Genomic DNA, 55,228 nt, shown 5'->3' with positions numbered 1-55,228 from the left:
GCCCCATCAGCCCGTCACGTTCCGCAACCCCTGCCCCGCGCGGGCCATACATGCCCACGGCGTGGACCTCGTCGATATAGGTCAACGCACCGAATTCATCAGCTGCATCACAAATAGCCTCGATCGGGCCAAAATCACCATCCATCGAATAGATCGACTCAAAGGCGATCAGCTTTGGTGCTGCCGGATCATCGGCAGCCATCAATTCACGCAGATGCGCCACATCGTTGTGACGGAAAATCCGCTTGGCCCCGCCATTGCGGCGCACCCCCTCGATCATCGAGGCATGGTTCAACGCATCCGAATAGATGATCAGCCCCGGAAACAGCTTGGGCAGGGTCGAAAGCGTCGCATCATTGGCATTGTAAGCCGAGGTAAACACCAAGGCGGCTTCCTTACCATGCAGATCAGCCAGCTCGGCCTCAAGCCGGTTGTGGTACACGGTCGTACCCGAAATATTGCGCGTCCCGCCAGAGCCTGCACCCGTGGCATCCAGCGCCTCTTTCATCGCCTCCAGCACAACCGGATTTTGTCCCATGCCAAGATAGTCATTGCCGCACCAAACCGTAATTTGACGCTGCTCACCATCCGGCTTGCGCCAGATCGCTGCAGGATAAGATCCTTTGTGGCGCTCGATATCGATGAAAGTCCGATAGCGCCCCTCTTCGTGCAAACGGTTGAGGGCATTGTCGAGGGCGGCATCATAGTTCATCTTAATCTCCAGCTTTCCCGCTCGAATCAGAGCAATTGCAGCGGGTTTGCGCCAATCTATGCAAGAATTGGCATCGGCGCTTTGATACTTATCAAGTCTTATAAACGAAAGAGGGCAATTTGACGCCCCCTTTTGCCAAATTCCCTGTCACTTAGGGTCTGCGACAATGATCTCACAATCGGGCGCGCCCTTATCGGCACAGGCTCTAAGCGCCAACGCCTGCGCTTGCACCCCCTTGGCCAGCGCGAAAAAGCCGGTAGAGGCAGAGGCGGCCATCGCCCGTTCGCCGCGTTTTCCGTAGTCAGATTTCAGCGCAACCGTACCCTCGACCGACAATTGCAAGGCACGCGCCTCCCAACCTTTAGGCTGCACAATGGCTGCAATCACACATTCATCTGCCGTTTTGCGCAACGCATTGCACCCCGCCAATGCCGCCGCCGAGGCCGCCTCGGCGCTGTGGTGATTGGCAACAAGCGTCGTCGCCTCGGACTTCAAAAGATCCTCTTGCGGCGCGATGGCAGCGGCGGCGTAATAGGCATAGCCCTTGACCACCTCCCCCAACAGCGCGGAATGTTCCGCCGAAAGCCCGTTGACGTTCAACAGCTGTACCTCTGATTTTTTAGCCGAAAAAAGCTGTTTTGTGGCCTGCTTGCCCGTCATCGGTTCAGCCAGCGCCGCCCCTGCACAAATCGCAAGCCCCAAGCCCGCACAGATCAACACCTTACCCGATTGCAACATCACCACACACTCCGTCTTTGCGATTCAAAGTCAATTCTGCGCAGGCTGTAGCCGATCTTACCCCCTCTGGACAGGGGCCGCGTTGCTGTTACCTTGCGCGTAATATCAAAAACCGGAGAGCGCCATGACCATCGAAGCCGTCCTAGCCCGCATTGACCAAGCCCTGCCCGAAGCCACCGACCGCTTGCTGGACCTGCTGCGCATCCCGTCGATTTCCACCGATCCCGCCTATCAGGCCGATTGCGACCGCGCCGCCGATTGGCTGGTGTCCGATTTGCAAGGCTTGGGGTTTGATGCCTCCAAACGGCCCACCCCCGGCCACCCTATGGTCGTCGCCCATTATGACGGACCCGAAGTTGCAGACACACCGCATCTGCTGTTTTACGGCCATTATGATGTTCAACCTGTTGATCCGCTTTCCCTGTGGGACCGCGACCCCTTTGATCCGCAAATTGAGGATACGCCATCGGGCAAGGTGATCCGCGGGCGCGGTGCCTCTGATGACAAAGGCCAGTTGATGACATTCCTCGAGGCGTGCCGCGCATGGCGCGCTGAGCATGGCCGCCTGCCCTGCCGCCTGACGATTTTCCTTGAGGGCGAAGAAGAATCCGGTTCACCCTCACTGATCCCCTTCATGCAAGAAAACGCCCAAGAGCTGCGCGCCGATGTCGCCCTGATTTGCGATACGGGGCTTTTCCAATCCAGAACCCCGTCAATCGTGACCATGCTGCGCGGATTGGTTGGGGAAGAAATCACCATCAAAGCCGCCAGCAAAGACTTGCATTCCGGCATGTACGGCGGGCTGGCGATGAACCCGATCCGCCTGCTATCGCAAATCATCGCGGGGCTGCATGACGATACGGGCCGCATCACCGTTCCGGGTTTTTATGACGGTGTGCCAGAGCTGTCGGATGAGATGCGCGCCCAATGGCAAGGCCTCGCCTTTGATCACGCGCGCTTTCTGGGCGATGTCGGCCTGTCGGTCCCTGCGGGGGAATCAGATCGCACACCGCTGGAAATGCTCTGGTCACGCCCGACCTGTGAGGTGAACGGCATCTGGGGCGGCTATACCGGCGACGGTTTCAAAACCGTGCTGCCCGCCGAGGCCAACGCCAAGATCAGCTTCCGCCTTGTCGGGCAACAAGACCCGCTGGCCATCCGCGAGGCCTTCCGCGCCTATGTCACGGCCCAACTTCCCGCCGATTGCACCGCAGAGTTTTCCGAACATGGCGATAGCCCCGCAGGCCAGATGAGCGTGGAAAACCCCGCGTTTGAACCCGCCCGCGCCGCCCTGACCGAGGAATGGGGCACAGCCGCCGCCTATGTCGGCTGCGGTGGCTCCATCCCGATTGCAGGCTACTTCAAGACTTATCTCGATATGGATGCGATGCTGATCGGCTTTGCCAAGGACGATGACCAGATCCATTCCCCGAATGAGAAATATGACCTGCAAAGCTTCCACAAGGGCATCCGGTCATGGGCGCGCGTGCTGGACCGGCTGACCACGGAAAAAGGATAAACCGATGACCCTATTTATACGCGACATTGCGCCAGAGGATGAAACCCTCTGGCGCAAGCTTTGGGCAGAATATCTGGCGTTTTATGCCGTGACCCTTGCCCCCGAGGTAACTGACCAAACATGGGCGCGGCTTGTTGACCCGCAGGCGGTTTTGCGGGGGCGCGTGGCGGTTCTGGACGGCGCGGTGATGGGCTTTGCCCTGCACCACCACCACATGTCCACTTGGGCCGCAGCCCCCGATTGCTATCTGGAGGATCTGTTCCTGACAGATGCCGCCCGTGGCCACGGAATCGGGCGTGCCTTAATGGATGATCTTATCAAGATTTGCCATGAGAACGGCTATTCCCGGCTTTACTGGCACACCGATGAGGGCAATGCCCGCGCACGCAAGCTTTATGACAGCTACACCGCCTATGACGGGCATGTGCGCTACCGTATTAAGCTGTAAGCGGTTGCGAATCGAGAAATGGCATATCAGCCCCCACAAGTTCGGGGCTGTTTGTCGATATGCTTGAAAATGATAGTGTATTAATGGCGCGGTTGACGGGACTCGAACCCGCGACCCCCGGCGTGACAGGCCGGTACTCTAACCAACTGAGCTACAACCGCGCTTTTAATACACGTTCGGGCGGGCGGATGGCGCGGTTGACGGGACTCGAACCCGCGACCCCCGGCGTGACAGGCCGGTACTCTAACCAACTGAGCTACAACCGCAGCACCGTCCAGATCCGCCCGAACGTGATGGGGTATTACGGAAGCACGCTGGCGGCGTCAAGCGGCCAATGTGGTTTTTCATCGCTTTAATCGAGGATTATTTTTGCGGGGCTGTCCGGGGCTATTGGAAACAGCAATCTGGCCCTCAACCAGCGTCTGAGGCGACAGCCCGCGCAAGCCGCGTCAGCTTGGCCCGCTTGAGTAAGGGCCGCAGCGCCTTCTCTTCGCCCGACAGACGCGAGGCAGTGGCGCGCACGGATTCCAGTGCAGTTTCGACAGCTTGCGGGTGATGGGACCACAGCTCCCACAGCAGGCCGTCGGGGTCGCGGCGTTCAAGCCCTTCGACGGCCAAAGTACCACGCGGGAAATCCTTGGCGTTCAGGGTGACAACTGCATCGGCATTGCCCGCAATCGCCACCGCCAGCACATGAAGGTCATTATCATCAGGCAGGTAAAGCCGCGCCTCCAGCCCCGGCTGGGCGGGAATGCGCGCCTTTGGAAACAGATCGCCAGCGCGGGCGATGGCGGCCAACGCCTCCCCTTCTGCCTGCGCGCCGTAACGGGCGGCGGCACGTTGCCACTCGCCCAAGATCCGGTCGGACCAGATCGGCATGAACAGCCCCTGCCCCGCCACTGCCAGCAGCACCTCCCGCATCACTGTCGGGAATAAGACGCACGCATCAAGGCAAAGCTTCACCCGTCAAGCCGGTAGAACAACGCCTTAAGGTATCCGCTTTCTGCCAGTTGTGGCAGCATCGGGTGGTCTGGTCCCGCGTGGCCTGTGTGGATCAATTGCCCACGCCGCCCCGCACGCCCGATGCCGCGCCCGCAAGCATTGCGAAACGCCGACAAATCGGCCGCATGCGAACAAGAGCAAAGCCCGAGATAGCCCCCCGGTGCCAGCAAAGGTGCCGCAAGCCGCGCAACACGCTCATAGGCGCGAAGGCCTGCGACCAGTGCCGGTTTGGCAGGCGCAAAGGCGGGCGGGTCACAGATGATCACGTCAAACTGCGCGCCCTCTTCGGCCAAGGCCTCTAGCACCGCGAACGCATCGCCTTGGCGGGTGGTGAAACGATCGGCAAAACCCGAAGCCTCAGCCCCTTGTGCGGCCAGTTTCAGCGCAGGCGCAGATCCGTCAACCGCCAGAACCGAGGATGCCCCCCCCGCCAAAGCCGCCAGACCAAAGCCGCCAACATGCGAAAACATGTCCAAAACCCGCGCGCCTTTTGACAGCCGGGCCGCAAAGGCGTGATTGGGGCGTTGGTCAAAGAAGAGACCGGTTTTCTGCCCGCCGATCAGATCCGCCATATAGGTGGCACCGTTCATCGGCACGGGGATTGGCCCGTCGACAACACCGTGCAAAACTGTGGTCTCCTCGGTCAGCCCCTCAAGGCTGCGGGCGCGGCCTGTGCCGTTTTTCAGGATGTTTTTCACACCCGTCACTGCGATCAACGCAGCAACCAGCGCATCGATATGCGCCTCGGCCCAAGCGGCATTGGGCTGGATAACGGCGGTATCACCGAAACGGTCGATCACCACGCCCGGCAACCCGTCTGCCTCGGCATGGACCAAACGATAGAAGGGCGCATCATAAAGACGCTCACGCATCGCATGGGCACGGGCAAGGCGCGCCTCTAGCCAGGCTTGGTCGATCACCGCATCGGGATTTTGATCAAGCATCCGGCAGATGATCTTGGAATTGGGGTTGACCGTGACAAGCCCCATGGCCCGACGGTCGCCATCTTCCAGCACCGCCAAGGTACCGGGGCTAAGTTTTTGCGTGCGCCGGTCTGTCACCAGCTCATCGGCGTAAACCCATGGGAAGCCATGGCGGATCGCCCGCGCCTCGGCTTTTGGTTTCAGGCGGACGACCGGCTGGGTGGCGGCATCGGTGCTTGCGGGGTCGCTGTCTTGCGAGGATGGGGTGTTGTTCATATTCTACCCTTTATCCTGTTCCGCAACGCTGGGAAAGCCCGTCTGTTTGTCTTGCCCCTTTTCAAACATGCGGTTTTTGGCCTAGCCTTGCCGCAACCCTGTTAAACTGCTTTCTTTTTGATCAAGTTAGCGCTAACATGCCCGCAATCACAGCCAATGAGGCCAGCCATGACATTGAACAGCACCATTGATCGGGTCACCGACCGTATTCGTGAAAGATCCGCAGGCTTGCGCGGGGATTATCTGACGCGCATGGCGGCGGCGGTGGCAAAGGGGCCTGCACGGGCGCATCTGTCTTGTGGCAATCAGGCCCATGCCTATGCCGCGATGACCGGCGACAAAGACGCATTGGTCGCCGAACGCGCGCCAAATCTGGGCATCGTGACGGCCTATAATGACATGCTCTCGGCGCATCAGCCCTATGAGCATTACCCAGACCTGATCCGCGCTGCCGCCCGGCGCGCAGGTGCCACGGCGCAGGTCGCAGGCGGCGTGCCCGCGATGTGTGACGGCGTGACCCAAGGCCAAGCCGGTATGGAGCTTTCGCTGTTCTCGCGCGATGTAATCGCCTTGGCGGCGGGTGTGGCCTTGTCGCATAACGTGTTTGATGCAGCGCTTTATCTAGGGGTTTGTGACAAGATCGTACCGGGGTTGATAATTGCTGCGGCAACCTTCGGCCATATCCCGGCGGTCTTTGTGCCTGCGGGGCCAATGCCATCGGGCATCCCGAACGATGAAAAATCCGCTGTGCGCAATGCTTTTGCCCAAGGTAAAGTCACCCGCACCGAACTGATGGCCGCCGAGATGGCCAGCTATCATGGTCCCGGCACCTGTACCTTTTACGGCACGGCCAATACCAACCAGATGTTGATGGAATTTATGGGCCTCCACCTTCCCGGCGCGTCTTTTGTCAACCCCGGCAACGGGTTGCGTGATGCCCTGACAGGGGCCGCAGTCGAACGCGCGGCGGCAATCACGGCACTTGGCAATACCTTCACCCCGGCGGGCGAAGTTCTGGGTGTGCGCAGTTTTGTGAACGGGATTGTCGGGTTGATGGCGACCGGCGGCTCCACCAACCTTGTGCTGCATTTGCCTGCGATGGCCCGGGCCGCAGGGATTGTGCTGGACCTTGAGGATTTCGCGGATATCTCCGAGGCGGTGCCCTTGATGGCCAAGGTTTACCCCAACGGGCTGGCCGATGTGAACCATTTCCACGCGGCGGGCGGGCTTGGCTTTATGATCGGGGAATTGCTGGATGCGGGGCTTTTGCACCCCGACACCAAGACGATTCTTGGCAAAGGCCTTGAGGCTTACCGCGGCGAGCCAAAGCTGCAAGGCGATGCGCTGGTTTGGGAAGAGGGCGCGCGCAACTCGTTGAATGAGAAAATCTTGCGCCCTGTGTCCGCGCCTTTTGCGGCTGTCGGCGGGCTGAAACAGCTTTCAGGCAATCTTGGGCGCGGGGTTATCAAAGTTTCGGCCGTGGCCCCCGAACGTCATGTGATCGAGGCCCCTGCCCGTATTTTCCACACCCAAGAGGCGGTGAAAGCCGCCTTTCGTGCCGGTGAGTTTACCTCTGACAGCGTGATCGTGGTGCGGTTCCAAGGCCCCCGCGCCAATGGCATGCCAGAGCTGCACTCCCTCACGCCGGTGCTATCGGTGTTGCAGGATCGCGGCCTCAAGGTGGCGCTGGTCACTGATGGGCGCATGTCGGGTGCAAGCGGCAAAGTGCCTGCGGCCATCCATATCTCGCCCGAGGCGGCCTGTGGTGGCCCGCTGGCCAAACTACAAGACGGCGACATCATCCGGCTGGACGCCACGACCGGCGTGCTAGAGGTGCGCGGCGTTGATCTTGGCAGCCGCAGCGATGCCGTCGCAGATCTGTCGGAAAATGCGCATGGTATCGGGCGCGAGCTGTTCGAAGTGTTTCGCCAAACTGTTGGCCCCGCAACTGAAGGTGCACGGGTGGTCTGACGCCCCCGCTGCCAATCACTCATAGATAAGGACACCGCCATGACCCCCGCTGAACAATCGCTCCGCTCTGCTGAAATTTGCCAGTTGGCCCCTGTGGTGCCGGTTCTGGTTGTGGAGGACGTAAGCCGCGCCGAAGCGCTTGCCCGTGCGTTGGTGGCAGGCGGCCTGCCCGCGCTGGAGGTAACTTTGCGCACCGCTTGCGCGCTGGATGCGATCCGCGCCATGTCGCAGGTGGAGGGCGGCGTCGTTGGCGCCGGCACGTTGCTGACCCCTGCCGATGTGAAAGCGGCCAAGGAAGCTGGTGCGAAATTCGGCGTCTCTCCCGGGGCGACGCCGCGATTGCTGGACGCTTGCGCCGAATATGATCTGCCCTTGCTGCCCGGTGCGGCCACCGCGACCGAAGTGATGATGCTGTTGGAGCTGGGTTATACCGTGCAGAAGTTTTTTCCAGCAGAGGCATCGGGGGGCGCGCCTGCGCTGAAATCCATCGGTGCGCCGATCCCGCAGGTGCGGTTTTGCCCAACCGGCGGCATCGGGTTAAAGAACGCCCATGATTATCTGGGCCTGCCGAATGTGATGTGCGTTGGCGGCTCTTGGGTGGCCCCTGCCGCACTGGTCGCGGCTGAGGATTGGGCAGGCATCACCAAGCTGGCCAAAGAAGCGGCCGCTTTGCGCTAACCCCTATCGCGCGTATAGCCTAGCCGCGCGCCGCGCCCGCCCTTGCGTGTTGCAGGCGGCGGAGTTTCCAATGCGGCCTGCAAGACCCCTGTCATCGGATGGTCGGGCCGCCCGTAATGGGCCAGCAGCAACCGCAAAGCGGCAGGCGTATCCGCATCCACAACCAAACTGAGTGCCCAATCCATAAAGATGGATTTACACTCATCAAGGGTGATCCCCTCAATCCGGTAGCTTTCGCGGATCAACCCCTTGGGGTCGGCTATCGTCAAATCCATCAGTTTTGCACAGCTCATCACCCTACCCATTTCGTTCACCGGCACCAAGCACGCGGTTTATGACCGCAGCCGATTCCGGCAGCACCTCCTCCAAACGCCTGGATAGTGCCGCCTCGTCTTGCTGGTCCGTCTCACGCAGCAAAAATGCCCGCGCGCCGATGCCCAGCCGGTCCATATCCAGCGCTTTATCCGTTAGCAAACGCGAAGCCGCCTGCAACCGCCAACACAGCCTGTAGGCACTTAGCACGGCCTGCTCTTCTGTTTGCGACAGGAATTGGCCTTTCACGCCTGCGCGCAGCTGCGCCTCTACCCGCCGTGCGGGATCGCCGGCACGAAGCGCGCCGGTTTGTGCCAAAAGCTCTATATCCATCAGGCGGCCGGGGCCGTTCTTGGCGTCCCAATCATTTGCCGCAGGCTTGGCCGAGGCCAAACGCGCGCGCATATCGGCCACATCCTTAAACACGGTCTCGCCCGCGCCTTTGGTTGTCAGGACCTCCCGGCGCAAGACCTCAAATTCGGCGCGCAGACCGGCATCACCGGCAAGGGGACGCGCGCGGGTCAGGGCAAGATGTTCCCATGTCCATGCCTCTGACATCTGGTAGTTGCGGAACGAGTGAACCGAAGTCGCGACCGGCCCTTGCCGCCCCGAGGGACGCAGGCGCATATCCACCTCATAGAGCCGCCCTTCGGGCAGTTGTGCCGTTACAGCCGTGATCATCGCCTGCGTCAGACGCGCGAAATAGGGCCGTATGCCAAGCGGCTTCGGCCCCTCGCTGGCATCGGCATCACCTGCATCATAGATCACGATCAGATCAAGATCAGAGCCCGCATTCAACCGGCCCGCGCCAAGGCTGCCCATCCCCAAAAGGATCGCGCCCCGTCCCGGCGGTGCGCCGTGCTTTTGCGCAAATTCTGCCTCCACCACCGGCCAAAGCGCTGCCAGACAGGCCTCTGCCAGATCGGCATACTGCTTGCCCGCTTCAAAGGCGTCGATCAACCCGCGCAGATGATGGACCCCGATGCGGAAGTGCCACTCCTTCATCCAGCGCCGCGTGGCATCAAGCTTGCGCTCATAATCTGGGGTATCTGTTAGCACCGCAGAAAGCCCCCCCGTCAATTCCGTCATGCTGGGCCATGCGGCAAAGAAACTGCCGCCAAGCACCGCATCAAAGACCGAGGCATTGCGCGACAGATAGCGCGCAAGTGCGGGCGACGTGGCAGCGATATCAACGATCAGGTCAATCAACTGCGGGTTCGCCTCAAACAACGAAAAGATCTGCACCCCCGCAGGCAGGCCCGCCAGAAAGCCGTCAAAGGCAATCAGCGCCTCATCAGGATTGGCCGCACGTTGCAGACGCGTCAACAACCCCGGCTTGACCCGCCGGAAAATCGTGCCAGCGCGTTCCGTGCGCAAGGCCGGGTAGCTGTCCCAGCCGCGCACAATCTCATCCGCGCTTTCGGAAAGTTCTGGCCCCTCCTCCACCTCGGAGGGAGCAAAGAACCCTTCGGTCAGATAATCTGTGCGTTCCAAGCGATCAATCAGGGCGCTGCGGAAATCGGCATCCTCTTGGCCACAAAAAGCGGCGATGCGGGCCACGCCCTCAGCCGTATTGGGCATGTCGTGGGTTTGGGCGTCACTCACCATTTGCAAGCGATGCTCCACCTCGCGGTGTGCGCGGTAAAGGGTGATAAGCTCTTGTGCGACCTCTGGGGGTATCCAGCCTTTTTCGGCCAGCGCGGTCAGGCCTGGCACGGTTTCGCGGCCCCGCAGATCAGGGTCGCGTCCGCCGGCAATAAGCTGACGGGTCTGGGTGAAAAATTCGATCTCACGGATGCCGCCGACACCCAGCTTCATATTGTGCCCCTCAACCACGATCGGGCCGTGCAGGCGACGGTGGTCGCGGATGCGCAGGCGCATGTCATGGGCATCCTGAATGGCCGCAAAATCCAGATGCTTGCGCCAGACAAAGGGTGTCAGGGTTTTCAAGAAACGTTCGCCCGCCGCCAGATCGCCGGCACAGGGCCGCGCCTTGATCCATGCGGCACGCTCCCACGTGCGGCCAACACTTTCATAATAGCTTTCGGCGGCTGCAAAGGACAGGCACACCGGTGTGACAGCCGCATCGGGGCGCAAGCGCAGGTCGGTGCGAAAGACATAGCCCTCGGCGGTGCGGTCGCCCACAAGAGCCGCCATCTTGCGGGTGACACGGATAAAGGCCGCCCGCGCCTCGGCAGCATCCTCGGGGTAAAGGGATTCGTCAAACAGGCAAATCAGATCGATATCGGAGGAGTAATTCAGCTCTCCGGCGCCCATCTTTCCCATGGCAAAGACCACCATGCCCGCAGCCGTGGCGGCATCCTCTGGCGTGGCACCTGGGATTTTGCCACGGCGAATTTCCTCGGCCACAAGGCGTTGCAAGGAAAGATCTACGGCGCGGTCGGCCAATTGCGTCAACGCGCCCGTCACCGCCTCCAGCGGCCAGACACCGCCCAGATCGGCAAGCCCCGCCAGCAAGGCTATACGGCGTTTGGCGCGACGCAATCCGGGGCCAAGCTCTGCTAGAGCCAACGCCTCCAGCGCGGCCAGTTCACTGGCCAATGCGGCTTCGGGGGGCTGGATAAGGGCTTCACACAGCCAATCTCCTTCGCGCTGCATCAGATCCCAAAGATAGGGGCTACAGCCGGCGGCACCGGTCAGAAGCGGCGCCAAATCAGGGCCGAGAGCTTGAAACCGGGATGCTGCCTCGGCCCCTGCGGCGGGATCGAAGGGCAAAGGATGGCGGGTGATGCGGGGGGCAAAAGCATTTTCCATATCCGCAGAATGACGGGGCTTTGCGGCGCGGTCAACGGGCGAAACGCAGCTGAGACTGCGCAGTGCGACCGATATTCAAACACGGCGAAAAATATATTTTTGTTTAAAATTAGTTACTTAAATCAAAGAACAACCCCGATATTTCTAATATATGTAAATCATATTAACATACCCTCTTGAAACAGCGCCGCCGAATGGCAATCTTGATAATGTAAATCGAATAAACATCAAGCAATGGAGAGTGCAACATGTACGACACGACCAACCAAAGCCCCCCCACCGGCTTGCTATACTGGCCTCGCCGTGTCGAAAGCTGGCTGGATGCGCGCGGTAAAGGCGCATGGATTGCCGCCATGGTGCTGGGCTTTATCTTTGTCTGGCCCTTGGGCCTTGCCATTCTTGGCTATATGATATGGAGCAAACGTATGACCAAACGCTCAATGTGTTGTCACCGCCCTAAAGGGCAGGGCTACTGGGCCTCTAACAGCAGTGGCAACAGCGCCTTTGATGCCTACCGCGACGAAACCATCCGTCGCCTGAAAGAGGAACGCGGCGCGTTTGAGGCCTTTCTCAAACGGTTGCGAGATGCCAAAGACAAGCAGGAATTCGATGCGTTTATGGAGGATCGCGCCAAAGCGAATGCCGACCAGACCAACGACAAAGACATTGCGGCCTATTGATTGATTGCCCCCAGCCCCCCATTTTGGGGGCTGGCCCTTGAAAGGACAGAGATGATGTATGCAAACGCGCTTCCCGACCCGGAATATCAAGCCGAGTTTTATGAGGGGGTCGCCCTGAAGCGCGGCTTGGCGTGGGTGGTTGATACCATTTTAACCGCAATTATCACGGCGTTGATCGTGCCCTTCACGGCCTTCACCGCGCTCTTCTTTTTGCCGCTTTTGTATTTAACCGTAAATTTCGCCTATCGCTGGATGACCCTTTCGGGAAAGTCCGCCACATTTGGCATGCGCCTTGCCGCGATTGAATTTCGCCGCGCCGACGGTCAGCCTTTTGACAGCGGCACGGCTGCATTACACACCCTTGGCTATGCCATCAGCATGGCATTCGTCTTGCCACAGGTCTTGTCGATCTTCATGATGATTTTCGGACCACGCGGTCAGGGGCTTACAGACACAGTGCTGGGCACGGTCGCCGTCAACCGGGTAGCGCGGTTTTAAGCGCGTCGAATTAACCAAAACAACGGCCTCGCCCCACATAAATCAGCGTTAAGAGGCCCCTTAATCAGCGGTTAACTAAAATTCTATCCTTGGCGGCACGGTTTTGCCTTGCTAGTCTACGCCTTACATTCATGATTTTGCCGGATTACTATGCGCCACACCCTTCCCCTTGCGCCACAGTTCTACGTGACTGCGCCCCAGCCTTGCCCCTATCTTGAGGGAAGGATGGAACGTAAGCTTTTTACGGCGCTGCAGGGTGAACATGCGCAAAAGTTGAACGATTCCCTGTCCAAACAAGGGTTTCGCCGGTCGCAGAACGTGCTTTATCGCCCCTCGTGTGCGGAATGTTCGGCCTGTATGTCGGCGCGTATCCGCGTGGCAGACTTCGTGCCAACGCGCACCCAGCGCAAAGTCTTGCGCCGCAATGCCCCCCTTCAACGCAAAGCCACAAGCCCTTGGGCCACCGAAGAGCAATTCGCCCTTTTCCGCCGTTATCTCGAATTTCGCCATGCCACGGGCGGGATGGCGGATATGGATATCTATGAATTTGCCGCGATGATTGAAGAAACGCCGATCCGCAGCCGTGTCATCGAATATTCCCAAGCCGATGGCACTGGCCCGTCAGAGCTTTCGGCCGTCTGCCTGACCGACGTCTTTGATGACGGGTTAAGCATGGTCTACTCCTTTTACGAGCCGGATCTGATCAGCCGGTCGCTTGGCACCTTCCTGATCCTTGATCACATCGAGATCGCCCGTGAGGCAGGTCTGCCCTTTGTTTATCTTGGCTATTGGGTGCCGGGCAGCAAGAAAATGGGCTATAAGGCCGGCTTTTCCGGGCTGGAAATTTACAAGGCCGGCGATTGGCAACCCATTGGCAACCCCGAAGATCACAACGCCGAGCTTAACCCGCTTTCGGTGGACCCGATCGCCGAGCAGGTCGCCCGTATCAACCTGCCCGACGGCCGCGCCACGCGTGAGGCACCGCCATCGTTTTCCTCCGACCGCCGCACAGCCTCGGACGATCTTTAAGCCTGATTTCAGCCATCCACCGGATATGAAAAAGCGCGACCGAAGCCGCGCTTTTCCGAATATCGATGTCGCCAAACTTAACGCTTGGAGAACTGGAAGCTCTTACGGGCTTTGGCTTTGCCGTATTTCTTACGTTCCACAACACGGCTGTCGCGGGTCAAGAAGCCTGCGGCTTTCAATGCTGCGCGCAAAGTCGGGTCAAAAAGCTGCAATGCTTTGGAAACGCCGTGCTTTACCGCACCAGCTTGGCCCGAAAGACCACCACCGGCAACAGTTGCCATGACGTCAAACTGGCCTTCAACACCAGCAACCGAAAACGGCTGAGCGAGGATCATCTGCAAAACCGGACGGGCAAAATATTCTGCCATTGGTTTGCCGTTGACCACAACTTTGCCGGTACCGGGCTTGATCCAGACGCGAGCAACCGCATCTTTACGCTTGCCGGTTGCATAGGCACGGCCAAACTTGTCACGGACAGGCTCACGAACAATAGCGGTAGGGGCTACTGCTGCGGGTGTGTCAGCAACGGCGGATTTCAGATCGTCGAGGGATTTGATATCAGACATGATCAAGCGCTCCGCGTGTTCTTGGGGTTCATCGACGCAAGGTCAAGAACGGTGGGCTGCTGGGCTTCATGCGGATGCTCGGTCCCTGCATAAACGCGCAGGTTGGTCATCTGCTGCGCACCAAGGGAGTTACGCGTGATCATACGCTCAACCGCTTTGGTCACAACGCGCTCTGGGTGCGCACCATCGAGGATCTGTGCCGCAGTGCGGAACTTGATGCCGCCCGGGTGGCCAGTGTGCCAGTAGTAACGCTTGTCTGCGCGCTTGTTACCAGTCATCTGGATTTTGTCAGCATTGATCACGATGACATTGTCACCCATGTCCATATGCGGTGTGAAAGTCGGCTTGTTTTTGCCGCGCAGGATATTCGCCACGATAGTAGCAAGACGGCCCAGAACGATACCTTCGGCATCGATCAGGATCCATTTCTTTTGAATATCCGCTGGCTTTGCGGAGAAAGTTTTCATCGTACACCCTTTAAAGTGTTGCGGGGCAAACGCCCCTGTATGTCTTCGATTGCGCCTGTATCCTTTATGCGACGCATACAGTCAAGGCATCTGAACCGCAAATTATAGTTCTAAAACAACGCACTACAAAATAGGTACCATAGTACCCCATTCAATCAGCGCAGTTTAGGCGGCTTGGTCGGGTCCATCCCCGGTGCTGCGGGTTTCGGCGGCTCTGTCACAACCGGTTCAGGCAAATCAAAACGGTGGGCCACGCGGGCCATACGCTCTGCCGCAGCCCTGCCCGCATCATGGCCGATATCGAGGAAGGTGACATCCATTTCGCCGGCCTCTACGCCCGAAAACGTCAACGCCTCACTGGCAGCACGGGTCAGTGCCGTTTGCGCCCCCGGCGCCGCCCCGACAAAGGCCAGCATATGCCCCTGACGGCCATCATCATAGCGCACGGCCGCCAAAAGCGCCGCCTGCGCAAGGCCGCCCGCCCGTGCCAGCTTACCTTCGATCGCCAGCATCAGCCCCGCAGGCAAACCGCGCGGCGCCTCAAAGGACACAGGGCGCGCGCTGACATCAACGGGGGTATGTTCCAGCGTTTGCGACAGCCACGAAAGCGCCTCGGGGGCGACCAGAAATTCGGCCTCACCCAGCCCCAGATTGATGCCAAGCGCCACATTCTGCCCTGCAAGCTGTGCGGCAATCACGCGCCCCGGCAATTCGGCATAGGGCACAGGCGCATCGGTCGCCTCCCCCATCCGCTCCTCACTGTCATAGGCAAGCACGACAGAGCCCTCTTCCAGTTCCAGCACCACAGGGCGGATGTTGCTGCCCACGGCTTCTTCCTCCAGCACCAGATAAAGCATGTCATCAGCAAACCGCGCGTAATAGCGCAGGCGTGCAGCCTCATCCTCGGGGTGGGCGGTCATTGCGGCATGGGCCGCATCCAAGCTTTGCGCGTCAGTCATAGCCACTCCCTTTGCGTCATCAACTGCCCGAATAATCCCAAGCCCCGCAAGGAACAAGGTGCAAGCGCGGCACACCCGCTGCATTTTATCGCACTACGATTGCAGCTTGAGGGTTGGGGACCTATGAATGGGCAGACTGTTACCCAATCACAAGGCTGCCGCCCCCGTGACCCCTGCATCCCCCCACCTTACCCGCTACGCCACCGCCCTCTTGCTTGGGGCCGCAACGGCGACCCTTTCTGTCAACATGGCCCCCGGCCCCTATTACGACATCATCCAATGGCTGCCGTTTGACAGTGACCCGTTGCACCGTTTGCGACTGTTCTATCCGGGCTTTACTTTTGCAACTTTTGTGTCCTGCCTGCTGATGCCCATCTTCATCCTGCTGATCAGCAAAGAGCTGTGGGAGGCGCTGGTTCAGGAGAACGGTCCCCTTAGCGGCCCGCGCGCGGTGGCACCGATGGCAATGGTCGCAGGCGGCATGCTGGTGTCGGCCGTGCTCTGGCAGGTCTTGACCGCGGAATGGGAAACCGCCGAGGAGGCCACAAGCGCAAGCGGCTGGGTCATGCCCTTTGGCAGCGACATGGTTCTGGCCTTTGTATTCGGCCGGATGATCTTTGGCCGGGGGCACCCTGCGCTTCAGCTTTTGCTGTTCCTGTGCATATTGGACGGCTTGGCGGGGATGGTTATCGGCGGTTTCGCAGCACCTATTGAGGGCAAGCTGCGCATTTTATGGCTTATCGTGCCACTTGCTGCCGCCAGTTTCGGTTATTTCCGCCTGACACGCCCCTTACACAACACCAATATGTCCGAGCGTGAGCGCCAGCGCAAATCGCGCCTATGGCCGTGGTTGGTCTTGGGGCTGCTTAGCTGGATCGGTGTCTCTGCCGCCGGTCTGCCGCCCGCGCTGGGGCTTTTGCCGCTGTTACCCGCGATCGCGCATGGTACCCGCAGCTTTGGCCTTTTTGCCGAGGCAGAGGGCTATTTGACCGACCCGCTTAACCGCTTGTCCAACGCCCTGATGGGGCCTGCGACGCTGATCCTGTTCCTTTTCGGCCTGACGGCAGGCGCGCTGGATTTTGCGGCCTTGGGCGCGACAAGTTTTGTGACCCTCGGGGCCTTCTGGCTGGGCAAACCAGCAGGAATTCTGGCCGTCGCCTTGGGGCTGCGGATCATCGGGCGGCCGCTTCCCAACCACTTGAATATGCGCGATATCGCGTTTGTCGCGGGACTTATGGGCATCGGCTTTACCCTGCCACTGATACAGCTGCAAACCGCCCTGCCCGGCGGTGCCATGCAAGAGGCCGGGCGCCTTGGCCTTGGCATGACAATCCTTGCTGGCCCCGCATTGGTTTTGCTGGCCCGCACACTGCCAAAACCCGGCAAGCCGGCCCGCCCTCACCTGCGCCATTAACCTTGATGCGGCAATCTGAAATCGCCATAATGTTCCGATAATAACGGATAAGGCCAATCAGTAAGGTTCACACCAACGCTGGTTATCAATCCTTAACCAAATCAGCATATTCCGGATTGAACCGGAACAGAGGCGAATACTGAAAGCAGGTCAATGATCGCGTTCGAAAATGTGAGCAAGTCCTTTTGGACCGGCAAAACCCGCAAGGTCATCCTTGACAGGGCCTCGTTCAAGGTGGATCTGGGCAATTCACTTGGCATTCTTGCACCGAACGGGACGGGCAAGACCACGCTCATCAACATGATGGCCGGGCTGGAAAAGCCGGATGAAGGTTCGATTATCCGCACCTCACGCATCTCCTTTCCGCTGGGATTCATGGGCGGGGTGATGAACAAACATACCGGCACCGAAAACGCCCGCTATATCGCGCGGCTATACGGGCTGGACCCTGACTATATGGAAAGCTTCTGTCGCTGGATGGCAGGAATTGATGAGTATTTCGATATGCCCGTGGGCACCTATTCCTCTGGTATGCGGTCGCGGTTTTCCTTTGCGTTGATGCTGGCGCTGGAATTCGACTTTTACCTGATCGACGAAGGCATGCCCTCTACGGGGGATGTCGAATTCAACAGGAAGGCCGGTGCAATTTTGCGGCAACGCCTTGAGAATGCGACGGTTATTGTGGTGTCACATCAGGCTGCGACGCTGGAAAAATTCTGTCGCTCTGCGGCGGTGCTGCGCAACGGGCAGCTCTATATGTTTGAAACCCTTGAAGAAGCGAAACGTCTTTATGACTACGAAGCTCACAGCTAAGCGGTTCCGCATCCGCCGCCCGGAATTCCCACCAGTTCCTGTTGAAGGGGATAAGGGCATTTTCGATACTGCCGATGACGGCTTTGGCGACGGTAAATTCCCGACCGCTACCCCTGCGACAGCGCCGACGTCTGCCCCGAACGCGACAACCGACAGCGCGCTGGAAGAGATCAAGCGCGAAGGGCTGACCAGCCGACAACTACGCATGGCCCGCAAACTCGCGCGCAAGCATGATATGCCCGCGACAAGCGACTATGATGCCGTACGCCTACTGCGCGCGGCGAATATCGACCCGTTCAAACGCACAAGCATGCTTGACCTTGTGACCTCTGACGGACAGCCGGTAAAATCGGACCCATCCCGCGCCTTGGCCAACGTCCCGAAGGATGACGGATCAAAGCTGCCACAGACAATCAAACCCGTTCAGGTTCCGTCGACCGCCGCGCGGGCAGAGACAAGCCATGTAGCCGAGATCATGAATATCCAGCGCGATCTATCGCGGCGCAGACGGCGCAAATCAATGCTGATGATCGCGCGACTGGTGTTCTTTGTGCTGCTGCCGACGCTTGTGACCGGCTGGTATTATTACATGGTCGCAACCCCGCTTTACGCCACCAAAACCGAATTTGTGATCCAGCAGTCGCAAAACCCATCTGCCGGCGGGGCCGGTGGATTGGGCGGGTTGCTGCAAGGCTCCCCCATGGCGACATCGCAGGACAGCATCGCGGTACAAGGTTATTTGCAATCACGCGAGGCGATGCTCCGGCTGGATGAGGAACATGATTTCCGCGCCCATTACAGCGCCGAGGGGATTGACCCGATCCAGCGGCTTGCCCCCGATTCCACACTGGAAGCGGCCTACAAGCTCTATCAGCGCAATTTCCAGATTTCCTATGATCCGACCGAGGGTCTGATCAAGATGGAGGTGATCGCAACCACACCGGAGAAATCCGTCGATTTTGCGCAGGCCCTCATCGAATATGCCGAAGGCCAGGTTGACCATCTGACCCAACGCCTGCGCGAAGACCAGATGCGCGGTGCCCGTGAAGGGTTTGAGGAAGCTCAGGCCAAAATGATGGAAAGCCAGCGGGCCGTAGTAGACCTGCAGGAAAAATACAAGGTTCTCTCTTCTGAAGTGGAGGTCACTTTGATCACCACCCAGATCGGACAGTTGGAAACACTTCTTAGCCAGGACAGGCTGTCGCTGCAGCAGATGATGTCTAACAGCAATCCGAATGCTGCACGGATGGAGCCATTGGAACGTCGGATTGCGGCGCTAGAGGCCGAAATCGCACTTCTACGCGGCAAGTTGACAGAAAGCATGGATGGCGAGGAATCCTTGCCCGAGGTGCAAAGCGCCTTGCTGATGGCGCAAGCAGATGTGCAGACCCGCCAATTGATGCTGGCACAGGCCATCCAGTCCATGGAAACCGCACGGTCAGAGGCAAACCGGCAAACCCGCTATCTGTCGCTTTCGGTAAAGCCGATCCTTCCTGATGAAGCAAGCTACCCTCGCGCCTTTGAAAGTACTTTGGTTGCCATGCTGATTTTTGCGGGCATCTATCTTATGATCTCCATGACAGCCGCCATCCTGCGAGAGCAAATGTCAGCATAAAAGAACTAAGGGCAGGCATGCTGCTGTGCAGCAGTCTGCTTTTCCTTAATAGCCATGCACTTACTGCAACGCGGCATTGTGGCATTGGCTGTTTATATTTTAGCTGCGGTGCAGCATATTCCTTTCAAGGACATAAAATATCCAACCTTGAAGGAGTCAATCATGGCTTATATCTCCACCGCAAAACCAGCCGGTTCCCTTTTGAACATGGCAGCTCGCCCGTTTCAGGCTGTTTGGAACTTGTTAGTTCTTTTGGCAGAAGCAAACCCTCGCATGAAGCAAGTTGACAAGCTGAGCCAAGAAACAGATGAACAACTGGCAGCACGCGGTACAACCCGCACCAAAGAACTCCAGCGTCTTTTCGGTGTGCACTTCCACATGTAATCGCGGGGGCGACGCATCTACTTTCCTCATCACGAAATAGCGTCCAACCCCTAAGACAAAGACATACCTGCTTCGTTCCCTCATGGTGCAACACGCATCTGGGGACGGTAGGTGGTAAGCGACATGACGGCCATGTGTTTGCACAAGCAACAGCGGATTAGCCTCCGTGCCGTGGCTAATTTTTTCGAAAACGCCACCGGCATATGCTCTCCTGAGATAAACAGAGCTGCCATCTGAATCGACGACAGGCGACATCACCTTTTTCAGCATACATTCTTGATAAGCAGGGTTTGATCCTGTTTCCGCTTCGCCCGTGTAATCGTAGAGGGTAAGCGAGCGCGCAGCTCCGAGGTATTAGCTCAAAAATTAGCAGACCAACTTGCTGAAACAGAGCCCGACACTATTGCCAGCCCGGCCCTTCCGGCAAGATCCATGCCCTCCCAAAAACCACCGTACGTGGCAACGGCGCGCGGCGATGGCCCCAACGGGGCTTGAGCCGCGCGCCCGCCTCGCTTCAAATCACGCCAGCCTCAGAAAATAGCGCCTTCAAGTCCGTCTCGGGCCGCGCGCCGATGTGACTGATCACCTCGGAGGCCGCGATATTTCCCATACGTGCGGCTGTTTGCAGATCATGCCCGTTGGTCATCCCCCACAAAAACGCACCCGCAAACAGATCCCCAGCACCGGTTGCATCAACAATTTGCGTCGGAACCGCAGGCACATGCCAATGTTCGCCACCCGACAGGATATGCGCGCCGTTCTCGCTATCTGTGCAGGCCACGATCGCCACATCCTTTGACGCGGCTTTTAGCGCAGCATCGAAATCTTCGGTCTGATACATTGACAAAATCTCTGCCCGGTTGGCGAACAGAAAATTAACATCCTCGACGATCATCCGGCGAAAGGCATCACGGTGGCGTTCCACACAAAACGCATCCGACAGAGTAATCGAGACACGCCCCCCCGCCCCTTTGCAGGCCGCAATCGCCTTGGCAAAGGCCTGATGGCTTTCCGGCCCGTCAAAGCGGTAGCCCTCTAGGTAAATCCATTCGGCATTCGCCATCTGGGCTTCATCAATATCGGCGGGTGTCAAAAATTCCGTCACCCCAAGATAGGTGTTCATCGAACGTTCACCATCCGGCGTCACCAGAACGATGCAACGCCCCGTCTCTTGCGCTTCATCTTTGGGGGCCAGTGCAGTTTCATAAACCGCACCTTGCGCGCGCATGTCATGCACAAAGATCGCACCCAGCTGGTCATCCTTAACCTTGCCGACGTAGGCCGTCCGTCCGCCCAGATGTGCCACGCCCGCAATCGTATTGGCCGCCGATCCGCCCGAAATTTCCTTGGCGGGCCCGATGCGGCCGTAAAGGTCCACCGCACGCTCCATGTCGATAAGCTGCATGATGCCCTTGCCGATACCGTTGTCGGTCAAGAAACCCTCATCGGTATGGGCCAGAACATCCACCATCGCGTTGCCGATACCGACCACTTGAAACATCTTCATATTGTCTTATCCTCATAGGGGCAAAGGTCGCGGATAACGCAGTTTCCGCATTTGGGTTTGCGCGCGATACAGATATAGCGCCCATGCAAAATCAGCCAGTGATGCGCATGCTGTTGAAACTCTGCAGGAATATGGTCTTCGATCGCGCGCTCTACGATGTCGACATTCTTGCCGGGGCAAATGCCGGTACGGTTGCCAATGCGAAAGATGTGCGTATCAACGGCCTGCGCGGGCATGTGAAACCACATATTCAGCACCACATTCGCCGTCTTGCGCCCGACCCCCGGCAGCGATTGCAGCGCCGCGCGGCTGGACGGCACCTCGCCACCATAGTCGGCCACCAAGATCTCGGCCATTTTCATCACATTCTTGGCCTTGTTGCGAAAAAGGCCGATGGTCTTAATCGCCTCGGTCAGCGCCTCCAGCCCCAGATCGAGCATCTTTTGCGGGGTGTCGACCTTGGCAAACAGGGGCCGCGTGGCCTTGTTCACACCCGCATCCGTCGCCTGCGCCGAAAGCGCCACGGCAACCAGCAAGGTATAGGCGTTGGTGTGAAAAAGCTCGCCCTGCGGTTCCGGCTCTGACGCCTGAAACCGGGTGAAAATCTCTTTGATCGTTTGATAATCAAGCTGTTTTACCATGCCGAACCCTATGCCCAAAATAACGCGCCCCCGCAAGGCTTGGGCCGGTTTTGTGCAGGAAACGGGTCGTGAAACCGCCCCACGAAGGTTAAGCTGGGGCAAAGGGAGCGGCATCATGTCAAACGATCAAGGCAACAGCTATCATTTTAACGTCATGCGCCGCGCGATTGCGGCGATTGATGCCCATGGCGCCCCCCTTCAGCTTGACGCGCTTGCCGCTGAAATGGGGATGAGTGCGGCACATTTCCAAAGGTTGTTCTCGCAATGGGTCGGCGTTTCGCCCAAGCGGTATCAGCAATATCTGACGCTGGATCACGCCCGCCGCCTGTTGGCGGATCGCTTCACAGTTCTGGAAACCAGCATGGCCACCAATCTGTCCGGCACCAGCCGCCTGCACGATCTTTTCCTGCGGTGGGAGGCGATGACCCCCGGCGAATATGCCAGTGGCGGCGCGGGGCTGATAATCCGCTGGGGTTGGTTTGACAGCCCCTTTGGCCCCGCATTGGTTATGGGCACCGAAAAGGGCATATGCGGCATCGGGTTCTCCGCCGAAACCACAGAGGCCGCGACGATGCAGGATCTGACCTCTCGCTGGCCCAAGGCCGCGTTCCGGCAAGATGACGCGATGCTGCGCCCTTGGGTGCAGACCGCCTTCGGGGCCACCCCAAGCGCGGACAAAGCCCCGATCTACATGATCGGCGCGCCGTTCCAGATCAAAGTATGGGAGGCCTTGATGCGCATTCCTTCGGGCCATGTCACCAGTTATTCCGAGATTGCCGCCGCAATCGGCCACCCCAAGGCCGTTCGCGCAGTTGGCACAGCCGTGGGGCGCAACCCGGTTAGCTGGCTGATCCCCTGCCACCGCGCCCTGCGAAAATCCGGTGCTTTGGGGGGCTATCACTGGGGCCTGCCGGTCAAACGCGCATTGCTGGCGTGGGAGGGCGCGCGGGCCGATCACGAAACTACGGCAATAGACGGCTAACTGGCCAGTTTCCGCCTAAAGCCGCGTGGAACCAGATGCAGCATGCCACGTTCGAGTGTATAAAGGTCCATGCTCCCTTTTACGGGGCCAATAAGATGAGGCATGAAATGACGATCAGAACACCAATTATCCTGTTGACCCTGTCGGCAATGACACTTGCTGCCTGCGTTGCCCCCACCCCCACCACCGAGGAAAACCGCCGCTCCCGTACGGGTGCCACAGCCGGTGCGCTGATCGGCGGCGCGCTTGGCGCCTCCAGCAATGGTGACAACAAGCTGGCCAAAGCCGCCCTTGGGGCTGGCGTCGGCGCTTTGCTTGGCGGGGCGATCGGGTCGCAACTGGATGCGCAAGCCGCAGATCTGCGCAACACCATCGGCAACGACCGCGTGTCCGTAACCAACACCGGCAATGAGCTGGTGGTGAACCTGCCGCAAGACATCCTCTTTGCTACCGATAGTGCCACATTGCGCAGCGACCTGACCCGCGACTTGCAAGCCGTGGCGCGCAGCCTGCTCAGCTACCCAAACACCACCGTGCAGGTGATCGGCCATACCGATAACACCGGTGCTGCTGCCTATAACCAGCAGCTGTCGCAGCGCCGCGCCGCTGCCGTTTCCTCGATCTTGCAGGTCAATGGTGTGCCCGGCGCGCGCATCGTAGCCTTTGGTCGTGGCGAGGATCAGCCGATTGCTTCCAACCTCTCCGATGCGGGTCGCGCGCAAAACCGCCGCGTGGAAATCATCATCCGCCCGAACTGATCTTTTGGGAATGGATGCAGAAAGGGCGGGTTCATCCCCGCCCTTTTTTAGTGTTGAGGATCCGTCGCTGCGGTCATAGAATCTAACCAATTCATGCCGGAGGCGTCTATGCCCTTTCAACCAGTCCACGCCGAAAAGCTCTCTGCCGCCGTTATCCGCCAGATTGAGCAGCTAATCTTACGCGGCATTCTGCGGCCGGGCGACCGCCTCCCCCCCGAAAGGGACCTCTCGGAACGGCTGAATGTATCCCGTCCCAGCCTGCGTGATGCGATTGCCGATCTTCAGGCCCGCGGGCTTTTGACCAGCCGCCCCGGATCAGGGATCTTCGTGGCCGAGGTTCTGGGCTCTGCGTTTTCCGATGCGCTGATAAAGCTCTTTGCCCGCCATGAGGAATCGGTTTTCGATTACCTTGCCTTTCGCCGTGATATGGAGGGGCTGGCCGCCGAACGCGCCGCAAAGCTGGCGTCTGATACAGACTTGCAGGTGATCGGCACGATTTTTGCCCGGATGGAGGCTGCCCATACCAAACGCGCCTCTGCGGAGGAGGCGGAGCTGGATGCGGGGTTTCATATGGCGATCATCGAGGCCAGCCATAACGTCATCATGCTGCATATGATGCGGTCGATGTATGATCTTTTGAAACAAGGCGTGTTCTACAATCGGCAAATGATGTTCCGCAACCGGACGACCCGCAGCATGCTGCTTGACCAACATCGCGCGATCAATGCGGCGCTACAATCGCGTGACCCTGCCGCCGCTCGCGCAGCGATAGATACACATCTCGACTTTGTGGAAACGGCGCTGACCGAACAGCTAAAGGCTGAACGCCATGAAGCAATTGCACAGCAACGGCTGGGTCATGAGCTTACACGCGGCCCTTGAAACTGAAAAGCCCGGCACTCATGCCGGGCTTTCTAGAATTTGATCCGATAGAAACCGGTTAGTGCATTTTTGCGCCAACCTGTTTGATCGCATCATCCACCGAGGCAGATACAGTTTCCGGTGTCGCTTGCTTGGCCAGCACATCGCTTGCCGCTGCAATTGCAACCGTAACCGCATGCTCGCGCACGGCCCGAATAGCACCGGCTTCAGCCGAGGCAATCCGGTCCTCTGCACCGGCAAGACGCCGGGCAATGGAATTCGCAAGGTCAACCTTGGCTTGTTCCGCCGCAGCAACCGCTTCTTCCTTGGCAGAGGCAACGATACGATCGGACTGCTCCTGCACTTCTTTCTTCTTGCGCTCATAGCTTGCCAGAATGGCTTTGGCCTCTTCGCGCAACGCGCGGGCCTCATCCAGATCGGCTTTGATCTGCTCTGCACGCTTGTCCAGAAGTCCGGTCACCATGCCCGGTACGCCGAATTTCAGCAGCACACCGATGAACAAGATAAAGGCAACCGTCACGATAAAGTCGGTATTGCCAAGCGAGAAGAACGGGCCAGAGGCCGCAAGGGCCGGTGTGGCGGTGGCGCTTGCCAAAAGGATCAGCTTTTTCATGGCATTATCCTTTCAAACGCGCGGACACAGCCGCATTGATTGCCCGAGCATCCGCCTTACCACCCAGAACTGCAACCAGCTCTTTGGCGGTATCTTTGGCCACTTCGGTCACGCTTTCCATAGCCCCTTCACGAATCTCCGCGATCCGCTTTTCAGAGACAGCGGTCTTCGCTTCAATATCGGCGTCGGCTTTGGCGGTGGCTTTCGCCAGATCCGCTTCTATGTCCATACGGGCAGCGGCAACAATCTTTGAAGCCTCTTCCCGTGCGGCGGCAAGCGCCTTGTTATAAGCAGTTTCTGCCTCATTCGCTTTCAGCTTCAGCTCTTCCGCGGCGGCCAGATCATTGGTGATCGTACCACGGCGTTCAGCCAAAACCGCCCCGATGCGTGGCACAGCCACACGGGTCACGATCAGGTAGATTGCAACCAAGGACACCAAGAGCCAGAAGATCTGGTTGTCCCAAGTCGTAATATCAAGCTGCGGCATGCCGGAGGAGGTTTCGGCCGTGTGGCCCGCCTCGTGGGCTGCTGCTGCAGCGTCAAGCACTTCAGTCGCCATGTCGTTTCTCCAGCATCCTCAAGACTTGGCCGGGCGGGGAAATCCCGTCCGGCCGAAAGGTCACGAAAGCGTGGATCAGACCGCAAACATCAGCAGCAGGGCGATCAGGAACGAGAAGATGCCCAGTGCTTCGGCGAATGCGATGCCGACGAACAGTGTTGCAGTCTGACCGGCAGCAGCCGAAGGGTTACGCAGAGCGCCTGCAAGGAAGTTCCCTGCAATGTTGCCCACGCCGATACCAGCGCCGCCAAGCCCGAAAGCTGCAAGGCCTGCTCCGATGTACTTACCCATTTGTGCGAGTTCGCCTTCCATAGCATTTGCTCCTTATGGAATAGTAGTTTGGTTTGATTGAGACCTTAGTGGTGCACGTCGCCAACGGCGTCGCGCAGATATACGCAGGTCAGGATGGTAAAGACGTAAGCCTGCACGCAGGCCACCAACAGCTCCAGCCCGTAAAGCGCTGTTACTGCACCGATTACGACCGGAGAGGCCACAACCAGCGTTGCAAAGCCGGCGATCACTTTGACCACGGCATGGCCCGCCATAAGGTTGCCCGCCAAACGAATGGAGTGGGAAACCGGACGGACGAAATAGGAAATAACCTCGATCACAGCCAGGACTGGACGGATCGCCAAGGGCGCCGAAGACACCCAGAACATGCCCAAGAACCCGATACCGTGCTTGACGAAACCAAGGACGGTCACCCCAAGGAACACCAACATCGCAAGGACGATCGTCACGGCGATATGGCTGGTCGTGGTGAAGGCTGTCGGCAAGAGGCCGAGCAGGTTGGAGAACAGGATAAACAGGAACAACGTCAACACGTAGGGGAAGTATTTAACCCCCTCGCGGCCCGTCACCTCTTCGACCATGTTGTACACGAAACCGTAGATCATCTCGGCAACCGACTGGCTGCGCGATGGCACGATAGCGCGGCGACGGGTGCCAAGCATCAGCATCGCGGCAATGGCCACAACAGCAATTGCCATCCACAGGGTTACGTTGGTGATCGTATACCAAGCGATATGATCGCCGCCAAACAGCGGTTTCACGATGAACTGATCCATCGGGTGAATCTGGAAACCGCTTGCGCCTTCCTCAGCCATTGTCGCCCTCGTTCTTTATCGGCGTTACCGCCTGTTGTGTATCATGCTTTGCGTGCATGGTTTGCGCAGTCCGTAACATGGTCCGCACCCCCGCCACAAAACCCAGCAGCGCAAAAATCACCAAGAAGAGCGGCTGCATGTCAAAGACATAATCCAACCCGAACCCGATCGACAAACCCAGCAACATGCCGGACACCAATTCGAGCACCATCCTCCAGGCCATTTCACTCTGCGAAAATGCCTTGCCGCTCTCGGTTTTATCTTTACCCGGCTTCCCCTTGATCGCGGCAATTCTGGCCTCCAGGGCCTTCAAGCGCGCGGTATCGGGTTCTTCCGTCATGGTAAGGACGCCCCTTGAACGTTCGCGCCATACCTACGCAGACAGCCCCCCCGAGTCAAGCAAGCATCCGCCGAGAAGCCATCATCACAACCTGTTGTTTTTGCAGTAAATACACCAAGGCACCCGAGCCTGCGCAAATGATTTTACGGGTTTTGGCACAGGCCCACGCCAAATTTCATATTCAACCAAATGGTTGACGATTGCCGCCATGCGATGCACAAGCTTTTGCATGACCGCAGATCTGGACGCCACATTCGCCGCTTTGGCCGACCCCACCCGCCGCGCGATCCTGTCGATGCTGCTAGAGGATGATATGGCCGTGACCGATGTCGCAGCCCCTTTTACGATGTCTTTGGCGGCAATCTCAAAACATCTGCAAGTGTTGGCCGATGCCAAGCTGATAAGTCAGGAAAAACGTGGTCGTGTGAAGTGGTGCAAACTTGAACCTGATGCGCTGCGCGGCAGCTCGGTCTGGATGCAGGGATTTGGCCAGTTTGAACCCGTCAATCTCGATGCCTTTGAACGTTTTTTGGCTGTCGAGCTAAATGCCGACCCCGACGACAGCCCTTCCTAAACGTTTATACTAAAACGCCACAACTCCGGCTTAGTGATTTCCAATCCAGGCCATATTCCCGCCCAAATTCACGGTAAATCTGGTTTCAGGAAAACATCGTGGATCGGAGCGGACATCATGAAATCTTTAAGCGACCTCATCGCCTTCAGCCAGCGCTCCGCCCCCATGCAAGAGGATATCTTACTAGAACGGCTGGCGCGGCTCGATAGAGAATGTCATCGCCCCTCGCCACTGTTCAATCTGTTCAAAACTCTACCGTTACGCCGGGCAGCCTAAGCTCGGCCAAGAGGTCACGCAGCTCCTGGCGCGCGGCGAGGTTGGACATATTCAGCTGATCCACGCCAGTATCTTTCAGATCCAACAAGGTCAGGCCACGGGGAAACAGCTCTCGGAAAATGACCCGCTCGGAAAAGCCGGGGGCAACACGAAAGCCGATACGACGCGACAACTCCTCTAGCGCGGCGCCAACCTTTTTCTTGTTATGCATGTTTTGCGCCCCAAGACGGTTGCGCACGACCAGCCAGTCAATCGGCTTCAACCCTGCCTGTGCCCGCAACTGGCGGGCCTGCCACACCATCTCGGAATAGATAGACGGGCCGATCACCTTGCCGGTTTCCGCATCAATCCGCGCCAGCAAATCAAAATCGATAAAACTGTCATTCAGCGGGGTCACCAAAGTATCCGCAAGGCTGTGGGCAACCTGACTTAGGCGGGTATGTGATCCGGGGCAGTCGATGATGATGAAATCCGACACCGCGCCCAAGGCACTGACAGCCGCCGAAAGCCGCGCATCATAGGCGTTCTCCCCCTGCCCAAGATCTTCTGCCGAAACCTCGGGAAGGGTCCGGTAATCGGGCGATGGCAGGTTCAGCCCGGTCCGCTCCAGATAGGCCAGCCGGTTCTCAACGTATCGGCCAAAGGTGCGCTGCCGCAGATCAAGGTCCAAGGCGCCAACGCGGTGCCCCATGCGCACCAAAGCCGTCGCCACATGCATAGAGGTGGTGGATTTCCCCGACCCGCCCTTTTCATTTCCGACAACGATAATATGCACCATGCTGATCCTGCCTTGCCCAAAGTGGCCCTGTGTCCCCTTTGTAATGACAATGTGACGCGCAAAGGGGAAGCCCTCTTTTGGTTAATTTCCGCCCTCTTTCCCGTGTTGTTGCCAATCGGGCCGCGTCTGAAGGCGCACACGCATAGCGAAAATCAGGTCTTGGGAAATAAAAAACGCCGCCCCCGGAAGGGACGGCGTAATATCAAACCACAATAGGGTTGGCTCAGAAGCCAAGACCTGCGTATTTGTTTTTGAACTTCGACACACGGCCGCCAGTATCCATCAGGCGGGAGTTGCCGCCCGTCCATGCTGGGTGTGCAAGCGGGTCGATATCCAACGCCATCTGCTCGCCTTCTTTGCCCCAAGTGGTGCGGGTCTGAAACACAGAGCCGTCCGTCATTTTGACTTCGATCATGTGGTAATCGGGGTGGATGCCATCTCTCATTATTTCGCTCCTTTTGCTTTAGGCGCTTTGTAATTGGTGTCTTCCACGATCCGTGCCGATTTGCCGCGACGATCACGAAGATAGTAAAGCTTGGCGCGGCGAACACGGCCACGACGCACAACTTCGATGCTGTCGATGTTGGTGGAATACAGCGGGAACACACGTTCCACGCCTTCACCGAAAGAGATTTTGCGCACGGTGAAGGATGCAGCCAAAGTGGAGCCCCCGCGACGTGAAATGCAAACGCCCTCATAATTCTGAACGCGCGAACGCGTGCCCTCGGTCACTTTATAGCCGACACGAATGGTGTCGCCGGCCTTGAAGTCCGGGATGGTCTTGCCGAGGGCGGCGATTTGTTCCGCCTCGATAATTGCGAGCAGGTTCATACCTGTTCCTTTCATATGCTCACGGTTTGCCCGTGATGGTGGTGCTGCCCTATTGCTCTTGGTCTTCAACCGGGTCCCTATTGTGTCTTGCACAATAAGCCCGCCAGAGATCAGGCCTGCGTTCCTTTGTCAGCCTTTCGGCCATTGCCCGCCGCCAGTCAGCAATTTTCCCGTGATGTCCGGACTGAAGTACTTCCGGTATCGCGAGCCCATTCCAAACGGCGGGTTTCGTAAACTGCGGGAACTCCAACAATCCGTCCGAAAAGCTCTCCTCTTCGGTGGACGTTTGATTCCCAAGCACGCGCGGTATAAGCCGCACGGTCGCATCTAGCAAGGCTGTCGCGGCAATCTCGCCTCCCGTCAAGACAAAATCGCCCAATGACACCTCTTCTACATCATAATGGTGTAAAATCCGTTCGTCTACACCCTCAAACCGGCCACAAAGCAAGGTCATGCCCTTGGCCGTCGAAAAGCGCTGCGCCATCGCCTGATCAAAGGGTTTGCCACGCGGCGAAAGATAGATCACTGGCCATTCGGCGCGGTCTTGCGGGGTGCCCTCGGCCGCTTGGTCCAAGGCAGCACCCACAACATCGGCTCGTAAGACCATGCCCGCGCCGCCGCCTGCAGGGGTATCATCGACATTCATGTGCCGGCCCATGCCAAAGGGGCGCAAATCGATAGTCTCCAAGGCCCAAAGCCCCATATCCAAAGCCTTGCCCGTCAGCGACAGGCCCAAGACACCGGGAAACGCCTCTGGGAACAGCGTCACGACCTTGGCCCGCCATGCGCCCGCAAGCTGCACATCGGCCATCAGGTCGCGCGGCTTCAGGTTGGCCCCGACGGAAATCCGGCCGTGGGATTTCATGCGCCCGGACTTGGAACTGTCATCCGGCATCAATCCAGCCCCTCGGGCGGGTCCACAACAATGCGGCGCGTGGCCATATCGACCGTCGGCACCGTCGCCATGGTAAAGGGCAACAGCCGCGACGCATGGCCAGCACCACCGATTTCCAGCAAGTCCCCCGCGCCGTGATTGTGAACCGAAGTCACCTTGCCCAGCAAGACCCCGCCGGTATCGCGCACTTCCAAGCCAATCAGGTCGGTGTGATAAAATTCATCATCCGGCAGGCTCGGCAAATTGTCACGGCTGACAAAAAGGCTGATGCCCTTCAGCGCGTCCGCCTCCTCTTTGGTGTTCACGCCCGAAATCCGCGCGCCAAGACCGCCTGCCACCGGACGCGTCAGCGTGATTTTATAGCTTTGCGCACCGTCTTCGGTATAAAGCAGGCCGTAATCGGCAATTGCCGTCGGCTCCGCGCAAAAGCTTTTCAGCCGCACCTCGCCGCGCACCCCGTAAGAGCCGGAAATCGCGCCCACACATATCTGATTTGAGGGATCAGGTTTCATGATTATCGCCGCTCCAAAAACAAGGCGGGGCTGCGCTGTTCCCAGCCCGCGCGTTCCAATTCCGGTGTTTGTGCCTCAGCCTCGGGCCAGCCGACACAGAGATATCCGATCAAGCGCCAATCGTCTGGAACATCCAGATCCTGCGCCAGTTGCACAGGGTCCAGAATAGAGACCCAACCGATGCCCAGGCCCTCGGCGCGTGCCGCAAGCCAGAACAGGGTGATCGCCCCGACCACCGAATAGGCACGGGTTTCGGGCATCGTCTTTGCCCCAAGCCCTGCCCCCTTGGCCGTGCCGTCATCGCTGAACACCGCCAGATGCACAGGGGCCTCTCGCATACCCGACAGCTTCAAGCCTGCATAAAGCTTGGCCTTCTCAGTACTATAACCCGCCAATGCCTCGGCGTTTGCAACCTCGAAATTGGCCAATGCTGCGGCACGGGCTGCATCGCTTTCAACCGCGATCACGCGCCATGGTTCGGACAAGCCGACCGAGGGCGCCAGTGAGAAGGCAGAAAGGCAGCGGTCCAAAACCGCTGCCTCAACCGGATCTGTACGAAAGCGGCGCACATCGCGCCGCCACCGCATCAAATCGCGTAACTCGGCCTGAAAGGCCTTGTCATATTGACCTTGCACGAGGCAGGCCGCCGCTTATTCCGCGTCAGCAGCAGCTTCTGCCGGAGCCGCGTCACGTGCTGCTTTCTTAGCAGTCAATTCGGTCATACGCTTGCCGGGAACAGCCGATTTAGGGTTGTTGCGGACTTTCTTTTCACGAAGGCCAGCAGCTTCCAGAAAACGTGCAACGCGGTCGGTAGGCTGTGCGCCTTGGCCCAACCAGTACTGCACGCGCTCCATGTTCATTTTCACGCGCTCTTCGCTGTCTTTGGCCAAAAGCGGGTTGTAAGTGCCCAGCTTTTCAAGGAAGCGGCCATCGCGTGGCATACGGCTGTCGGTTGCGACGATTGCATAATGCGGGCGCTTCTTGGAACCACCACGGGCCAAACGGATTTTCATGGACATTTTGTCGTCTCCTTAGGTTTTTATCATTCCGGAAAAGGCCCGGATATCTTTGGTTATTTCTGTAGGTTTTCGTGATGCCTGATAACTTCCGATATAATGAAGGTCAGGAATTTTTTGGCAAATTCGGGGTCGAGATCGGCCTCTTTTGAAAGCCGCTCCAACCGGTCGATCTGGCGCGCTTCGCGGCTGGGATCCGAGGGCGGCAGGTCATGTTCCGCCTTCAGCTTGCCCACGGCTTGCGTCTGTTTGAATCGCTCGGCCAGCGTGTACAGCAAGATCGCATCCAGCCGGTCAATGCTGTCGCGGTGCTCTTTCAGCAGCGCCTCTGCGCGGGTCGCATCTGTTGTCATACCCGCCCCGCTCATTTCTTTTTCATCATGCCGGAAAGGCCCGGCGGCAGTGACATACCGCCGCCCATGCCCGGCATTCCGCCACGGCCGCCGCCCAGCCCTTGCTGCATTCCGCGCGCGGCCTCTTCCATCTGCTCGGGCGTCATCTTCGACGGATCCGGCAAGCCCTTGCCGCCGATCATCTGCTTGATGGCCTGCTTCATGCCGCCACCCTTGCCCATTTTCTTCATCATATCGGCCATTTGCTTGTGCTGTTTCAGCAAACGGTTCAATTCCTGCACCTCAAGCCCCGCACCCTTCGCGATACGTTTCTTGCGGCTGGCGGCCAGCAGGGCGGGGTTGGCGCGTTCTTTCTTGGTCATCGAGCTGATCAGCGCGATCTGGCGGCGCAGCATGGTATCGTCAAAGCCCGCAGACTCGGCCTGCTTGGCCATTTTGCCCATGCCCGGCATCATGCCCATCAGCCCCTGCATACCGCCCATCTTGAGCATCTGCTCCAACTGGCTGCGCAGGTCGTTCATGTTGAACAGACCCTTGGCAAAACGCTTGGCCATACGCTCGGCGGCTTCGGCCTCAAAGGTTTCTTGCGCCTTTTCGACGAGGGCAACGATGTCGCCCATGCCAAGAATTCGGCCCGCGACGCGCTCTGCCTCAAAGGTTTCCAGCGCGTCCATCTTTTCGCCAAGACCGACAAAACGGATCGGCTTGCCGGTCACGGCCCGCATCGAAAGCGCCGCACCACCGCGCCCGTCACCATCCATCCGTGTCAGGACAACGCCGGAAATACCAACCTTGCCGTCAAATTCGGTGGCCACATTCACAGCGTCTTGGCCCGTCAAACCATCGACAACCAGCAAGGTCTCACGCGGTTCGGCAATATCGCGAACGGCTTGAATTTCGTCCATCAACACTTGGTCGATGTGCAAACGGCCCGCGGTATCGAGGAACACCACATCATAGCCGCCCATCGCCGCTTGCGTCTTGGCCCGCTTGGCGATCTGCACGGCCGTCTGGCCCTTGACGATCGGCAAGCTGTCAACGCCGACTTGCGTGGCCAAAATCGCCAACTGCTCCATCGCGGCGGGACGGTTGGTATCGAGCGAGGCAATCAGCACCCGCTTGCCCATCCGCTCTTTCAAGCGTTTTGCCAGTTTCGCGGTCGTCGTCGTCTTACCCGAGCCTTGCAAACCCACCATCAGGATCGTCGCAGGCGGGTTGTCGATTTTCAGCGCATCCGCTTCGCCTTCGCCCGCCAGAACCTTGATCAGCTCGTCGTGGACGATTTTCACAACCTGCTGGCCCGGCGTCACCGATTTGGTGACCTGCTGGCCCGATGCCTTTGCCTGCACCTTGGCCACAAAGTCACGCGCAACGGCCAGCGAAACGTCAGCCTCCAGAAAGGCCACACGCACTTCGCGCAGGGCGGTCGCGACATCATCATCCGTCAGGGCGCCCTGCTTGGTCAGCCGGTCAAAGACACTGCCGAGGCGTTCTGATAGGTTCTCGAACATGGGCTGCCCTCCGTCAGGCTGTTGCAAAAGGCCGATATACAGACCGGCGGCGAAAAAGCCAATGCAAGGCGGCACCCGTGGGCGCAACGCGCTGACGGATGGCGATCCCGGCAAAAGCCAAGGGACCGGAAGCTATACACCTCCGGGGATTGCCATGCTGATATGCGCGCCCGCCCCCAGAGTCAAGCGTTTCACGTTTTGGCTTTGTCCTGCCCGCAAAGGCGCGTTAGTCTGCGCCAAACCGCATGCACAACAAAGGCCTTCGATTTGAACAATTGGGACGAGATTAGAACCGCCTATCACGTCGCGCGCGTCGGCACCGTCTCTGGCGCGGCAGAGGTTTTGGGCGTGCATCATGCCACCGTCATCCGCCATATCGACGCGCTGGAAAAGCAGTTGGGCGAAAAGCTGTTTCACCGCCATGCCCGCGGCTATGCCACCACCGAGGCTGGGCGTGACTTGCTGACCGTGGCCCAAACCACCGAGGATCAGTTCGCCCAGCTTGCCAACCGCATTCGCGGCAAGGGGGAAACCGTCAGCGGCGATCTCGCGATCACCTCTCTCGCGGATATCTCGGTGCAGATGGTGCAAAGCATGGTGGATTTCCAAGACCTTTATCCCGATGTGACCCTGCGGTTTTTGACCGGCCAACGCCTGTTCAGGCTTGATTACGGCGAGGCCCATGTTGCCGTGCGGGCCGGAACCGCGCCATCACAGCCCGATTACGTCGTGCAACCCTTTATTGACCTGCGCCACGGGCTTTATGCCTCGGCCGGATATGCGGCCGCCAAGGGCCTACCCGAAAGCGATGCCGATCTGGACCGCCACCACTTTGTTGTCAGCGATGAGACCAGCAGCCGCGCGCCCTATTCCCAATGGCTGCAGCGGGTGACGCCCGCCCCCGCGCTGCGGTTTCGCGCCTCGGATCCCGCGGCGATGTATCAGGCAATCGGTGCCGGTGCAGGGATCGGCTTTGTTTCACGGGTTGCTGCCAGCAGCCAACCCGATCTGATAGAGGTCATGCCCCCCCGCCCAGAATGGACGGTGCGCCTGTGGCTGGTCACCCATATCGATCTTCACCGCAGCTTGAAGATACAGCGGTTCCTATCCCACCTGAAAGAGGCAGCCCTCGGATGGCCACAATAGGGACCCCAAGGGCCGAGGCCCTGCGCGGCCATCTTGCGATGCTGGGGTTTTCGGCGTTGGTCGCGGGGTCGTTCTCGCTTGGGGCCATGGCTGCACCCTTTGTCGATCCGGCCGCCCTGACCACGCTGCGTTTTGCGGTTGCGGGGGCGATTGTCGGGGCGGCGGCCCTTGCCACCACCGGCATTTCGCGCAGCGCCTTTGTGGCCCCTTGGCGCTATTTGGTGCTGGGGGCCTTGCTGGCGCTTTACTTTGTGATGATGTTCGAGGGGCTGAAAACAGCCGCCCCCGTTTCCGCATCGGCAGTGTTCACCCTGACCCCGCTTATGGCCGCAGGCTTTGGCTGGCTGCTGCTGCGCCAGATCACCACGGCGCGCATGGCGCTTGCACTGGCCATTGGCGCAGCGGGCGCGGCTTGGGTGATCTTTCGCGCCGATTGGCATGCGTTGATGGATATGCAGATCGGCAAGGGAGAGGTGATTTATTTCTGGGGCTGCGCGGCCCATGCACTTTATGCGCCGATGGTCCGAAAGCTTAATCGGGGGGAGCCTGCCATCGTGTTCAGCTTTGGCATGATGGTCGCGGGAACCGTGCTGCTGGCACTCTGGTCCTGGCCTGCGATCATGGCGACGGACTGGCGCGCGATGCCCGCCATTGTCTGGATCACGCTGGCCTATGTCTCGGTTGCCGCCAGCGCGATAACCTTTGTTTTGTTGCAATACGCCGCGATGCGCCTGCCCTCGGCCAAGGTGATGGCCTATACCTATCTGACGCCCACATGGGTGATCTTATGGGAAATCGCATTGGGGCGCGGAGTACCGCCTTTGGGTATTCTAGCCGGTATCGCGATGACCATCCTTGCGCTCTATCTGCTGCTAGAGGATTAACGCTCCTGCCCCAGACGCATCCGCTTTTCCAACTGCCGTAGCAAAAGCGTCATCGTCAAATAGACCAGCGCTACGACGTTATAGGTCTCGAAATAGCGAAAATTCCCCGCCGTCGTCACTTTGCCAAGCTGGGGGATATCGGTCACCCTCAGCACGGACATGCTAAAGCCCACACCCATCACCAACACGGTCGTCCAGATGCCCTTGGACAGGGTTCGCAAGATATCCGAATAAAGATCATCCGACACCACTTCCCAAAACAAATAGCCGCCAAAGCTGAAATCAACGGACCATTTCTTGTTCAGCATATCCATCGTGCCATCGGCCTGGATCTGGGCAATCGCGGCATTGACTGGCCCCACCAGATCGGACCCTTTCAGGAAAATAAAACCGAAATCCTCGGCGCCAAGTTTCTCGCCCACGATCTTCATCCTACCCTCGCTTGCCACGACATAGCCCGTGCCGCCGGTGCTATCGGTCAGTGCCAGATCGACATCGCCTTTGGCGCAGCGCCTGCCCCCCTGCGCCAAAGGTCGCAAACATCTTGATCCGCGGATTCGCCTCATCGCCGCGCACCAGCATCACCATTTCCAAGCGCATATAGACATCCAAGAAATCGGCCTTTTCCGTGACCACTGCAATTTCCTTGCACGCCAGATCCGGCAGCAAAGGCAGGCGCGGCAAGACCGGCCAGCAGGCCAAGGATCGCGGCCAGTTTCCGAGAACGGGCTTTTTGTTACAGGTTCGGTTTCGAATTAGCGGTTGGGCTGGGGATGTCCAGCGGATGCAGCGCCGCAAACAGGGCAGTCGGGGCGCGCTTTGGTCCCGATCACCCGCGTCTCGGCGTAAAGCCCGTCATAGATCATCAGGCGGCCACGCAGCCCCTCGCCCGCGCCCGTCAGCGCCTTGACCGCCTCCATCGCCATCATCGACCCCATCACACCGGGCAAGGGCGCGGCCACACCTGCCTCGGCACAGCTTGGGACCATGCCCTCGGCGGGGCGGGTCGAAAAGACGCATTCGAAACAGGGCCCGCCATGGGCCGGATCATAAAGGCTGATCTGCCCCTCCCATTGGGTTATGGCCGCCGCAATCAAGGGCCTGCCCGCCGCCACACACAGACGGTTCACCAGATAGCGCGTGTCGAAATTATCGGTCCCGTCAAGGATCAGGTCATAGCCCGCCAAAAGATCCGTATCCGCACCCAAACGCTGGTGATACGCCTGCAAATCCACAAAAGGGTTCAGTGCGCGCATCGCCACAAGTGCGGATTGCACCTTGGACATGCCGATGCGGGCGTCGGTATGGATCACCTGCCGTTGCAGGTTAGTATTTTCGACCACATCATCATCGATCACCCCGATATGCCCAACCCCCGAGCCCGCCAGATAAAGCAACACAGGACTGCCCAGCCCGCCGGCCCCGACCACCAGAACCCGCGCCTCTTTGAGCCGCTTCTGCCCCGTCCCGCCAATCTCGCGCAGCATGATATGGCGGGCATAGCGTTCCAGCTCCACAGGACGGAACGCGCCGGATTGCGGGGCGGGCGTATCCCGCGCCACCGCTTTGCGGCGCAGCGCTTGCAAGCCATAGCGGTAGGCCAGAACCGGCCCGGCAATCATGCCCGCCAACAGCCATGCGATAAAACTGCCGCCAAGAAAATCTGCCGCCACATTGGGCTGCGGCAACAGTGGCGCATGGGCAAGCACCAAGATCCCCCACCAGAACAGCGCCAGCACGGCCATCAACCGCGCTGCCCTAAAACGCCCCGCCACAAACAAAACAAGGAAGCCCAAAATGCCGATCATCGCGGCGCCCCCCCAAAGGGCTCAATATGCGAAACTGGCGCGCCGCTGCACATCGGATCAGCTTCCGGTGGACCCGAAACCGCCTGCTCCGCGGATGGTTTGCTCGGTAAATTCCTCGACGACCTCAAACGACGGCCTGACAACGGGCACAAAGACCAACTGGCCGATCCGGTCGCCCGCGCGCACCTCGATCGGAGCAGAGCCGACCGGATTGCGGTTCCAGACGCTCATCATGATCTCACCCGAATAATCGGGGTCAATCAGGCCAACGGTATTGCCAAGCACCAACCCCTTTTTATGCCCCGCACCCGATCTGGGCAGCACCAGCCCCGCAACCGACGGATCCCCGAATGAAATCGAAATGCCGGATTTGATAAGGATCGCAGGGGCTTGGGCCTCAATCTGCACAACATCCTCAACGCAGGCAAAAAGGTCCACCCCCGCCGCGCCCTCGGTCTGGAACCGTGGCAGGCCCCAGTCATGCAACCGCGCATCCAACACTTTGATCTGCATTATTCGCTCTCCTATGGATTTGCGCTGTTCTTAGGGCCCGACCCTGCCGGTTTCAAGCAAGCAACAGGCCTAGGCCAGTGCCTCGGCGATTTTCGCGGCCAGACGCTGCGCCACGGCGGCTTTGCCCATGCGGGGCCAGCTCTCTGCGCCGTCACCCGAAATCACCGTCACCGCGTTTTCCGCGCCCCCCATGATCCCCGTCACGGGGGATACATCATTCGCCACGATCCAGTCACAGCCCTTGCGCAACCGCTTGGCCGTCGCATTGGCGATCACATCATCGGTTTCGGCGGCAAACCCCACGACAAGCGCGGGGCGCCCCTGTGCCAACCCCGAGACCTGCGCCAGAATATCGGGGTTTTGCGCGAACTCCATTGCGGGGGCCTTGCCCGACCCGTCCTTTTTCATCTTGGAGGTGGCCGCATTCATCACCCGCCAATCGGCCACCGCCGCCGCAAAGATCGCCGCCTCTGCGGGCAAGGCCGCCTCGACCGCGCCGAGCATCTGGGCGGCGGTTTCTACCCGCACCACATCCACACCGCCGGGCGGTGGCACGCTGGCCGGTCCGGTGACAAAGGTCACACGTGCGCCCAGATCCCGCAGGGCGGCGGCAATCGCCGTGCCCTGCGCCCCCGAGGACCGGTTGGCGATATAGCGCACCGGATCAATCGGCTCATGCGTCGGGCCAGAGGTGACCAGAACATGCCGACCCGCAAGCGGCCCTTTGGCAAAGCCCGCCTCGATCGCGGCCAGAATCTCCATCGGTTCAGCCATACGACCGGGGCCATATTCGCCGCAGGCCATATCGCCTTCATTCGGCCCGACAAAACGGATCCCATCCCCGCGCAGCGTGGCAATATTGCGCTGGGTTGCAGGATGGTCCCACATCCGCACATTCATCGCAGGCGCCAGCAAAACCGGCGTATCCGTGGCCAGCAAAAGCGTCGAGGCCAGATCATCGGCACGGCCATGCGCCATCTTTGCCATCAGATCCGCCGTCGCAGGGGCCACCACGATCAGATCGGCAGAGCGCGACAGTTGGATATGCCCCATCTCGGCCTCTTCGGTCAGATCAAAAAGATCACGGTACAGCTTGGACCCCGAAAGGGCCGCAACCGAAAGCGGGGTCACGAATTGCTCACCCGCGCGGGTCAGCACGGGGGTAACGCTTGCGCCGCGTTCACGCAGCCTGCGGATGAGATCAAGCGATTTGAAGGCAGAGATTCCGCCGCCGATCACAAGTAAAATGCGCTTGTTTGACAGCATACCGCCCCCTTATCCCTTTGGTTTCCCGCGCAAGGCTATCCGGTTTTTCGGCCAAGGTGAACGGTTTTCGAAACAGCTGGGCGCAAAACCCCTATGGCTTGGCAAAAGCCGCACAGGGATCTTCGCGCGGGGTGGGATCGGAAATGATCCACGCGTCATAGGGGGCATCTACGCCGGGGTCGGATTCGGTTTGGCCGATGCTGAACAGCGATGCTTGCGGCGCGGCTTTGGCCAGTGCTGCCGGTATGCCGCGCTGCTTGTCTGCATGACCAGAGCCGGTGATGACAACCACCGGCCCGCCGGTCTCGGCCAAGGCTTCTAGCGCGGTACGGGCGAATGCGGCATCGCGCAGACGTTGGGCCGCGACCATGCCCGGCAACATCTCGGGTGGCAGCGCATCACAATGGGCCGCCATCTGATCTGCCTCACGCGCGGATTGTTCCGCCACGGGCAGGGGCATATCCAGACCAAAACCCGCCGCCTCTGCGCCAAATACCGCAGCCGCACCTTGAGTCATGGCGCGGCGCACATCGGAACGGTCCAGTGCGGCACCATAAATCTGTGCCGCCCCAGAGGCCGCGAAGATCGGATGGTAAAGGCTGTAATCCGGCCAACCAGTGCCACCCCACGCCAGCGCATCCGCCATTGCAACGGCGTCTTGGCGGTCTCGCCCCACAGATGCAGCAGCCTGCGCGGGCGTAAGCATCTCAAACACCAAGGCCGCAGGCGACCAACGCGCAACCAGTTCCGCTTGGGTCAGGTGATGCAGCGGGTTGTCGTGCAACTCACCAATGATCACGATATCGGCGGGGGCTGTGGCGGGTAGATCGGCAGGGGTTACCGCCTGCCCACAGGCCATGCCGCCCCAAAGAGCGCAGATTGCAAGGATCAGGCGGAAAGCATGTGTCATTACAGAAAGTTATGCACCTCTCGCGCATCGGTTTCAAGGCTGCGTCTGAGCTTTGCAAAGGCCGCGGCCTCTAGCTGGCGGACACGCTCCTTGGACAGGCCAAGCTCTTGCCCTAAGGAGTCCAGCGTCCGGCCTTCTTCACGCAGCTTGCGTTCCGTTACGATGAAACGCTCACGTGGGCTTAGCCCCGACAGCGCCTCAATCAGCCAATTGCGCAGATGGGCGCGGTCGTGACTATCCTCGACCATATCGGCGGCCTGCGCGCCGTCATCTTCCAGCGCATCGATCCATTCGCGGCCCTCATCCTCGGATGATTGCGTCGCGTTAAGCGAAAAGTCAGAGCCGCCGAGGCGACCATCCATCATCTCCACATCTTTCAGCGGCACACCGATTTCAATGGCAACCTGCGCACGTAGCTGATGTCCGTCCAATGTCTCGCCGCGCTGACCCGCCTCGCGCTCCAACTGCGCCTGCACCCGGCGCAGGTTAAAGAACAGCGCCTTTTGGCTGCTGGTAGAGCCGGTGCGCACCATCGACCAGTTGCGCATGACATATTCCTGAATGCTCGCCTTGATCCACCACACGGCATAGGTCGAAAACCGCAGACCACGATCGGGGTCAAACTTGTCCGCTGCCTTCATCAGGCCCAAGGAGGCCTCTTGGATCAGGTCATTCATCGGCGCACCGTAGCGGCGAAACTTGGCGGCCATGCTGATTGCCAGCCGCATGTAGGCGGTGATCAAACGGTGCAGCGCCGCCTCATCGCGCTGATCACGCCACGCATAGGCAAGGCGCAATTCGGTTTCTGCGTCCAACAACTCTGCCTTCATCGCTTGGCGCGACATGGTTTGATCGCTATATCCAGCCTGTGCCATCTTTCTGCCCCCTGCTGCTATCGTAACCAATACGCAGCGACATCCCGATTGGATCAAACTTCATGACGCAAAAAAACCTGCCCCCGCTCAGCTTGGTGACAGGCGGCGCAAAATCGGGAAAATCCCGCTTTGCCGAGGAGCTGGTCACAGGCTCCGGCCTGCGGCAGGTTTATCTTGCGACGGCGCAGGTTTGGGATGACGAGATGCGCGCCAAAATCGACGCCCATAGAACCAGCCGCGGGCCGGATTGGCATACGGTCGAGGCCCCGCGTGATGTTGTCACAGCGTTGCAGAACGTGTGCGCGGGCGATGTGGTGCTGCTTGATTGCGCGACGATGTGGCTGACCAATCTCATGCTGGAAAAGGCGGATATGGAGGCGGAGATACAGGCCCTGCTTGCCGCCCTCGCCATCTGCCCCGCGCCAGTGGTGATCGTTACAAATGAGCTGGGCTGGTCCATCGTGCCGGATAATGCGCTGGCGCGGCAGTTTCGCGATGCCCAAGGGCGGCTAAACCAAGATCTTGCCACGCAGGCGGGGCTGGTGGTTGCCGTGGTCTCGGGGCTGCCGCTGGTTTTGAAAGGCACGCTATGACCCGGTTTCACTGGGTCCGGCACGGGCCGACCCATGCACGCGTCATGGTCGGCTGGTCCGATCTGCCTGCCGACCTGTCCGATACCGCCGCCCTTGCGCGCCTGTCAAGTTATCTGCCGCAGGCACCGGTCATTTCATCGACGCTGTCGCGGGCGGCAGCCACGGCGGATGCGATCATCGGCGCGCGGCGGCGCTTGCCGCATGATCCCGACCTGCGTGAAATCAACTTTGGCGCGTGGGAGTTACAGCGCGCAACCGAGGTCACGGACCAAGCCCATATCCGCCGCTATTGGGAGGAACCGGGCGATATCGCACCCCCGGGAGGCGAAAGCTGGAACACGGTTTGCGCCCGTGTGAACAGGGCCGTGGACAGGCTGACGGGGCACCAAGATATCATCATTGTCGCCCATTTCGGCGTTATCCTGACCCAAGTGCAGCGCGCCTTGGGCATCAGCGCCTATGACGCTTTTGCCCATAAGATCGACCCGCTTTCCGTCACCCAAATCACCTTTGACGGCGCTTGGTCTGCGGGGCGGATCAACCACCTGCCCTAGCGCAGCAACATCACCGGCACTTTGCACGACCGGATCATCTCGGTGGTGGTAGAGCCGATGATCAGGCTGCGGATGCGGCTGTGGCCATAAGCGCCCATGACCAACATCCCAAAGCCCTCTTCCTCTACCATCTTGGACAGCACTTTCTCCGGCTGCCCCGGCAGTTGCCGCACCTCGACATTTAAACCGGCAGCGGTCAGTTGCGTCTTGGCATCTTCCAGACCGGCGGCAGTGCCTTCGCCCACGCTGACAACAACCACTTCCGCGCCGCTAAAAAGCGGCGAACCGGCGATATAGTCAACCGCACGGCGCGCAGAAGGCCCGCCATCAAAGGCCACCAGCACACGGGCCACCGGCGCAAAGGCACGCGCGGCCACCAAAACCGGAACCTTCGCCCCACGCACGATTCGTTCCAGGTTAGAGCCAAGATGACCCTTCGCGAAATCAGCCGCCTCACCGCGTTTTCCAACCACGATCAAATCGCTGTCGCTGCCCATTTCCTCCAGAAGGTCGCCATGACGCATGCGAGTCGATACCTCGGCCACACCGGCGGCGGCCAAAACGGCCTTGGCATCCTCCAAAATGGCGCGGCCCTTTTGCGTAATCAGCTTGGAGCGCGCGGCGTCCAGCTCTGCCAATTCCTCGAGCAGGGCGGTTCTGGCGCCTAGGCGAATGGCGCCGGATAAATCCTGCTCGCCAGCCTCGCGGCGGCCCAAAACATGCAGCGCCTCGACGCGGGCCTCCAGCCGCACAGCGGTCCAGCCTGCCAGCTCGCAAACCGAACGGGCATAGGCAGAACCGTCAACCAAAGCGATGATCTTCATACTGTCCGCCTTCCTTTAATGCGCAAGCATTTTATCAAGCGCGCCGGGTTTATCGTGCAGCGCCAATTCATCCACAATCGTTTCCGAGGCCGCGTTCATGCCGACAACCGTCACCTCGGCCCCGTCACGGCGGAATTTCAGCACCGCCATATCCAAGGCCGCAACCGAGGAAATATCCCAGATATGCGCGTTTGAAACATTGATCACCACGCGGTCCAAAACCTCATGAAAATCAAAAGATGCCATGAAATCCTCAACGCTGGCAAAGAAAAGCTGGCCCTCGATGTGATAAACCCGCTCTGCCCCATCCGCCGACAATGTCGATGTGACACGGAACAGCTGCGCGATCTTGCCCGCAAAGAAAATCCCCGACAAAAGCACCCCAACAGCAACCCCGATCGCCAGATTATGCGTATAGACCACGGAACCCACCGTCGCCAACATCACGATGGAGCTGGAGCGCGGATGCAGTTTCAGGTTCTTGATCGATGACCAGCTGAACGTCCCGATGGACACCATGATCATGATGGCGACCAAGGCAGGCATCGGGATCTGGCGCACCAAATCCCCCAAGGCTACGATCAAAAACAACAAGAACACACCGGCCGCAAAGCAAGACAACCGCCCGCGCCCGCCGGATTTGACGTTGATCATGCTTTGCCCGATCATCGCACAGCCCGCCATGCCGCCAATAAATCCGGTCGCCACATTGGCCACACCCTGACCCACACATTCCTGATTTTTATCGCTGGGGGTATCGGTCAAATCATCGATCAGGCTGGCCGTCATCAGGCTTTCCAAAAGCCCCACAACCGCGATGGCCGAGGATACCGGCAGCACGATCCAGAAGGTTTCCATCGTCAGAGGAATGTCGGGCAGCAAGAAGAACGGCAATGTATCGGGCAGCGCGCCCATATCGCCCACCACGCGGGTATCAAACCCCAGCGTCATCGACAGCCCCGTCAGCACCACAATCGCCACCAGTGGCGAAGGCACTGCCTTGGTCAGATAGGGCAACAAGTAGATGATCGCCAACCCTGCACCGATCAGCACAAAGGTCAGCATGCTCACGCCCTCATTGCGCAGATCCATCTCTGGCACCTGCGCAAGAAAGATCAGGATCGCCAGCGCATTCACAAAACCGGTCATCACCGAGCGCGAAACAAACCGCATCACCCGCCCCAGTTTCAACACCCCCGCAAGCACCTGTAACACACCGGCCAGCACCGTGGCCGCCAGCAGATATTGCAGACCTAACTCGGGGCCATAGGTATCAATCAGGGGTTTCATCAACACCGCCGTCGCCGCCGTCGCCGCCGAGATCATCCCCGGACGCCCGCCAACAATCGCCGTAATCACCGCGATGGAAAAGCTGGCATAAAGCCCGACCTTCGGATCCACCCCAGCGATGATCGAAAAGGCAATCGCCTCGGGGATCAGCGCCAAAGCCACGACCAGCCCCGACAGCAAATCCGACCGGATGTTGCCAAACCACTGCTGGCGATAAAGATGTGCTGATATCATTTAATCCGCTTCCCCAAGCAAAAGGGCATCGCCCCGCCATCAAAACAAGGGCTCTCCCTACAGCGCGGGCCGCGTATTGCCAACCCGTGACGCGATATTCATCGCGCGCTACAGCGTCAGCAAGCCGCGCTCACCCATCGCGAAACGCCGCAAGACGGCAGGATAGAGCTTGTGTTCCTGCACCAGGACCTTGGCGGTCAGCGTCTCGGGGGTCTCGTCCGCATCCACCGGCACCACCGCACGGCCCAGAACCGGCCCGTCGTCAAGAACCGCCGTCACCTCATGCACCGAACAGCCGGCCTCGGTATCGCCTGCCGCAATGGCACGGGCATGGGTATGCAGGCCGGGATATTTCGGCAAAAGGCTGGGGTGAATGTTAAGCATCCGCCCCTCAAACCGCGCAACAAAGGCCGGTGTCAGCACCCGCATAAATCCCGCAAGACACAGGATATCGGGCGCGGCGGCCAGAATGGGCTCTAACAAGGCCGCTTCAAAGGCCGCGCGATCGCCCGAAAATTTGCGGTGATCGACGGCGGCCGTGGCAATCCCCATCGCCTCGGCACGGGCCAACCCGCCCGCAGCCGGATCATTAGAGGCGACAAGCACCGGGCGGCAAGGGTGATCCCCCACCATATCCCGGCACAGCGCCACCATATTCGAACCACCCCCCGAAATCAGGATGGCAACGCGCTTCACAGCAAGGACCCTTTGTAGATCACACCCTCACCCGGCACCACACGGCCCATGGTGACCACGGTCTCGCCCGCATCACGCAGCTCTTGTGCCAAAGCCTCGGCTCGGTCGGCGCTGACCACCAACATCATGCCGATGCCGCAGTTAAAGGTCTTGAGCAGCTCTTCTTCGGTCATATTTGCGGTTGCGGCCAGCCAACCAAAGACCTTGGGCAAAGGCCATGCCGACAGGTCGATCTCACAGGCCAGCCCCTCGGGCAGCACACGTGGCGGGTTTTCGGTCAAGCCGCCACCGGTGATATGGGCCAGTGCATGCACCCCGCCCGCGCGCACCGCCGCAAGGCACTGCTTCACATAAAGCCGCGTGGGGGCCAACAAGCCCTGCCCCAAGGTGCCTGCACCAAAGGGGCTGGGGGAATGCCAGTCGAGGCCCGACATCTCCACCACTTTGCGCACAAAGGAATAGCCGTTGGAATGCACCCCGTCCGAGGTCAGGCCCAACAAAACATCGCCTTCGACCACGCCCTCGGGCAGGGTCTGGCCCCGCTCCATCGCGCCCACGGCAAAGCCCGCAAGGTCGAAATCACCGCCATGATACATGCCCGGCATCTCGGCGGTTTCCCCGCCGATCAAAGCACAGCCAGAGGCCTCACAGCCCGCCGCGATCCCGTTGATGATGCGCGTGGCCTGATCCAGATCCAGCTTGCCGGTTGCGAAGTAATCAAGGAAAAACAAAGGCTCGGCACCTTGGCAGACCAGATCATTGACGCACATCGCCACCAGATCAACGCCGATGGTGTCAACATTTCCGGTATCAATCGCGATCCGCAGTTTGGTCCCAACACCGTCGGTCGCAGCCACAAGGATCGGATCGACATAGCCCGCGCCCTTCAGGTCAAACAGCGCGCCGAAACCGCCAAGGCCCGACATCGTGCCGGGGCGGCTTGTGCGTTTGGCCGCGGGTTTAATCCGCTCCACCAGCGCGTTGCCTGCGTCAATATCCACACCTGCATCGGCATAGGTCAGCCCATTTTTACCCGTCATATCCGCCCCCGGCTTGTAAGGCCGCAACTGGCCCAAAGGATTCCCGACCCAGATAGACGATCCCCGCCCGAGGCACAACAAATCCCGACGCAAAACATGAAACACCGCACAAAATCCGCAGTACCTAGCCCGCTTTCTTTTGCCAGCTTCCGCTTTCCTCGGACCAATATTGCGCCGCAAGCCCCGCGCCGGTCAGGGTTTTCCACTGGACACGCGCGGCGGCAACGGCCGCATCGTCGTGCCCGTTGAACAGAATAAATACCCGCTCCAGCCCCTCAGCCTCATCGGGAGAGACCTCGGCACCCTCAACCGCCATCAGGGCCTTGGCATCATTCGCAATCGCACCGGTTCCCAGCAAAACGGGCTGTTGCGCATCATGAGTGCCACCTGCCAGCCCGTGCGGCAAAAAGCTTTCGGCCGGGCCTTGCCACAAAATCGTGTCGAGCCGTTCCAGACCCGCCGCATCCGTACCACGCAACATCACCCGCCAGCCCGCTTGCAGCGAGCGGGTGAGCAAGGCCCGCGCCGTCTCCTCCATGCTGGAGGCGGTGAGGTGATAGAACATCACCACCCCCATCGGATCAGCCCTCGAACTTGTCGCGGATCAAACGATCAAGCGCCATCACGCCCCAGCCGGTCGCCCCTTTGGGCGCAAATGTGCTCTCGGTTTTCAACAGCGCGGTGCCCGCGATGTCCAGATGGCACCAGGGGGTCTCATCCTTGACGAACCGTTTGAGGAATTGCGCCGCCGTGATCGAGCCGCCATCGCGCCCGCAAGAGTTCATCATATCGGCCACACGGGATTTGAGCTTGGCGTCATAGGCATCGCCCATCGGCAAACGCCACGCACCCTCACCCTCGGACTTGCACGCCTTGAGGAAGGCATCGCACAAGCCGTCATCATTGCTGAAGACGCCGGTGTTTTCATGACCCAAGGCCACGATGATCGCGCCCGTCAGGGTGGCAAGGTTGATCATGCCGCAGGGCTTAAAGCGTTCCTGCGCGTACCAAAGCACATCGGCCAGCACCAAACGCCCCTCGGCATCGGTATTGATCACCTCGATCGTGTCGCCCTTCATGGATTTCACCACATCGCCGGGACGTTGCGCACGCCCGTCAGGCATGTTTTCGACCAAGCCGACAAGCCCAACCACATTGGCCTTGGCCCGCCGCAACGCCAGCGTGCGCATCACGCCGGAAACAACGCCGGCGCCGCCCATATCCATCGTCATATCTTCCATGCCGCCCGCAGGCTTGAGGGAGATACCGCCAGTATCGAACACCACGCCCTTGCCAACCAGCGCAAAGGGCGCCTCGCCGCCGCCGCCGTTCCACTGCATCACCACAACCTTGGACGGGCTTTCAGAGCCCATGCCGACGCCCAACAGCGCCCCCATGCCCAAAGCTTCTAGATCGGCCTCCTCAAGGATTTCCACCTCCAGCCCCAACTCTTGCATCGCGGCAAGACGGGCGGCGAAATCATCGGTGGTCAGCACATTTGCAGGCTCATTCACCAGATCACGGGTGAAAAACACACCTTCGGCAACGGCGGCCATAGGCTTGGCGGCCAGCGCCACGGCCTCGGGGTCTTTGACCATCATCGTCACAGGGCCGCGCAGGGTTGGTGCGGTTGTTTTATGGGCCTCAAAATCATAAGCGCGCAGGGCAAGACCAAGCGACAGATCCGCCGCGCGCTGCATGCTTCCGGCCAGCACCAGAACACCGGGTTTGCCAACCGATTTGCCAATCGCAGCGCCTGCCTTGCGGGCGGTTGCCACATCCGCGCGCCGGTCCGCTTTGACCACCTGCAAGGCCTCGGCCGCCAACCCTGCGGGCCAAGACAGATCAACCGACTCACCCTCTTTTACCTTTTCCCATGCATCCGAGGCCAGAAACCGATTGAGCGCGCCCTTGGTCAGCTTGTTGATCCGGCGCGCGGACGGGCTGCGGGCCTCGACCTCATCCGCGGCGGCAACCAGCGCCAGACGCCCTGTGAACTGCGCAAATGCGTCGAGGTCGGTTTCTTGAAACTGGATCGGCAAAGGATGTGTCATGGGTGCAATCTTCCGCTTTTGGTGTTGCAAGGCCGCATGGCCCCGCCATTCGCGCAAAGACTAGCCGCTGCCACCCGCATTGACCAGACCCAAGCACAAGCCGTATTTCGCCGAGGCAAAACGCTTTTTTGTGGATATATCAGTTTTCCCTGCCTGCGATCTCGGCTAGTGTCGGGCAAGTAAATGGTGAAGGGGAAACACGCGCGTGACCAGATTCGACAGATACCTGCTGTCGCAATTCCTTGCGCTATTCGGGTTTTTCTCCCTTGTCTTGGTGCTGGTCTATTGGGTCAATCGCGCCGTGGGCCTGTTTGACCAGATCATCGGGGACGGGCAATCGGCGCTGGTTTTCCTTGAGATTTCCTTGCTCACCCTGCCCAATGTCATCCGCGTTGTCCTGCCCGTCTCGGCCTTTGCTGCGGCCGTTTATACCACCAACCGGCTGACGCAGGACGGGGAGCTGGTGGTGATGCAGGCAACCGGCTTTTCGGCCTTCCGGCTTGCGCGTCCGGTCATTTACTTTGGGCTGTGCGTGACCTTGATGCTGGTGCTGCTATATAATGTCATCGTGCCCGCCAGCCGCACCGTCCTGTCCGCCCGCACCGCCGAAATCAGCGCCAATCTGACAGCGCGGCTTTTGGTTGACGGGAAATTCATGCATCCGACGGATGGCATCACCTTCTACATCCGTGAAATCAGCGACACCGGAGAGCTGCGGGACGTTTTTCTGACCGATGATCGCAAGGCATCCTCGCGCACAACCTACACCGCACAGCGCGCGCTTTTGGTGCGCGGAGATGTGGAACCAAAGCTGATCATGTTCGACGGGATGAGCCAAAGCTATAACCTGACCAACCAGCGGCTTTCGGTCACCCATTTCAAGGACTTCACCTATGATCTGGGCGGGCTTATCAGCGCAGGAGAGATCCCCGCACGTTCCCTCGATGAGATGACAACGGCCGAGCTGCTCTTCCCGACCGAGGCAATTCTGGCCGAATCCCGTGCCAGCCGGGCAGCCCTTCTGGCGGATGGCCATGCCCGTATCGCCCAGCCATTTTTGGCGCTTGCTACATCCTTGATCGGCTTTGCCGCACTGCTTTTGGGGGCGTTCAGCCGCTTCGGGCTTTGGCGCCAGATCATCGGGGCGATTGTGTTGCTGGTCGTGGTGCAAATGGTCAATAACGCCGGAAGCGCGGCCGCGCAGCAATCGGCCCTGATGTGGCCGCTGGTCTATCTTGCGCCGCTGCTGGGGGTGGGGATCTCATTTGTGATGCTATGGGTTGCCCAACGCCCCCGTGCCCGCCACAATGCGGGACCAGGCCCGAACAGTAGCGAAAGGGGCATTGTATGACGCTGAGCCTTTATTTTGTTACACGGTTCCTGAAGGTTGTGGCACAGGTTTTGCTGGTGTTTTTCGGCATTTTGATGCTGACCGACATGGTGGAACAATTGCGGCGTTTCGCCAATCAAAGCATCACCCTGACCGAGGCCGCTATTCTGTCGCTCTTCAATGTACCCGCAACCCTTTATACCATCCTGCCGTTGATCTTTATCCTTGCCGCGATCGCGCTGTTTTTATCCCTCGCCAAAAGCAGCGAGCTGGTCGTCGTGCGCGCATCGGGGCGGTCCGGCTTGCGGTTTTTGATGGCGCCTGTGGGGGCCGCACTGGTTGCCGGGCTGTTGATTGTGGCCATTCTCAACCCTTTGGTCGCCGCCACCTCCAAGGAATATGATCTGCTTTATGCCCGTCAGGCCAGCGGCAGCGAAAGCGTTTTGTCGCTGAACGATGATGCGCTTTGGCTGCGTCAGGGCAGTGCCGAGGGGCAGACCGTGATCAAGGCCGCGCGTACGGGGCATGACGGCACACAGCTTTTCGGGGCCAGCTTCATGATCTTTGCCCCCGACGGCACCCCCCTGCAAAGGGTCGAGGCCGAGGAGGCATTGCTGGAGGCAGGCCAATGGGTGTTGACCCGCGCCAAATACTGGGATCTGACCGCCCCCAACCCTGAACTTGCCGCCACCCAAAAAGCCAGTGCAACCCTTGCATCGGAACTGACGCCAGACCGCATTCGTGACGGTTTCGGTGATCCCGCGGCAATTCCGATCTGGTCTCTTCCCAGCTATATCATCAAGCTGGAACAGGCTGGCTTTTCCGCCCGCGCCCACCGCGTCTGGTTGCAGATGGAAATGGCCTTGCCACTGCTTTTGGCGGCGATGGTTTTAATCGCCGCCGGTTTCACCATGCGCCATGCACGGGGCGGCAAAACCGGCCAGATGGTGCTTTTTGCGCTTTCGGGCGGATTTGCGATTTTCTTTTTGCGCAATTTCGCGCAAGTGCTGGGAGAGAACGGGCAGATCCCCGTTTACCTCGCCGCATGGAGCCCACCTGTCGCGGCGATCCTGTTGTCGCTGGGTCTTTTGTTGCATCTGGAGGACGGATGATACGCCGCATCGCCCTTATCCTATCCTTGCTGCTTGCCCCGATTGCGGGCCACGGCCAGGATCTTGCCTCTCTGGTGGCCGACCGTGTGGCGATTGCGGGCGATGATACTTTGGTGGCCGATGGCAATGTGGAAGTGTTTCACAAGGGCAGCCGCCTCAAGGCCAGCAGCATCACCTATGACCGCAGCGCCGACAGTCTGCGCATCAGCGGGCCGATTGTTCTGACCGATGATAGCGGCACGATCATTCTGGCCGATCAGGCCGAACTGTCATCCGATTTCGCCGATGGGGTACTGCATAGCGCGCGCCTTGTGCTGGACCAACAGTTACAGCTTGCCTCCTCTGAAATGATGCGCATTGGCGGTCGTTACACCAGCCTTGGCAATACGGTTGTGTCATCGTGCAAGGTATGCGCCAGCAACCCGACGCCGCTTTGGGAAATCCGCGCCAGTCGCGTTGTCCATGATGAGCAGGAACGCCAGATCTATTTCGACAATGCCAGCCTGCGCGTCGCGGGTGTGCCGGTTTTCTGGTTGCCGCGCTTGCGCATCCCTGATCCGACACTGAAACGTCAGGCAGGGGTTTTGGCGCCCTCGTTCCGCACCACCAGCGACCTAGGGTTCGGGGTCAAACTGCCCTATTTCATCCCGATCGGTGATGACAAGGACCTGACCGTCACCCCCTATCTGTCCAGCAAAGACGGGCGCACGGTTGAACTGCGCTATCGCCAAGCGTTCCGCACCGGCGCGTTGGAGATGAACGGCGCCCTTAGCCGCGATCTTTTGCGCCCCGATGAAACCCGCGGCTATCTGGAGGTTGACGGCGGCTTCATCCTGCCACGGGATTTCATCCTGTCCTTCTCGGGGATTGTGGTCAGCGATGAGGCTTATCTGCTGGATTACGGGATCTCTTCCGAAGACAGGCTTGATAGCCGGATCGAGGTGGCCCGTACGCGGCGCAACGAATATATCTCCTCACGGCTGATCAACTATCGCTCTATCAGGGCGGGGGATGTGAACAGCACCCTGCCCTCTATCGTGACCGACATGACCTATCAGCGGCGGTTTTCACCCAACCTTATCGGCGGTGAGGGCGGGATGCGCGTGCAAACCCACAGCCATTACCGCAGCTCTGACAACCCTGCCGACAGCGATGGCGACGGAATTGGCGACGGACGCGATATGGCACGGCTGTCCCTGACCGCCGACTGGCGCCGCAACTGGGTGCTGCCTGCGGGCGTGCTGGGCGCGGTCATGACCGAGGTGAACGGCGACTTTTACCGCATCCGGCAAGATACCACCTATGCTGGCAGCAGCTTTCGCGGCACCGCGGCCGGCGGGGTGGAACTGCGCTGGCCATGGGTGCGCGCCTCGCAAGGCGGGGCCAGCCATGTGCTGGAACCTGTGATGCAACTGGTCTGGACCACGCGCAATACCACCAGCATCCCGAATGAAGACGGCGCGCTGGTGGAATTTGACGAGGGCAACTTGTTTTCCTTCAACCGGTTTCCCGGTGCCGATCGGGTTGAGCGCGGCACCTACGCTAATATTGGCATCGGCTACACCCGCTATGATCCGGCAGGCTGGTCGCTTGGCCTGACCCTTGGCCGCATCATCCGCAAAGAGGATTACGGCCAGTTCGGCATCGCCTCGGGCCTTCAAGGCACGCGTTCAGACTGGCTGGCCGCGACCCAGCTTTCACTTGCCGATGGCATCTCCATGACCAACCGGCTGGTGTTCGATTCCGATTTCGGGTTGACCAAGGGCGAATTGCGGCTGGAGCTGGCCCGCGATGATTACAGCCTGTCGTCATCCTATGTCCGGATGCGCGCCGACCCAAGCGAGAGCCGCACAGACCCTGTGTCAGAGCTGACATTGGACGGCAGCTATCAGGTCAACCCGAATTGGGAGGCAAGCCTCAACACCCGCTATGATTTCGTTGCTGACCGCGCCGCCTCTGCCGGGGTCAACCTTGCGTTTCGGAATGAGTGCCTGAAGCTGGATCTGGCGATCTCGCGCCGCTTTACCGAATCCACCGCCGTTGATCCGACAACCGATTTCGGCCTCTCTATCGACCTGCTAGGCTTTGGCGGCAAGGCGCTGCGCGGCCCCGCCTCTGCCTGTAGCGGTTAGGGTGTTGCCATGACCCCGCCCGGCAGAGTACCACATACTGACCAGATCAGCCCCTGATCCAAGCCGTGAGAAGAATACGATGATGCGTCCAGCCGTTCTTGCTATCGCCCTTTCAGCCCTTTTCATGGGGTCCGCCCCGGTACAGGCCCAAAACCTGTTCGCGCCGCGGCTCTATGTCAATGACAGCGCGATCACCGAATTCGAGGTCCAACAGCGCATCCAGATGCTGCGGTTGTTCAACACCTCGGGCGATCTGGAAACACAGGCAACCAAGGCGCTGGTCGAAGACCGTCTGCGCATGGCTGCCGCCAAATCGATGGGCCTCAAGGCCACCCCCGAACAGATCGCCGCCGGTATGGGCGAATTCGCCAGCCGTGTGGAAATGTCAGGAGAGCAATTCGTCGCAGCCTTGGGCCAGGCCGGCGTATCGCCCCAAACCTTCCGCGATTTCGTTGAGGCAGGCCTATTGTGGCGTGAAGTCGTGCGACAGCGCTACGCCGGAAAAATCTTCATTTCGGATGCAGAGGTGAAACAAGCGATCGCCCTCGCGGGCCAGAATACCGCCATGCGCGTCCTTATCTCTGAGCTGGTGATCCCCGCCCCGCCCGGCCAAGAGACTGCCGCGATGGCCCGCGCCGAACGTTTGCGTGACCGGATCAAATCCGAAGGTGGCTTTGCCTCGGCGGCACGCAGCAATTCCGCATCCCCCACAGCCGCACGCGGCGGGCGTCTGGACTGGATGCCGCTTGCCAACCTGCCCGCGCCTTTGGCCTCTTCCATCCTTGGCCTTGCACCGGGTGAGGTCTCTGCCCCGGTGGCAATGAACGGGGCTGTCGCGCTGTTTCAGTTGCGCGGCTTGGAAGAGATTGACGGCCTTGGTCCGAAAGCAATCGAGATTGATTACGCCCAGTACTTTCTGCCCGCCGCGGGTGGTGCCGCTGCAGCCGCCGACCTGCGCAGCAAAATCGACACCTGCGATGATCTTTACGGCATCAATAAGGGCCAGCCCGCCGAGAACCTGATCCGCGAAACCAAAACCGCCAGCGCCCTGCCCGCAAATATCGGCCGCGCGCTTGCCGATCTGGACCCGGGCGAAAGTGTGGATTTCCCCTCTGGCGCGGCCCATATGTTCTTGATGCTCTGCGCGCGCGCGCCGGTTCAGGAAACACCGCCATCCGAGGCAGAGGTGCGTGAACGCTTGCTCAACCAGCGGGCGGGCGTTCTGGCGAACAGCTATCTCGAAGAACTGCGCTTCAACGCCATTATCCGCGAACCATAAGCACATGGCACAGCCCCCCATCGCCCTGACCTGCGGTGAACCCGCAGGCATCGGGCCAGAGATTGCGGTGCTGGCGCGCGAAGCATTGGGCGATGATCTGCCGTTCTTCTGGATCGGTGATCCAAGGCATCTGCCTGCCGGCACGAAATTCCAGCTTATCGACAGGCCCCAACAGGCAATAGGCGTTGCGGCAGGCACCCTTCCCGTGCTGCCTCATCCATTTGCAAGTCCCGCCACACCCGGCACGGCGCTGCCCGAACACGCAGCCGATGTGATCGCTGTAATCGCCCGCGCCGTGGATCTGGTGCAACAAGGGCAAGCCGCCGCGATTTGCACCGCGCCGATCCACAAAAAAGCGCTAAAAGACGGCGCGGGGTTTGCCTTTCCGGGCCATACCGAATTTCTCGCCTCTCTTGGCGGGGTGGACCGCGTGGTGATGATGCTCGCCTGTCCCGACTTGCGGGTGGTGCCGGTTACCATCCACATCCCGCTGGCCCAGGTGCCAAGCGCCCTGACGGCTGACGCGCTTGAGGAAACCATCCGCATCACCCATGCCGGGCTGCAACAGGACTTCGGCCTGCCCGCCCCCCGCATCGCCGTGGCCGGGCTGAACCCCCACGCCGGCGAAGGTGGCGCGATGGGGGCTGAAGAGCTCACCCTGATCATCCCCGTGCTGGACCGCCTGCGCGCCGAGGGGATGCACATCGTAGGCCCGCTTCCTGCCGATACGATGTTCCACGCCAAGGCCCGCGCGCAATATGATGTGGCCATCTGC

60 protein-coding genes, 2 tRNA genes and 1 pseudogene (2 of these 63 cut by a window edge) are annotated in these 55,228 nt (G+C 59.6%); 24 read left to right on the top strand and 39 right to left on the bottom strand.

All coding sequences use genetic code 11. From position 1 onward, the window contains the following. Positions 1–712, bottom strand: the 5' portion of a protein-coding gene (gene hemA / locus EOK75_RS13195; protein ID WP_137194545.1) for a 5-aminolevulinate synthase. Its footprint begins 512 nt before the window's first position; the window shows 712 of its 1,224 coding nt (coding positions 1–712); it begins with the start codon at positions 710–712; the stop codon falls past the left edge of the window. Positions 713–859: 147 nt separating this feature from the next. Next, on the bottom strand, positions 860–1,450 hold the full coding sequence (locus EOK75_RS13190) for a 5-aminolevulic acid synthase (protein WP_137195780.1): 591 nt from the start codon (positions 1,448–1,450) through the stop codon (positions 860–862). Positions 1,451–1,574: 124 nt separating this feature from the next. On the opposite strand from EOK75_RS13190, the gene EOK75_RS13185 reads away from it, so the two are divergent. Together EOK75_RS13185 and EOK75_RS13180 are read left to right on the top strand one after the other, a co-directional pair. Next, positions 1,575–2,969, top strand: a complete 1,395-nt coding sequence (locus EOK75_RS13185) for a M20/M25/M40 family metallo-hydrolase (protein WP_137194544.1) — start codon at positions 1,575–1,577, stop codon at positions 2,967–2,969. Positions 2,970–2,973: 4 nt separating this feature from the next. Further along, a complete protein-coding gene (locus tag EOK75_RS13180; RefSeq protein ID WP_137194543.1) occupies positions 2,974–3,417 on the top strand; it encodes a GNAT family N-acetyltransferase in 444 nt (147 codons plus the stop codon). A gap of 84 nt (positions 3,418–3,501) precedes the next feature. On the opposite strand, the gene EOK75_RS13175 is transcribed toward EOK75_RS13180, so the two are convergent. From EOK75_RS13175 to EOK75_RS13160, 4 genes are all read right to left on the bottom strand, one after another. Next, positions 3,502–3,578: transfer RNA gene (locus EOK75_RS13175), tRNA-Asp, on the bottom strand. 28 nt (positions 3,579–3,606) lie between these two features. Then, positions 3,607–3,683: transfer RNA gene (locus EOK75_RS13170), tRNA-Asp, on the bottom strand. A gap of 145 nt (positions 3,684–3,828) precedes the next feature. After that, the gene (locus tag EOK75_RS13165; RefSeq protein ID WP_137194542.1) at positions 3,829–4,380 is read right to left on the bottom strand and encodes an RSP_2648 family PIN domain-containing protein; all 552 of its coding nucleotides are present in this window, start codon (positions 4,378–4,380) and stop codon (positions 3,829–3,831) included. After that, positions 4,377–5,618, bottom strand: coding sequence for an RSP_2647 family RNA methyltransferase (locus EOK75_RS13160; protein ID WP_137194541.1), 1,242 nt, complete (start codon positions 5,616–5,618; stop codon positions 4,377–4,379). The genes EOK75_RS13165 and EOK75_RS13160 overlap by 4 nt, the downstream gene beginning before the upstream one ends. A gap of 168 nt (positions 5,619–5,786) precedes the next feature. On the opposite strand from EOK75_RS13160, the gene edd reads away from it, so the two are divergent. Beyond that, entirely contained in the window at positions 5,787–7,589 is a 1,803-nt protein-coding gene (gene edd / locus EOK75_RS13155) for a phosphogluconate dehydratase (protein ID WP_137194540.1), read from the top strand. 39 nt (positions 7,590–7,628) lie between these two features. Continuing rightward, positions 7,629–8,267, top strand: a complete 639-nt coding sequence (gene eda / locus EOK75_RS13150; RefSeq protein WP_137194539.1) for a bifunctional 4-hydroxy-2-oxoglutarate aldolase/2-dehydro-3-deoxy-phosphogluconate aldolase — start codon at positions 7,629–7,631, stop codon at positions 8,265–8,267. Here the strand turns inward: eda and EOK75_RS13145 are convergent. Then, the gene (locus EOK75_RS13145) at positions 8,264–8,542 is read right to left on the bottom strand and encodes a hypothetical protein (protein ID WP_137195779.1); all 279 of its coding nucleotides are present in this window, start codon (positions 8,540–8,542) and stop codon (positions 8,264–8,266) included. The genes eda and EOK75_RS13145 overlap by 4 nt on opposite strands. 22 nt (positions 8,543–8,564) lie before the next feature. Further along, on the bottom strand, positions 8,565–11,354 hold the full coding sequence (locus EOK75_RS13140; protein ID WP_137194538.1) for a [protein-PII] uridylyltransferase family protein: 2,790 nt from the start codon (positions 11,352–11,354) through the stop codon (positions 8,565–8,567). A gap of 248 nt (positions 11,355–11,602) precedes the next feature. On the opposite strand from EOK75_RS13140, the gene EOK75_RS13135 reads away from it, so the two are divergent. From EOK75_RS13135 to EOK75_RS13125, 3 genes are all read left to right on the top strand, one after another. Then, on the top strand, positions 11,603–12,034 hold the full coding sequence (locus tag EOK75_RS13135; protein WP_137194537.1) for a DUF2852 domain-containing protein: 432 nt from the start codon (positions 11,603–11,605) through the stop codon (positions 12,032–12,034). 51 nt (positions 12,035–12,085) lie between these two features. After that, entirely contained in the window at positions 12,086–12,532 is a 447-nt protein-coding gene (locus tag EOK75_RS13130) for an RDD family protein (protein ID WP_137194536.1), read from the top strand. A 150-nt stretch (positions 12,533–12,682) separates the two neighbouring features. Then, complete coding sequence (locus tag EOK75_RS13125) at positions 12,683–13,561, top strand: arginyltransferase (protein WP_137194535.1); 879 nt, start codon at positions 12,683–12,685, stop codon at positions 13,559–13,561. 77 nt (positions 13,562–13,638) lie between these two features. Here the strand turns inward: EOK75_RS13125 and rpsI are convergent, their stop codons facing one another. From rpsI to EOK75_RS13110, 3 genes are all read right to left on the bottom strand, one after another. Beyond that, entirely contained in the window at positions 13,639–14,127 is a 489-nt protein-coding gene (rpsI, locus tag EOK75_RS13120) for a 30S ribosomal protein S9 (RefSeq protein WP_137194534.1), read from the bottom strand. Between the two features lie 2 nt (positions 14,128–14,129). After that, positions 14,130–14,594 carry a 50S ribosomal protein L13 gene (gene rplM, locus EOK75_RS13115; protein ID WP_137194533.1) on the bottom strand — a complete coding sequence of 155 codons (465 nt, stop codon included), beginning with the start codon at positions 14,592–14,594 and terminating at the stop codon, positions 14,130–14,132. Between the two features lie 155 nt (positions 14,595–14,749). Then, positions 14,750–15,553 carry an SseB family protein gene (locus tag EOK75_RS13110; protein ID WP_137194532.1) on the bottom strand — a complete coding sequence of 268 codons (804 nt, stop codon included), beginning with the start codon at positions 15,551–15,553 and terminating at the stop codon, positions 14,750–14,752. Positions 15,554–15,680: 127 nt separating this feature from the next. Between EOK75_RS13110 and EOK75_RS13105 the strand changes: the two genes are divergently transcribed. The 4 genes from EOK75_RS13105 (at position 15,681) to EOK75_RS13090 (ending at position 19,779) form a co-directional block, all read left to right on the top strand. After that, entirely contained in the window at positions 15,681–16,967 is a 1,287-nt protein-coding gene (locus tag EOK75_RS13105) for a Na+/H+ antiporter NhaA (protein ID WP_137194531.1), read from the top strand. 153 nt (positions 16,968–17,120) lie between these two features. After that, the gene (locus EOK75_RS13100; RefSeq protein WP_137194530.1) at positions 17,121–17,780 is read left to right on the top strand and encodes an ABC transporter ATP-binding protein; all 660 of its coding nucleotides are present in this window, start codon (positions 17,121–17,123) and stop codon (positions 17,778–17,780) included. Further along, positions 17,758–19,395, top strand: coding sequence for a KpsE/RkpR family capsule polysaccharide export protein (locus tag EOK75_RS13095; RefSeq protein WP_137194529.1), 1,638 nt, complete (start codon positions 17,758–17,760; stop codon positions 19,393–19,395). The genes EOK75_RS13100 and EOK75_RS13095 overlap by 23 nt, the downstream gene beginning before the upstream one ends. A gap of 162 nt (positions 19,396–19,557) precedes the next feature. Next, positions 19,558–19,779 carry a hypothetical protein gene (locus tag EOK75_RS13090; protein ID WP_168199243.1) on the top strand — a complete coding sequence of 74 codons (222 nt, stop codon included), beginning with the start codon at positions 19,558–19,560 and terminating at the stop codon, positions 19,777–19,779. A 514-nt stretch (positions 19,780–20,293) separates the two neighbouring features. Here EOK75_RS13090 and EOK75_RS13085 read toward each other — a convergent pair. Next, positions 20,294–21,286, bottom strand: a complete 993-nt coding sequence (locus tag EOK75_RS13085) for an adenosine kinase (RefSeq protein WP_137194527.1) — start codon at positions 21,284–21,286, stop codon at positions 20,294–20,296. Next, complete coding sequence (gene nth, locus EOK75_RS13080) at positions 21,283–21,927, bottom strand: endonuclease III (RefSeq protein WP_137194526.1); 645 nt, start codon at positions 21,925–21,927, stop codon at positions 21,283–21,285. The genes EOK75_RS13085 and nth overlap by 4 nt, the downstream gene beginning before the upstream one ends. A gap of 115 nt (positions 21,928–22,042) precedes the next feature. Here nth and EOK75_RS13075 point away from each other — a divergent pair, with 115 nt between their 5' ends. The 3 genes from EOK75_RS13075 (at position 22,043) to EOK75_RS13065 (ending at position 24,549) form a co-directional block, all read left to right on the top strand. Continuing rightward, positions 22,043–22,909 (top strand): methylated-DNA--[protein]-cysteine S-methyltransferase, encoded by an 867-nt coding sequence (locus tag EOK75_RS13075; protein WP_137194525.1) that lies wholly within the window; start codon positions 22,043–22,045, stop codon positions 22,907–22,909. A 107-nt stretch (positions 22,910–23,016) separates the two neighbouring features. Further along, a complete protein-coding gene (locus tag EOK75_RS13070) occupies positions 23,017–23,667 on the top strand; it encodes a YiaD family glycine zipper/OmpA-like lipoprotein (protein WP_137194524.1) in 651 nt (216 codons plus the stop codon). A 108-nt stretch (positions 23,668–23,775) separates the two neighbouring features. After that, on the top strand, positions 23,776–24,549 hold the full coding sequence (locus tag EOK75_RS13065; protein WP_137194523.1) for a FadR/GntR family transcriptional regulator: 774 nt from the start codon (positions 23,776–23,778) through the stop codon (positions 24,547–24,549). Positions 24,550–24,607: 58 nt separating this feature from the next. On the opposite strand, the gene EOK75_RS13060 is transcribed toward EOK75_RS13065, so the two are convergent. The 5 genes from EOK75_RS13060 to EOK75_RS13040 all read right to left on the bottom strand — a co-directional run bounded on the left by EOK75_RS13060 (position 24,608) and on the right by EOK75_RS13040 (position 27,167). Beyond that, positions 24,608–25,162, bottom strand: coding sequence for a F0F1 ATP synthase subunit B (locus EOK75_RS13060; protein ID WP_137194522.1), 555 nt, complete (start codon positions 25,160–25,162; stop codon positions 24,608–24,610). Between the two features lie 4 nt (positions 25,163–25,166). Next, positions 25,167–25,721, bottom strand: coding sequence for a F0F1 ATP synthase subunit B' (locus EOK75_RS13055; protein WP_137194521.1), 555 nt, complete (start codon positions 25,719–25,721; stop codon positions 25,167–25,169). A 75-nt stretch (positions 25,722–25,796) separates the two neighbouring features. Further along, positions 25,797–26,033 carry a F0F1 ATP synthase subunit C gene (locus tag EOK75_RS13050; RefSeq protein ID WP_050527757.1) on the bottom strand — a complete coding sequence of 79 codons (237 nt, stop codon included), beginning with the start codon at positions 26,031–26,033 and terminating at the stop codon, positions 25,797–25,799. Between the two features lie 44 nt (positions 26,034–26,077). Next, positions 26,078–26,827: a F0F1 ATP synthase subunit A gene (locus EOK75_RS13045; RefSeq protein WP_137194520.1), complete on the bottom strand. Its 750-nt coding sequence runs from the start codon at positions 26,825–26,827 to the stop codon at positions 26,078–26,080. After that, positions 26,820–27,167, bottom strand: coding sequence for an AtpZ/AtpI family protein (locus tag EOK75_RS13040; protein WP_137194519.1), 348 nt, complete (start codon positions 27,165–27,167; stop codon positions 26,820–26,822). The genes EOK75_RS13045 and EOK75_RS13040 overlap by 8 nt, the downstream gene beginning before the upstream one ends. A 229-nt stretch (positions 27,168–27,396) precedes the next feature. Here EOK75_RS13040 and EOK75_RS13035 point away from each other — a divergent pair, with 229 nt between their 5' ends. Beyond that, on the top strand, positions 27,397–27,741 hold the full coding sequence (locus EOK75_RS13035) for an ArsR/SmtB family transcription factor (RefSeq protein WP_137194518.1): 345 nt from the start codon (positions 27,397–27,399) through the stop codon (positions 27,739–27,741). 244 nt (positions 27,742–27,985) lie between these two features. On the opposite strand, the gene EOK75_RS13030 is transcribed toward EOK75_RS13035, so the two are convergent. The 9 genes from EOK75_RS13030 to ffh form a co-directional block, all read right to left on the bottom strand. Further along, on the bottom strand, positions 27,986–28,795 hold the full coding sequence (locus tag EOK75_RS13030; RefSeq protein WP_137194517.1) for a division plane positioning ATPase MipZ: 810 nt from the start codon (positions 28,793–28,795) through the stop codon (positions 27,986–27,988). Between the two features lie 223 nt (positions 28,796–29,018). Next, complete coding sequence (gene rpmE / locus EOK75_RS13025; RefSeq protein ID WP_137194516.1) at positions 29,019–29,240, bottom strand: 50S ribosomal protein L31; 222 nt, start codon at positions 29,238–29,240, stop codon at positions 29,019–29,021. Then, positions 29,240–29,626 (bottom strand): 50S ribosomal protein L19, encoded by a 387-nt coding sequence (gene rplS / locus EOK75_RS13020; RefSeq protein WP_137194515.1) that lies wholly within the window; start codon positions 29,624–29,626, stop codon positions 29,240–29,242. Before rplS ends, rpmE begins: the two co-directional genes overlap by 1 nt. 49 nt (positions 29,627–29,675) lie before the next feature. Beyond that, positions 29,676–30,521, bottom strand: coding sequence for a tRNA (guanosine(37)-N1)-methyltransferase TrmD (gene trmD / locus EOK75_RS13015; protein WP_420821943.1), 846 nt, complete (start codon positions 30,519–30,521; stop codon positions 29,676–29,678). Further along, positions 30,521–31,033 (bottom strand): ribosome maturation factor RimM, encoded by a 513-nt coding sequence (gene rimM, locus EOK75_RS13010; protein WP_137194514.1) that lies wholly within the window; start codon positions 31,031–31,033, stop codon positions 30,521–30,523. Before rimM ends, trmD begins: the two co-directional genes overlap by 1 nt. A gap of 2 nt (positions 31,034–31,035) precedes the next feature. Then, a complete protein-coding gene (gene bluB, locus EOK75_RS13005) occupies positions 31,036–31,668 on the bottom strand; it encodes a 5,6-dimethylbenzimidazole synthase (RefSeq protein WP_276612538.1) in 633 nt (210 codons plus the stop codon). A gap of 15 nt (positions 31,669–31,683) precedes the next feature. Next, positions 31,684–32,052 (bottom strand): 30S ribosomal protein S16, encoded by a 369-nt coding sequence (gene rpsP, locus EOK75_RS13000; protein ID WP_137194513.1) that lies wholly within the window; start codon positions 32,050–32,052, stop codon positions 31,684–31,686. Positions 32,053–32,105: 53 nt separating this feature from the next. Next, entirely contained in the window at positions 32,106–32,402 is a 297-nt protein-coding gene (locus EOK75_RS12995; RefSeq protein ID WP_137194512.1) for a chorismate mutase, read from the bottom strand. Between the two features lie 11 nt (positions 32,403–32,413). Next, a complete protein-coding gene (gene ffh, locus EOK75_RS12990) occupies positions 32,414–33,913 on the bottom strand; it encodes a signal recognition particle protein (RefSeq protein ID WP_137194511.1) in 1,500 nt (499 codons plus the stop codon). Between the two features lie 267 nt (positions 33,914–34,180). Between ffh and EOK75_RS12985 the strand changes: the two genes are divergently transcribed. After that, a complete protein-coding gene (locus EOK75_RS12985) occupies positions 34,181–35,059 on the top strand; it encodes a LysR family transcriptional regulator (protein WP_137194510.1) in 879 nt (292 codons plus the stop codon). Continuing rightward, positions 35,047–35,943, top strand: a complete 897-nt coding sequence (locus EOK75_RS12980; protein WP_137194509.1) for a DMT family transporter — start codon at positions 35,047–35,049, stop codon at positions 35,941–35,943. Before EOK75_RS12985 ends, EOK75_RS12980 begins: the two co-directional genes overlap by 13 nt. A gap of 266 nt (positions 35,944–36,209) precedes the next feature. Here EOK75_RS12980 and EOK75_RS21410 read toward each other — a convergent pair. The 6 genes and pseudogenes from EOK75_RS21410 to EOK75_RS12950 all read right to left on the bottom strand — a co-directional run. After that, positions 36,210–36,570: pseudogene (locus EOK75_RS21410) on the bottom strand (transporter substrate-binding domain-containing protein); the annotation flags it as partial. Between the two features lie 128 nt (positions 36,571–36,698). After that, complete coding sequence (locus EOK75_RS12970) at positions 36,699–37,751, bottom strand: HesA/MoeB/ThiF family protein (protein ID WP_137194508.1); 1,053 nt, start codon at positions 37,749–37,751, stop codon at positions 36,699–36,701. Positions 37,752–37,808: 57 nt separating this feature from the next. After that, positions 37,809–38,264 (bottom strand): dUTP diphosphatase, encoded by a 456-nt coding sequence (dut, locus tag EOK75_RS12965; RefSeq protein WP_137194507.1) that lies wholly within the window; start codon positions 38,262–38,264, stop codon positions 37,809–37,811. A 69-nt stretch (positions 38,265–38,333) separates the two neighbouring features. Continuing rightward, positions 38,334–39,530 carry a bifunctional phosphopantothenoylcysteine decarboxylase/phosphopantothenate--cysteine ligase CoaBC gene (coaBC, locus tag EOK75_RS12960; protein ID WP_137194506.1) on the bottom strand — a complete coding sequence of 399 codons (1,197 nt, stop codon included), beginning with the start codon at positions 39,528–39,530 and terminating at the stop codon, positions 38,334–38,336. A 91-nt stretch (positions 39,531–39,621) separates the two neighbouring features. Then, positions 39,622–40,440, bottom strand: a complete 819-nt coding sequence (locus EOK75_RS12955) for a ChaN family lipoprotein (RefSeq protein ID WP_137194505.1) — start codon at positions 40,438–40,440, stop codon at positions 39,622–39,624. After that, complete coding sequence (locus tag EOK75_RS12950) at positions 40,440–41,315, bottom strand: RNA polymerase factor sigma-32 (protein WP_137194504.1); 876 nt, start codon at positions 41,313–41,315, stop codon at positions 40,440–40,442. The genes EOK75_RS12955 and EOK75_RS12950 overlap by 1 nt, the downstream gene beginning before the upstream one ends. A gap of 62 nt (positions 41,316–41,377) precedes the next feature. On the opposite strand from EOK75_RS12950, the gene cobU reads away from it, so the two are divergent. Continuing rightward, on the top strand, positions 41,378–41,908 hold the full coding sequence (cobU, locus tag EOK75_RS12945; RefSeq protein ID WP_137194503.1) for a bifunctional adenosylcobinamide kinase/adenosylcobinamide-phosphate guanylyltransferase: 531 nt from the start codon (positions 41,378–41,380) through the stop codon (positions 41,906–41,908). Next, entirely contained in the window at positions 41,905–42,462 is a 558-nt protein-coding gene (locus tag EOK75_RS12940; protein WP_137194502.1) for a histidine phosphatase family protein, read from the top strand. Before cobU ends, EOK75_RS12940 begins: the two co-directional genes overlap by 4 nt. Here the strand turns inward: EOK75_RS12940 and EOK75_RS12935 are convergent. From EOK75_RS12935 to EOK75_RS12910, 6 genes are all read right to left on the bottom strand, one after another. Beyond that, positions 42,459–43,286, bottom strand: a complete 828-nt coding sequence (locus tag EOK75_RS12935; protein ID WP_137194501.1) for a universal stress protein — start codon at positions 43,284–43,286, stop codon at positions 42,459–42,461. The two genes, EOK75_RS12940 and EOK75_RS12935, sit on opposite strands and share 4 nt — an antisense overlap. Positions 43,287–43,301: 15 nt before the next feature. Beyond that, positions 43,302–44,810, bottom strand: a complete 1,509-nt coding sequence (locus tag EOK75_RS12930) for a SulP family inorganic anion transporter (protein WP_137194500.1) — start codon at positions 44,808–44,810, stop codon at positions 43,302–43,304. A 108-nt stretch (positions 44,811–44,918) separates the two neighbouring features. Then, positions 44,919–45,506, bottom strand: coding sequence for a phosphoribosylglycinamide formyltransferase (purN, locus tag EOK75_RS12925; RefSeq protein ID WP_137194499.1), 588 nt, complete (start codon positions 45,504–45,506; stop codon positions 44,919–44,921). Next, positions 45,503–46,546, bottom strand: a complete 1,044-nt coding sequence (gene purM, locus EOK75_RS12920) for a phosphoribosylformylglycinamidine cyclo-ligase (RefSeq protein WP_137194498.1) — start codon at positions 46,544–46,546, stop codon at positions 45,503–45,505. Before purM ends, purN begins: the two co-directional genes overlap by 4 nt. Positions 46,547–46,670: 124 nt before the next feature. After that, entirely contained in the window at positions 46,671–47,123 is a 453-nt protein-coding gene (locus EOK75_RS12915; protein ID WP_137194497.1) for a DNA polymerase III subunit chi, read from the bottom strand. A 4-nt stretch (positions 47,124–47,127) separates the two neighbouring features. After that, positions 47,128–48,600, bottom strand: a complete 1,473-nt coding sequence (locus EOK75_RS12910; RefSeq protein WP_137194496.1) for a leucyl aminopeptidase — start codon at positions 48,598–48,600, stop codon at positions 47,128–47,130. Positions 48,601–48,805: 205 nt separating this feature from the next. Between EOK75_RS12910 and lptF the strand changes: the two genes are divergently transcribed. The 5 genes from lptF to pdxA all read left to right on the top strand — a co-directional run. Continuing rightward, positions 48,806–49,951, top strand: coding sequence for an LPS export ABC transporter permease LptF (lptF, locus tag EOK75_RS12905; protein WP_137194495.1), 1,146 nt, complete (start codon positions 48,806–48,808; stop codon positions 49,949–49,951). Then, positions 49,948–51,042 (top strand): LPS export ABC transporter permease LptG, encoded by a 1,095-nt coding sequence (lptG, locus tag EOK75_RS12900; protein ID WP_137194494.1) that lies wholly within the window; start codon positions 49,948–49,950, stop codon positions 51,040–51,042. Before lptF ends, lptG begins: the two co-directional genes overlap by 4 nt. Further along, entirely contained in the window at positions 51,039–53,174 is a 2,136-nt protein-coding gene (locus EOK75_RS12895) for an LPS-assembly protein LptD (protein WP_137194493.1), read from the top strand. Before lptG ends, EOK75_RS12895 begins: the two co-directional genes overlap by 4 nt. Positions 53,175–53,253: 79 nt before the next feature. Beyond that, complete coding sequence (locus EOK75_RS12890) at positions 53,254–54,453, top strand: peptidylprolyl isomerase (RefSeq protein ID WP_137194492.1); 1,200 nt, start codon at positions 53,254–53,256, stop codon at positions 54,451–54,453. A gap of 4 nt (positions 54,454–54,457) precedes the next feature. After that, on the top strand, positions 54,458–55,228 hold the 5' portion of the coding sequence (gene pdxA / locus EOK75_RS12885) for a 4-hydroxythreonine-4-phosphate dehydrogenase PdxA (RefSeq protein WP_137194491.1). It continues 216 nt past the right edge of the window; only the first 771 of its 987 coding nucleotides appear in the window; it begins with the start codon at positions 54,458–54,460; the stop codon falls past the right edge of the window.

It is taken from the genome of Pseudorhodobacter turbinis, from assembly GCF_005234135.1.
In the GTDB taxonomy this organism is placed as follows: Bacteria; Pseudomonadota; Alphaproteobacteria; order Rhodobacterales; family Rhodobacteraceae; genus Pseudorhodobacter; species Pseudorhodobacter turbinis.
The sequence above is the reverse complement of the archived record's forward strand: the minus strand, read 5'-3'. Positions and strand labels throughout refer to the sequence as shown.

What these genes read in the sequence shown, in the direction of transcription:
- rpmE (WP_137194516.1), bottom strand. Translation starts at nt 29,240, where the DNA reads ATGAGAGATGGCATCCACCCCGATTACCACATGATCGAAGTCAAAATG.
- EOK75_RS13130 (WP_137194536.1), top strand. Translation starts at nt 12,086, where the DNA reads ATGATGTATGCAAACGCGCTTCCCGACCCGGAATATCAAGCCGAGTTT.
- EOK75_RS13180 (WP_137194543.1), top strand. Translation starts at nt 2,974, where the DNA reads ATGACCCTATTTATACGCGACATTGCGCCAGAGGATGAAACCCTCTGG.
- EOK75_RS12910 (WP_137194496.1), bottom strand. Translation starts at nt 48,600, where the DNA reads ATGACACATCCTTTGCCGATCCAGTTTCAAGAAACCGACCTCGACGCA.
- EOK75_RS13140 (WP_137194538.1), bottom strand. Translation starts at nt 11,354, where the DNA reads ATGGAAAATGCTTTTGCCCCCCGCATCACCCGCCATCCTTTGCCCTTC.
- EOK75_RS13185 (WP_137194544.1), top strand. Translation starts at nt 1,575, where the DNA reads ATGACCATCGAAGCCGTCCTAGCCCGCATTGACCAAGCCCTGCCCGAA.
- eda (WP_137194539.1), top strand. Translation starts at nt 7,629, where the DNA reads ATGACCCCCGCTGAACAATCGCTCCGCTCTGCTGAAATTTGCCAGTTG.
- EOK75_RS13160 (WP_137194541.1), bottom strand. Translation starts at nt 5,618, where the DNA reads ATGAACAACACCCCATCCTCGCAAGACAGCGACCCCGCAAGCACCGAT.
- coaBC (WP_137194506.1), bottom strand. Translation starts at nt 39,530, where the DNA reads ATGCTGTCAAACAAGCGCATTTTACTTGTGATCGGCGGCGGAATCTCT.
- rpsP (WP_137194513.1), bottom strand. Translation starts at nt 32,052, where the DNA reads ATGTCCATGAAAATCCGTTTGGCCCGTGGTGGTTCCAAGAAGCGCCCG.
- EOK75_RS13110 (WP_137194532.1), bottom strand. Translation starts at nt 15,553, where the DNA reads ATGACTGACGCGCAAAGCTTGGATGCGGCCCATGCCGCAATGACCGCC.
- EOK75_RS13075 (WP_137194525.1), top strand. Translation starts at nt 22,043, where the DNA reads ATGTCAAACGATCAAGGCAACAGCTATCATTTTAACGTCATGCGCCGC.
- EOK75_RS12955 (WP_137194505.1), bottom strand. Translation starts at nt 40,440, where the DNA reads ATGACACATGCTTTCCGCCTGATCCTTGCAATCTGCGCTCTTTGGGGC.
- cobU (WP_137194503.1), top strand. Translation starts at nt 41,378, where the DNA reads ATGACGCAAAAAAACCTGCCCCCGCTCAGCTTGGTGACAGGCGGCGCA.
- purM (WP_137194498.1), bottom strand. Translation starts at nt 46,546, where the DNA reads ATGACGGGTAAAAATGGGCTGACCTATGCCGATGCAGGTGTGGATATT.
- EOK75_RS13030 (WP_137194517.1), bottom strand. Translation starts at nt 28,795, where the DNA reads ATGGTGCATATTATCGTTGTCGGAAATGAAAAGGGCGGGTCGGGGAAA.
- EOK75_RS13040 (WP_137194519.1), bottom strand. Translation starts at nt 27,167, where the DNA reads ATGACGGAAGAACCCGATACCGCGCGCTTGAAGGCCCTGGAGGCCAGA.
- EOK75_RS13050 (WP_050527757.1), bottom strand. Translation starts at nt 26,033, where the DNA reads ATGGAAGGCGAACTCGCACAAATGGGTAAGTACATCGGAGCAGGCCTT.
- EOK75_RS13090 (WP_168199243.1), top strand. Translation starts at nt 19,558, where the DNA reads ATGGCTTATATCTCCACCGCAAAACCAGCCGGTTCCCTTTTGAACATG.
- nth (WP_137194526.1), bottom strand. Translation starts at nt 21,927, where the DNA reads ATGGTAAAACAGCTTGATTATCAAACGATCAAAGAGATTTTCACCCGG.
- rplM (WP_137194533.1), bottom strand. Translation starts at nt 14,594, where the DNA reads ATGAAAACTTTCTCCGCAAAGCCAGCGGATATTCAAAAGAAATGGATC.
- EOK75_RS12890 (WP_137194492.1), top strand. Translation starts at nt 53,254, where the DNA reads ATGATGCGTCCAGCCGTTCTTGCTATCGCCCTTTCAGCCCTTTTCATG.
- EOK75_RS13135 (WP_137194537.1), top strand. Translation starts at nt 11,603, where the DNA reads ATGTACGACACGACCAACCAAAGCCCCCCCACCGGCTTGCTATACTGG.
- trmD (WP_420821943.1), bottom strand. Translation starts at nt 30,521, where the DNA reads ATGCCGGATGACAGTTCCAAGTCCGGGCGCATGAAATCCCACGGCCGG.
- EOK75_RS12940 (WP_137194502.1), top strand. Translation starts at nt 41,905, where the DNA reads ATGACCCGGTTTCACTGGGTCCGGCACGGGCCGACCCATGCACGCGTC.
- EOK75_RS13055 (WP_137194521.1), bottom strand. Translation starts at nt 25,721, where the DNA reads ATGGCGACTGAAGTGCTTGACGCTGCAGCAGCAGCCCACGAGGCGGGC.
- rimM (WP_137194514.1), bottom strand. Translation starts at nt 31,033, where the DNA reads ATGAAACCTGATCCCTCAAATCAGATATGTGTGGGCGCGATTTCCGGC.
- dut (WP_137194507.1), bottom strand. Translation starts at nt 38,264, where the DNA reads ATGCAGATCAAAGTGTTGGATGCGCGGTTGCATGACTGGGGCCTGCCA.
- EOK75_RS13045 (WP_137194520.1), bottom strand. Translation starts at nt 26,827, where the DNA reads ATGGCTGAGGAAGGCGCAAGCGGTTTCCAGATTCACCCGATGGATCAG.
- rpsI (WP_137194534.1), bottom strand. Translation starts at nt 14,127, where the DNA reads ATGTCTGATATCAAATCCCTCGACGATCTGAAATCCGCCGTTGCTGAC.
- rplS (WP_137194515.1), bottom strand. Translation starts at nt 29,626, where the DNA reads ATGAACCTGCTCGCAATTATCGAGGCGGAACAAATCGCCGCCCTCGGC.
- EOK75_RS13095 (WP_137194529.1), top strand. Translation starts at nt 17,758, where the DNA reads ATGACTACGAAGCTCACAGCTAAGCGGTTCCGCATCCGCCGCCCGGAA.
- EOK75_RS13125 (WP_137194535.1), top strand. Translation starts at nt 12,683, where the DNA reads ATGCGCCACACCCTTCCCCTTGCGCCACAGTTCTACGTGACTGCGCCC.
- EOK75_RS13105 (WP_137194531.1), top strand. Translation starts at nt 15,681, where the DNA reads ATGGGCAGACTGTTACCCAATCACAAGGCTGCCGCCCCCGTGACCCCT.
- ffh (WP_137194511.1), bottom strand. Translation starts at nt 33,913, where the DNA reads ATGTTCGAGAACCTATCAGAACGCCTCGGCAGTGTCTTTGACCGGCTG.
- EOK75_RS13145 (WP_137195779.1), bottom strand. Translation starts at nt 8,542, where the DNA reads ATGGATTTGACGATAGCCGACCCCAAGGGGTTGATCCGCGAAAGCTAC.
- EOK75_RS13070 (WP_137194524.1), top strand. Translation starts at nt 23,017, where the DNA reads ATGACGATCAGAACACCAATTATCCTGTTGACCCTGTCGGCAATGACA.
- EOK75_RS13035 (WP_137194518.1), top strand. Translation starts at nt 27,397, where the DNA reads ATGACCGCAGATCTGGACGCCACATTCGCCGCTTTGGCCGACCCCACC.
- EOK75_RS12930 (WP_137194500.1), bottom strand. Translation starts at nt 44,810, where the DNA reads ATGATATCAGCACATCTTTATCGCCAGCAGTGGTTTGGCAACATCCGG.
- EOK75_RS12895 (WP_137194493.1), top strand. Translation starts at nt 51,039, where the DNA reads ATGATACGCCGCATCGCCCTTATCCTATCCTTGCTGCTTGCCCCGATT.
- edd (WP_137194540.1), top strand. Translation starts at nt 5,787, where the DNA reads ATGACATTGAACAGCACCATTGATCGGGTCACCGACCGTATTCGTGAA.
- EOK75_RS12915 (WP_137194497.1), bottom strand. Translation starts at nt 47,123, where the DNA reads ATGGGGGTGGTGATGTTCTATCACCTCACCGCCTCCAGCATGGAGGAG.
- EOK75_RS13100 (WP_137194530.1), top strand. Translation starts at nt 17,121, where the DNA reads ATGATCGCGTTCGAAAATGTGAGCAAGTCCTTTTGGACCGGCAAAACC.
- EOK75_RS13190 (WP_137195780.1), bottom strand. Translation starts at nt 1,450, where the DNA reads ATGTTGCAATCGGGTAAGGTGTTGATCTGTGCGGGCTTGGGGCTTGCG.
- EOK75_RS12980 (WP_137194509.1), top strand. Translation starts at nt 35,047, where the DNA reads ATGGCCACAATAGGGACCCCAAGGGCCGAGGCCCTGCGCGGCCATCTT.
- EOK75_RS13065 (WP_137194523.1), top strand. Translation starts at nt 23,776, where the DNA reads ATGCCCTTTCAACCAGTCCACGCCGAAAAGCTCTCTGCCGCCGTTATC.
- EOK75_RS12970 (WP_137194508.1), bottom strand. Translation starts at nt 37,751, where the DNA reads ATGATCGGCATTTTGGGCTTCCTTGTTTTGTTTGTGGCGGGGCGTTTT.
- EOK75_RS13085 (WP_137194527.1), bottom strand. Translation starts at nt 21,286, where the DNA reads ATGAAGATGTTTCAAGTGGTCGGTATCGGCAACGCGATGGTGGATGTT.
- EOK75_RS12950 (WP_137194504.1), bottom strand. Translation starts at nt 41,315, where the DNA reads ATGGCACAGGCTGGATATAGCGATCAAACCATGTCGCGCCAAGCGATG.
- EOK75_RS12935 (WP_137194501.1), bottom strand. Translation starts at nt 43,286, where the DNA reads ATGAAGATCATCGCTTTGGTTGACGGTTCTGCCTATGCCCGTTCGGTT.
- EOK75_RS13060 (WP_137194522.1), bottom strand. Translation starts at nt 25,162, where the DNA reads ATGAAAAAGCTGATCCTTTTGGCAAGCGCCACCGCCACACCGGCCCTT.
- lptG (WP_137194494.1), top strand. Translation starts at nt 49,948, where the DNA reads ATGACGCTGAGCCTTTATTTTGTTACACGGTTCCTGAAGGTTGTGGCA.
- EOK75_RS12995 (WP_137194512.1), bottom strand. Translation starts at nt 32,402, where the DNA reads ATGACAACAGATGCGACCCGCGCAGAGGCGCTGCTGAAAGAGCACCGC.